This is a genomic window from Pseudomonas sp. F01002 (assembly GCF_004402115.1).
Classification (GTDB): Bacteria; Pseudomonadota; Gammaproteobacteria; order Pseudomonadales; family Pseudomonadaceae; genus Aquipseudomonas; species Aquipseudomonas frigoris.
This window is the reverse complement of sequence record NZ_SOPU01000023.1, coordinates 128,855-180,151: the sequence shown is the minus strand read 5'-3', so window position 1 is coordinate 180,151 and position 51,297 is coordinate 128,855. Positions and strand designations below refer to the sequence as shown.

Annotated in this window: 31 protein-coding genes and 6 pseudogenes; 16 read left to right on the top strand and 21 right to left on the bottom strand. The window is 60.3% G+C overall.

The window, feature by feature from the left end:
* Nucleotides 1-100: 100 nt before the first annotated feature.
* Nucleotides 101-2,452 (bottom strand): tetratricopeptide repeat protein, encoded by a 2,352-nt coding sequence (locus tag E3W21_RS19940; protein WP_134421574.1) that lies wholly within the window; start codon nt 2,450-2,452, stop codon nt 101-103.
* A gap of 109 nt (nt 2,453-2,561) precedes the next feature.
* Here E3W21_RS19940 and E3W21_RS19935 point away from each other — a divergent pair.
* Nucleotides 2,562-2,947, top strand: a pseudogene (locus E3W21_RS19935) (DUF3313 domain-containing protein); the annotation flags it as partial.
* Between the two features lie 84 nt (nt 2,948-3,031).
* Here the strand turns inward: E3W21_RS19935 and E3W21_RS19930 are convergent.
* The 3 genes and pseudogenes from E3W21_RS19930 to E3W21_RS19925 form a co-directional block, all read right to left on the bottom strand.
* A pseudogene (locus tag E3W21_RS19930) lies at nt 3,032-3,247 on the bottom strand (DUF1254 domain-containing protein); the annotation flags it as partial.
* Nucleotides 3,248-3,306: 59 nt separating this feature from the next.
* Nucleotides 3,307-3,497 (bottom strand): annotated as a pseudogene (locus E3W21_RS32400) (hypothetical protein); the annotation flags it as partial.
* A 191-nt stretch (nt 3,498-3,688) separates the two neighbouring features.
* A complete protein-coding gene (locus tag E3W21_RS19925) occupies nt 3,689-4,114 on the bottom strand; it encodes a YciI family protein (RefSeq protein ID WP_129443873.1) in 426 nt (141 codons plus the stop codon).
* 317 nt (nt 4,115-4,431) lie between these two features.
* Here E3W21_RS19925 and tpx point away from each other — a divergent pair, with 317 nt between their 5' ends.
* The 7 genes from tpx (at nt 4,432) to E3W21_RS19890 (ending at nt 17,362) form a co-directional block, all read left to right on the top strand.
* Nucleotides 4,432-4,932 (top strand): thiol peroxidase, encoded by a 501-nt coding sequence (tpx, locus tag E3W21_RS19920; protein ID WP_008150862.1) that lies wholly within the window; start codon nt 4,432-4,434, stop codon nt 4,930-4,932.
* Nucleotides 4,933-5,110: 178 nt separating this feature from the next.
* Nucleotides 5,111-6,427, top strand: coding sequence for an MdtA/MuxA family multidrug efflux RND transporter periplasmic adaptor subunit (locus E3W21_RS19915; RefSeq protein WP_129443875.1), 1,317 nt, complete (start codon nt 5,111-5,113; stop codon nt 6,425-6,427).
* Nucleotides 6,424-9,528 (top strand): MdtB/MuxB family multidrug efflux RND transporter permease subunit, encoded by a 3,105-nt coding sequence (locus E3W21_RS19910; protein WP_134421573.1) that lies wholly within the window; start codon nt 6,424-6,426, stop codon nt 9,526-9,528. The genes E3W21_RS19915 and E3W21_RS19910 overlap by 4 nt, the downstream gene beginning before the upstream one ends.
* Nucleotides 9,525-12,632 carry an efflux RND transporter permease subunit gene (locus E3W21_RS19905; RefSeq protein ID WP_134421572.1) on the top strand — a complete coding sequence of 1,036 codons (3,108 nt, stop codon included), beginning with the start codon at nt 9,525-9,527 and terminating at the stop codon, nt 12,630-12,632. Before E3W21_RS19910 ends, E3W21_RS19905 begins: the two co-directional genes overlap by 4 nt.
* Nucleotides 12,629-14,110 (top strand): efflux transporter outer membrane subunit, encoded by a 1,482-nt coding sequence (locus E3W21_RS19900; RefSeq protein ID WP_134421571.1) that lies wholly within the window; start codon nt 12,629-12,631, stop codon nt 14,108-14,110. Before E3W21_RS19905 ends, E3W21_RS19900 begins: the two co-directional genes overlap by 4 nt.
* 330 nt (nt 14,111-14,440) lie before the next feature.
* Nucleotides 14,441-16,522: a bifunctional diguanylate cyclase/phosphodiesterase gene (locus E3W21_RS19895; protein WP_134421570.1), complete on the top strand. Its 2,082-nt coding sequence runs from the start codon at nt 14,441-14,443 to the stop codon at nt 16,520-16,522.
* Between the two features lie 93 nt (nt 16,523-16,615).
* Nucleotides 16,616-17,362 carry an SDR family oxidoreductase gene (locus E3W21_RS19890; protein ID WP_134421569.1) on the top strand — a complete coding sequence of 249 codons (747 nt, stop codon included), beginning with the start codon at nt 16,616-16,618 and terminating at the stop codon, nt 17,360-17,362.
* 138 nt (nt 17,363-17,500) lie between these two features.
* Here E3W21_RS19890 and mapR read toward each other — a convergent pair whose 3' ends face one another.
* The 3 genes from mapR to E3W21_RS19875 all read right to left on the bottom strand — a co-directional run bounded on the left by mapR (nt 17,501) and on the right by E3W21_RS19875 (nt 20,926).
* Nucleotides 17,501-18,910: a GntR family transcriptional regulator MpaR gene (gene mapR, locus E3W21_RS19885; protein ID WP_134421568.1), complete on the bottom strand. Its 1,410-nt coding sequence runs from the start codon at nt 18,908-18,910 to the stop codon at nt 17,501-17,503.
* 141 nt (nt 18,911-19,051) lie between these two features.
* Complete coding sequence (gene ccoG / locus E3W21_RS19880; RefSeq protein WP_134421567.1) at nt 19,052-20,497, bottom strand: cytochrome c oxidase accessory protein CcoG; 1,446 nt, start codon at nt 20,495-20,497, stop codon at nt 19,052-19,054.
* 195 nt (nt 20,498-20,692) lie between these two features.
* Nucleotides 20,693-20,926 (bottom strand): DUF3203 family protein, encoded by a 234-nt coding sequence (locus E3W21_RS19875; protein ID WP_134421566.1) that lies wholly within the window; start codon nt 20,924-20,926, stop codon nt 20,693-20,695.
* A 122-nt stretch (nt 20,927-21,048) separates the two neighbouring features.
* Between E3W21_RS19875 and E3W21_RS19870 the strand changes: the two are divergent.
* Nucleotides 21,049-21,547: pseudogene (locus E3W21_RS19870) on the top strand (MgtC/SapB family protein).
* Between the two features lie 68 nt (nt 21,548-21,615).
* Here E3W21_RS19870 and E3W21_RS31215 read toward each other — a convergent pair.
* Nucleotides 21,616-21,780: a hypothetical protein gene (locus E3W21_RS31215; protein ID WP_165353285.1), complete on the bottom strand. Its 165-nt coding sequence runs from the start codon at nt 21,778-21,780 to the stop codon at nt 21,616-21,618.
* Nucleotides 21,781-22,009: 229 nt separating this feature from the next.
* Here E3W21_RS31215 and E3W21_RS19865 point away from each other — a divergent pair, with 229 nt between their 5' ends.
* The 3 genes from E3W21_RS19865 to glgB all read left to right on the top strand — a co-directional run bounded on the left by E3W21_RS19865 (nt 22,010) and on the right by glgB (nt 29,745).
* On the top strand, nt 22,010-24,007 hold the full coding sequence (locus tag E3W21_RS19865; RefSeq protein WP_134421565.1) for an alpha-1,4-glucan--maltose-1-phosphate maltosyltransferase: 1,998 nt from the start codon (nt 22,010-22,012) through the stop codon (nt 24,005-24,007).
* A 162-nt stretch (nt 24,008-24,169) separates the two neighbouring features.
* On the top strand, nt 24,170-27,511 hold the full coding sequence (gene treS / locus E3W21_RS19860; protein ID WP_134421564.1) for a maltose alpha-D-glucosyltransferase: 3,342 nt from the start codon (nt 24,170-24,172) through the stop codon (nt 27,509-27,511).
* 2 nt (nt 27,512-27,513) lie between these two features.
* Nucleotides 27,514-29,745: a 1,4-alpha-glucan branching protein GlgB gene (gene glgB / locus E3W21_RS19855; protein ID WP_134421563.1), complete on the top strand. Its 2,232-nt coding sequence runs from the start codon at nt 27,514-27,516 to the stop codon at nt 29,743-29,745.
* Between the two features lie 134 nt (nt 29,746-29,879).
* Here glgB and E3W21_RS19850 read toward each other — a convergent pair whose 3' ends face one another.
* The gene (locus E3W21_RS19850; RefSeq protein WP_134421562.1) at nt 29,880-30,953 is read right to left on the bottom strand and encodes an autotransporter outer membrane beta-barrel domain-containing protein; all 1,074 of its coding nucleotides are present in this window, start codon (nt 30,951-30,953) and stop codon (nt 29,880-29,882) included.
* A 231-nt stretch (nt 30,954-31,184) separates the two neighbouring features.
* On the opposite strand from E3W21_RS19850, the gene E3W21_RS31210 reads away from it, so the two are divergent.
* Nucleotides 31,185-31,352 (top strand): hypothetical protein, encoded by a 168-nt coding sequence (locus E3W21_RS31210; RefSeq protein WP_166793847.1) that lies wholly within the window; start codon nt 31,185-31,187, stop codon nt 31,350-31,352.
* Here the strand turns inward: E3W21_RS31210 and E3W21_RS19845 are convergent.
* The 10 genes and pseudogenes from E3W21_RS19845 to glgA form a co-directional block, all read right to left on the bottom strand.
* Nucleotides 31,280-31,594 (bottom strand): annotated as a pseudogene (locus E3W21_RS19845) (autotransporter outer membrane beta-barrel domain-containing protein); the annotation flags it as partial. The gene E3W21_RS31210 and the pseudogene E3W21_RS19845 sit on opposite strands and share 73 nt — an antisense overlap.
* Nucleotides 31,595-31,654: 60 nt before the next feature.
* Nucleotides 31,655-32,023, bottom strand: coding sequence for a DUF6124 family protein (locus E3W21_RS19840; protein ID WP_134421561.1), 369 nt, complete (start codon nt 32,021-32,023; stop codon nt 31,655-31,657).
* Between the two features lie 540 nt (nt 32,024-32,563).
* On the bottom strand, nt 32,564-33,364 hold the full coding sequence (locus E3W21_RS19835) for an endonuclease/exonuclease/phosphatase family protein (RefSeq protein WP_046053575.1): 801 nt from the start codon (nt 33,362-33,364) through the stop codon (nt 32,564-32,566).
* A gap of 181 nt (nt 33,365-33,545) precedes the next feature.
* Nucleotides 33,546-34,304, bottom strand: a complete 759-nt coding sequence (locus E3W21_RS19830; protein ID WP_134421560.1) for a PIG-L deacetylase family protein — start codon at nt 34,302-34,304, stop codon at nt 33,546-33,548.
* Nucleotides 34,305-34,578: 274 nt separating this feature from the next.
* On the bottom strand, nt 34,579-36,738 hold the full coding sequence (glgX, locus tag E3W21_RS19825) for a glycogen debranching protein GlgX (RefSeq protein WP_134421559.1): 2,160 nt from the start codon (nt 36,736-36,738) through the stop codon (nt 34,579-34,581).
* A 114-nt stretch (nt 36,739-36,852) separates the two neighbouring features.
* Nucleotides 36,853-37,155, bottom strand: a complete 303-nt coding sequence (locus E3W21_RS19820; RefSeq protein WP_134421558.1) for a DUF2934 domain-containing protein — start codon at nt 37,153-37,155, stop codon at nt 36,853-36,855.
* 21 nt (nt 37,156-37,176) lie between these two features.
* Nucleotides 37,177-39,963 carry a malto-oligosyltrehalose synthase gene (locus tag E3W21_RS19815; RefSeq protein ID WP_134421557.1) on the bottom strand — a complete coding sequence of 929 codons (2,787 nt, stop codon included), beginning with the start codon at nt 39,961-39,963 and terminating at the stop codon, nt 37,177-37,179.
* Nucleotides 39,960-42,038, bottom strand: a complete 2,079-nt coding sequence (malQ, locus tag E3W21_RS19810; protein ID WP_134421556.1) for a 4-alpha-glucanotransferase — start codon at nt 42,036-42,038, stop codon at nt 39,960-39,962. The genes E3W21_RS19815 and malQ overlap by 4 nt, the downstream gene beginning before the upstream one ends.
* Nucleotides 42,035-43,831 (bottom strand): malto-oligosyltrehalose trehalohydrolase, encoded by a 1,797-nt coding sequence (gene treZ, locus E3W21_RS19805; RefSeq protein WP_134421555.1) that lies wholly within the window; start codon nt 43,829-43,831, stop codon nt 42,035-42,037. Before treZ ends, malQ begins: the two co-directional genes overlap by 4 nt.
* Before the next feature lie 13 nt (nt 43,832-43,844).
* Nucleotides 43,845-45,431 carry a glycogen synthase GlgA gene (gene glgA, locus E3W21_RS19800; protein ID WP_129443914.1) on the bottom strand — a complete coding sequence of 529 codons (1,587 nt, stop codon included), beginning with the start codon at nt 45,429-45,431 and terminating at the stop codon, nt 43,845-43,847.
* 562 nt (nt 45,432-45,993) lie between these two features.
* Here glgA and E3W21_RS19795 point away from each other — a divergent pair.
* Both E3W21_RS19795 and nudC read left to right on the top strand, forming a co-directional pair.
* A complete protein-coding gene (locus E3W21_RS19795) occupies nt 45,994-46,806 on the top strand; it encodes a crotonase/enoyl-CoA hydratase family protein (protein ID WP_129443916.1) in 813 nt (270 codons plus the stop codon).
* 6 nt (nt 46,807-46,812) lie between these two features.
* Nucleotides 46,813-47,643 carry an NAD(+) diphosphatase gene (nudC, locus tag E3W21_RS19790; protein ID WP_129443917.1) on the top strand — a complete coding sequence of 277 codons (831 nt, stop codon included), beginning with the start codon at nt 46,813-46,815 and terminating at the stop codon, nt 47,641-47,643.
* Here nudC and E3W21_RS19785 read toward each other — a convergent pair.
* A complete protein-coding gene (locus E3W21_RS19785) occupies nt 47,611-48,390 on the bottom strand; it encodes a TSUP family transporter (protein WP_046046975.1) in 780 nt (259 codons plus the stop codon). The two genes, nudC and E3W21_RS19785, sit on opposite strands and share 33 nt — an antisense overlap.
* A gap of 197 nt (nt 48,391-48,587) precedes the next feature.
* Nucleotides 48,588-49,826, bottom strand: coding sequence for an acyl-CoA dehydrogenase family protein (locus E3W21_RS19780; RefSeq protein ID WP_134421554.1), 1,239 nt, complete (start codon nt 49,824-49,826; stop codon nt 48,588-48,590).
* 260 nt (nt 49,827-50,086) lie between these two features.
* Here E3W21_RS19780 and sfnG point away from each other — a divergent pair.
* Nucleotides 50,087-51,182 (top strand): annotated as a pseudogene (gene sfnG / locus E3W21_RS19775) (dimethylsulfone monooxygenase SfnG).
* The last annotated feature ends 115 nt before the right edge of the window (nt 51,183-51,297 follow it).

Below are 51,297 nucleotides of genomic sequence, written 5' to 3'. Positions count from 1 at the left end.
CGCTCCCACAGTGGGTCTGTTGTGGCCACACAATCTGTGTACACCAGAGATCCATGTGGGAGCGAGCTTGCTCGCGAGGGGCCTTTGGATCAGCCCCCCATCACTTCAACGCCGGATCCCCCATGTTCATTTTCTTCCAGCCTTGCAGTAACACCTGCGCCTTCGGTTCCTGCCCGTTATCCAGGTAGTACTGGATCAACGACAACCGGGCATTGCGATTTGCCGGTTGCACTTTCAGCAGCCGCTCCAGCTCTTGGCAGGCCTCATCGACCTTGCCGCTGTCGTGCAACGCCACCGCCAACACGTAACCGTATTGGGCGTTCTGAGGCTCCAGTTGTGCGGCTTTGCGCAGGGCCGGCATGGCCTGGGCTGATTTGCCCGCGCGCACCAGCGACAGGCCTTGAGTGTGTTGCAGCAGGGCGGCATCCGGATGTGCTTTCAGGCTCTGCTCCAGCAGCGTCTGAGCTTCCTGACTGCGTCCGTTCGCCTCCAGCCATTGCACCAGCGTCACCAGCGCCGGGTAGAAATCCGGATCGCGTTTGAGTGCGGTGCGCAGCAGCGCTTCGACTTCGTCGCTACGACCGCTGGCCTGATAGAGCATGGCCAGGTTGAGGTTGGCTTCGGCGCGTTCGGCCAGGCTCTTCTGGACTTCCTCGTATTCAGCGATGGCTGCATTCCAGTGGTCCTGGGCGCTGCCCAAGCCATTACGGGCCACGCTAAGCAGATCCCGGGCTGCGACGATCCGCACAGCCTTCACCGGATCACTCAGCAACGGCGTTAGCAGCGACGCACGCTCCGGTGGCGGCAGGAACGCGCTGATCGCCCGAACGGCGCTTTCACGCACTTGTGGGGCCGGGTTGTTCAAGTCCTTGGTGGCCAGTTTCAACGCCTGTTCGCTTGGGTACAGCGGCAACTCGGCGAGTAGGGTCGCGCGCTGAATCGCTGGCAAATTGCTGCGTTGAAGCTGCTCGTACAAGGCTTGTGCCGCGCCGGGCTGACCGTTGCGAATCAGCCACAGGCTTTCGTCGTAACGCGGTGCCTGCGCGGTGGTGGTGTTCCAGAGCTTGAATTGCTCGGTGACCTTGTCGCCAGCCTTGCCCTGGTGACAGGTCAGGCAAGCATCCGGGGTGCCGAGTTTTTTCGCCCGCTCAGGGTTGGGGATGCTGAAACTGTGGTCATGCCTGAAGTCATTACCCATGTAGAACTTGCCGGGCATGTGGCAATCCATGCACTGCGAACCCGGCTGGCCCATGGTGTGGCGGGTGTGTTCGATGGAATCGTAGTTCTTCGCTTGCAGCCCTTTGCCGTCGACGCCGTCCACCGAAGTCTTGCCGGCGGTGTTGTGGCATTGCAGGCAGACACCGTTGTCCGGTGCCTTCAGCTCGGTGCTGTGCGGGTTGTGGCAGTTGCTGCAGCGCACGCCCTTGTCGAACATTTTGCTCTGGGCGAAGGAGCCGTGTTCGAACACTTCGTCCTTGATCTTGCCGTCCAGCGCATACAACTCGCGGGTCAGGGTACTCGGCAGGTAGTCATCCATCAGACGCTTGCCGACGGTGAAGCCATCGCCCAAAGGCGCGCGGCGCGAGTGGCAGCGGGCACAGGTTTCGATTTCGACAGTGGCGTTCTTGTCCTTCAGGTCGAGGGCAAAACCGGCATGGACCATGTCACCTTTTTTTGCCGTCCATTCCAGGTGATTGGAAGCCGGACCGTGGCAAGCCTGACAGCCGACACCGAGGCTGTTCCAGTGACTGTCGAAGGTGTTTTTCGCGGCATCGAAATTGCGTTTGTAACCGGTGGTGTGGCACTCGACGCACATGAAGTTGGCGTTCTGGCTCGGCTTGCTCCAGTGCAACGGGTCTTTGAAGTTCACACCCTGGCCCGGATAGAGGTGAAACCAGCGGTGCTTCTCGGTATCCCAGGCCACGCCGAGGGCCTGCAACCGACCTTCGCCGACCTCGATCAGGTATTGCTGCAACGGCGCGATGCCGAAGGTGTAGGCGACCTTGAAGTCGGCATTCTTGCCGTCAATGCCGGGGGTGTTGACCCAGAATTCGTCGCCCTTGCGCGAGAAACGGGTGGTTTCATTTTCCGCTTTGAAGGAGACGTTATTGAAGTCGCCCAGCATCGTCTCGGCATTGGCTTCCTGCATTGCCAATTGGTGATGGGAGCCTTGCCAGTCCTTGACCTGCTCGCTGTGGCAGCCTTGGCATTGTTGCTCATCGACCATCGTTGCCTGCGCCACGGCGACCGGCTGCGGTTTGGCCGGCTGAGCGACCGGAGCGCTGACAGGCGCATAAGTCACGGGGGCCGGTTTGCTGCTGAACAGAAACCAGCCGATGCCCGCGACGGCCAATAGCAAGACGCCGAGGGTGACGGGAAACAGGTAACGGTTAATCAAGGTCGGTGGCGAATCAGGGTTTGTCTGTACCGCTTTATTTTTATGTTTCGGCATTGCGACTTCCATAGTCCGGGTGCGTTTGCCGTCAGGCGCGCGTTCAAGCTCGACGCGACTTTGCCGGATGGCCGGCGTCTGTCAAATGACGGTTGTGATTTACTGTGTAGCGTTGCCACCCTCGGGTGCCACGGTCATGGTGATGCGCTGGGTGGACCCCAAACTCGACATCAACAAATTCACCAGTGTTTACATCGAACCGACCCAGCTCTATCCCAAACCTCAACCGACCGTGAAAATCCCTCAGGCGACCCTGAACGGAATCACCCGTTACTACGATCAGGCACTCAAGCGCGAAATCGGTAAATCCCTGCCGTTGGCCGCAGGTCCTGGTCCGGGTGTGATCGTGGTGCGCGCCGCCATCACCGCCGTGAGCAGCAAGACTGAAAGCCTGAAGCCCTATGAAGTGATCTCGATCGCCCTGGTGGCAGAGCGGCTGTGAACACGGCCAGTGGCATTCGCGCTCAGGAAACCGACCTAGCCACTGAGGCACTCGTGGGAATGATCGTGGAGGCGCAGCATCACTCACCGACAGGTCGCCGCCTGAACGCCGAGTTTGTCACGGAGTTCTTCCTGTCACAGCGCGTAGGAAACCAGCGGCAAGGCCCACAGATAACTTTGGGTCGCCTTTTGGAAATCCAGCTCGGCGTAAAGCCTGGCGATCGATTCTTGGGTCGGCGATTCGCCTGCCATCGCGATCTTGCCGATCCGCATATCGAGGTCCCGAGCACCGACGCCGCAACTGACGAACATCGTCATCAGGCTGAAACCGGCTGCGCGAATTGCAACGTGCATATCAAAGTCCTCATACCGAAGGTGACGTTGGTCCCGGCGAGCTGTGCGAATTGCAGTAGGCCATCGCCGTTGCTGTAGCCGCCGTTTGGGTGGGGGCGAGTGTTGATTGGCACGGTGGCGCGCAGCAACTGCGCCACACCAATAATATCGCCGGGAGCGAGGGTTAAGTGCCACGCATTAGAACGTCATTGGTGTGGATATTGGTGTCGTGAGGCGCGGGCGTGTAGTCATCCTGGAGGGTGGGTACCGGGCCTGTAGGACACTCTGTTGAAGCTAGCAGCTGACGCCGGGTTCGCCAGCCGAAGGGGGAATCCTTGGTTTTTTGTACACGTTTGCGTGAGTTCCGTGTACTAAAAAGTTGTTGGGAAACAGGGGGTAGAGATCCATGGACTGCCGATGTGGCGAGGGGGACAAGCCCCCTTGCCACATTGATTGGATTATTCAGCGTTTTTTCGCCTGCTCGCGAAGTCGCTCCTCCTGCTCTCGCAACTCCGGTGTGAACTCAGCCCCGAAATCTTCGGCCTCGAACACCTGGCGAATCTCGATCTCGGCGTCGGTGCCTGGCATCGGGTTGGGGCAGCGCTTGACCCACTCGATTGCCTCTTGTTTCGACTTCACCTGCCAAATCCAGTAGCCGGCGATCAGTTCCTTGGTTTCGGCGAACGGGCCGTCGATCACCGTGCGCTTTTCACCCGAGAATCGCACCCGGGCGCCCTTGCTGCTGGGTTGCAGGCCATCGCACTCGATGAGGATGCCGGCTTTGACCAGCTCCTCGTTGTAGTTGCCCATCGCGGTCAACAGTTCCTCGCTGGGCATCACACCGGCCTCGGAATCCTGGCTGGCTTTCACAATGATCATGAATCGCATGGTCTTATCTCCGCTGGATGTTAGTGATTCACAGGTTAGTCGAATGGCCGTCGCTTGAATCGACAGCGCTGGCTGCCTTGCATGCATCCGATCCTGTGGGAGCGAGCTTGCTCGCGATAGCGGTGTACCAGTCGACTGTTAGTCCGCTATCGCGAGCAAGCTCGCTCCCACAGGTTTTGTGTTGATTGTTAGAGTTGTATCCAATTTAGGGGGCGACACTTCACAATTTGTATCTGGGCATAGGTCGTCGGGCCATTTCGTGGTTAACTTCGGCCTCTTCAAAATTCTCTACAACAACGTTCAGAAGGACTCCGTTCATGGCTCAAGTCACTCTTAAAGGCTCCCCGGTTCAAGTCAACGGCCAACTGCCACAAGCCGGTTCCAAGGCGCCAGCCTTTTCCCTGGTTGCCGGCAATCTGTCCGACGTGACCCTGGCGAGCTTCGCCGGCAAGCGCAAAGTGCTGAACATCTTCCCAAGCGTCGATACCCCGACCTGCGCGACTTCGGTTCGCAAGTTCAACGCCCAGGCCAGTGATGTCGCCAACACTGTCGTGCTGTGCATTTCCGCTGACCTGCCGTTCGCTCAAGCGCGCTTCTGCGGCGCCGAAGGCCTGGAAAACGTACAAAACCTGTCGACCCTGCGCGGTGCCGAGTTCATCGAGAACTACGGCGTTGCCATCGCTGACGGCCCGCTCAAAGGCCTGACGGCCCGTGCCGTCGTGGTTCTGGACGAAAACGACAACGTTCTGCACAGCGAACTGGTCAAGGAAATCGCTGAAGAACCGAACTACGAAGCGGCACTTGCCGTTCTTAAATAAGTAAAGCATTACAATTGTTAACGGCCTGGCACTGTCCAGGCCGTTTTCATTTGTGATTCAGTGTCTTGGCAAAACATCCTGTTACGTAAGCCAAAGGTAAATTGCCGGTAAAGCCGCTTTGCTTAATGCCCGCCAGTGCTTATCGTTCAGCCTCCTGTAGAAGAAGCCCACGCGCCCAATGGTTGATCATTCCATGCAATCCTCCGTTTCCCGTAGTCCCCGTCGCTGGCTGTTCGGCCTGCTTGTCCTGTTGGTCATCGCTGGCCTGTGCTGGAAATTCTGGCCCGCCGGCACTGCCCAAAAAGAGGGCGCAGGGCAAAAAGCCGTTGCCGGCCATACCGGCAGGTCGGGGGGGATGCGTCCAGGTTTCGGCGGGGCGACCGGACCTGTTCCAGTGCGTGTCGCGCCAGCAGTCAAGGGCGACTTCCCGCTGTACTACAAGGCGCTGGGCACCGTGACGGCGCTGAACACCATTAATGTGCGCAGCCGCGTCGGCGGTGAACTGATGAAGATCTCCTTCGAGGAAGGGCAGATGGTCAAGGCTGGCGATCTGCTGGCTGAAATCGACCCGCGTCCTTACCAGAACGCCTTGCTTCAGGCTGAAGGCACGTTGCTGCAGAACCAGGCACAACTGAAAAACGCCCAGGTCGATGTGGAACGCTATCGCGGCCTGTATCGCGAAGACAGTATTGCCAAGCAGACCCTGGACACCGCCGAAGCGCTGGTGGGCCAGTATCAGGGCACGGTCAAAACCAATCAGGCGGCGGTCAACGACGCCAAGCTCAATCTGGAATTCACCAAGATCCGCGCCCCGATTGCCGGGCGTGTGGGCTTGCGTCAGCTGGATGTCGGCAACCTGGTGGCGGCCAACGACACCACCGCGCTGGTGATCATCACCCAGACCCAACCGATCAGCGTTGCCTTCACCTTGCCGGAAAACAGCCTGGAGACCGTGCTGGCCCGTTATCGCACCGGCGCCAAACTGCCCGCCGAAGCCTGGGACCGTGGCGACACCAAGTTGCAGGCCACCGGCGTCTTGCAGAGCCTGGACAACCAGATCGACGTCACCACCGGCACCCTGAAATTCAAGGCTCGTTATGAGAACCGCGATCAGGCGCTGTTCCCGAACCAGTTCGTCAACGTCCACCTGCTGGCCGACACCCTCAAAGACGTGGTGCTCGCACCTTCGGCAGCGATTCAGTTCGGCACCAACGGCACGTTTGTCTACGCCTTGGACGGCGACAAGAAAGTCGCGATTCGTCAGTTGAAAGTTGGCGCCAGTGACGGTGAAAACACCGTGATTACCGAAGGCCTGGCCCCCGGGGATCGCGTGGTCCTTGAAGGCACTGACCGCTTGAAGGAAGGCAGCGAAGTGGAAGTGGTCAACGACACCAAGGATGTACCGACCACCCCGACCGAGCACCTGCAAGGCAAATCGGCCGCCACGGTGCCTGACGCGACGACCACCGACAAGGCGAAGAAGGGCGGCGCATGAACATCTCGCGGCTGTTCATCCTTCGCCCGGTCGCCACGACCCTGAGCATGCTGGCCATCATCCTGGCCGGCGTGATCGCCTATCGGCTGTTGCCGGTGTCGGCATTGCCTCAGGTCGATTACCCGACCATCCGCGTCATGACGCTGTATCCCGGTGCCAGCCCGGATGTCATGACCAGCGCCGTGACAGCGCCCCTTGAGCGTCAATTCGGGCAGATGCCCGGCCTGACCCAGATGGCTTCGACCAGTTCCGGCGGTGCTTCAGTGCTGACCCTGCGTTTCAGCCTCGACATCAACATGGATGTCGCCGAGCAGCAGGTGCAGGCGGCGATCAACGCCGCGACCAATTTGCTGCCCAAGGACCTGCCGGCGCCGCCGGTGTACAACAAGGTCAACCCGGCGGACACCCCGGTGCTGACGCTGGCCATCACCTCCAAGACCATGCTGCTGCCCAAGCTCAATGATTTGGTCGACACGCGCATGGCACAGAAAATTGCCCAGATCAGCGGCGTCGGCATGGTCAGCATTGCCGGCGGCCAGCGTCAGGCCGTGCGGATCAAGGTCAACCCCGAGGCGCTGGCGGCCAATGGCTTGAACCTGTCGGACGTACGCACCTTGATCGGCGCGTCCAACGTCAACCAGCCCAAGGGCAACTTCGACGGCCCGACCCGGGTGTCGATGCTCGATGCAAACGATCAACTGACCTCGCCCAAGGACTACGCCAACCTGATCCTCGCCTACGCCAACGGCGCGCCGTTGCGGCTCAAGGACGTGGCGGAGATCGTCGATGGTGCGGAAAACGAACGTCTGGCGGCGTGGGCCAATGAAAACCAGGCGGTGTTGTTGAACATCCAGCGTCAGCCTGGCGCCAACGTCATCGAAGTGGTCGACCGGATCAAAGCCCTGCTGCCGAGCATCACCGACAACCTGCCGGCCGGTCTCGAAGTCACCGTGCTGACCGACCGCACCCAGACCATCCGCGCCTCGGTCACCGACGTGCAGCACGAATTGTTGATCGCCATTGCGCTGGTTGTGATGGTGACCTTCCTGTTCCTGCGTCGGGCCAGCGCCACGATCATTCCGTCAGTGGCCGTGCCACTGTCGCTGATCGGCACCTTCGGCGTGATGTACCTCGCGGGTTTCTCGGTCAATAACCTGACCCTGATGGCACTGACCATCGCCACCGGTTTCGTGGTGGACGATGCGATCGTCATGCTGGAGAACATTTCCCGATTTATCGAAGAGGGCGACAGCCCCCTGAATGCGGCGCTCAAGGGCGCCAAACAGATCGGCTTCACCCTGATCTCCCTGACCCTGTCGCTGATTGCAGTACTGATTCCGTTACTGTTCATGGCCGACGTGGTAGGGCGGTTGTTCCGCGAATTTGCCATCACCCTGGCGGTGGCGATCCTGATCTCCCTGGTGGTGTCCCTGACCCTGACGCCAATGATGTGTGCGCGGCTGCTCAAGCGTGAACCGAAGGAAGAGGAACAGGGCCGTTTCTACCGGGCCAGTGGCGCCACAATTGATTGGATGATCGCGGCTTACGGGCGCAAGTTAAAGTGGGTTCTCAAGCATCAACCGCTGACCCTGATGGTGGCCATCGGTACGCTGGCGTTGACTGTGTTTCTTTACATGATAGTGCCCAAGGGCTTCTTCCCGGTGCAGGACACCGGGGTGATCCAGGGGATTTCCGAGGCGCCGCAGTCGATTTCCTTTGCTGCGATGAGCGAGCGTCAGCAGGAATTGGCCAAAGTGATCCTGGCGGACCCGGCGGTGGAGAGCTTGTCGTCCTACATCGGCGTCGACGGTGACAACTCGACGCTCAACAGCGGTCGTCTGCTGATCAACCTCAAATCCCACAGTAACCGCGATCTGAGCGCCACCGAGGTGATCGCACGTCTGCAACCGGAACTGGACAAGCTCCCCGGCATACGCCTGTTCATGCAGCCGGTGCAGGACCTGACCATCGAAGACCGCGTCAGCCGGACTCAATACCAGTTCAGCATGTCGTCGCCGGATTCCGAGCTGCTCAGTCTGTGGAGTGGTCGTCTGGTGGAAGCCCTGGCCCAACGGCCAGAGCTGACCGACGTCGCCAGCGATTTGCAGGACAAGGGCTTGCAGGTCTATCTGGTGATTGACCGCGATGCGGCGTCGCGGGTCGGTGTGTCGGTGTCGAACATCACCGATGCGCTGTACGACGCCTTTGGTCAGCGGCAGATTTCCACCATCTACACCCAGGCCAGCCAATACCGCGTGGTGCTGCAATCGCAGGCCGGCGAGAAGATCGGCCCGGATGCGCTGAATCAGATTCACGTGAAAACCACCGACGGCGGACAAGTACGCCTGTCCAGTCTGGCGCACATCGAGGAGCGTCAGGCGCAGCTGGCGATCACTCATATCGGTCAGTTCCCGGCAGTGATGATGTCCTTCAACCTCGCGCCCGGCGTGGCGCTGGGGCATGCGGTGGAGATCATCGACCAGGTGCAGAAAGACATCGGCATGCCGATTGGCGTGCAGACCCAGTTCCAGGGCGCGGCCGAGGCATTCCAGGCGTCGCTGTCGAGCACCTTGCTCCTGATTCTGGCGGCAGTGGTGACCATGTACATCGTGCTCGGCGTGCTCTACGAGAGCTACATCCACCCGATCACCATTCTCTCGACCTTGCCCTCGGCGGCGGTTGGAGCCCTGCTGGCGTTGCTGTTGAGCGGGAATGATCTGGGAATGATCGCGATCATCGGCATCATTTTGTTGATCGGTATCGTGAAAAAGAACGCGATCATGATGATCGACTTCGCCCTCGACGCTGAACGCAATCAGGGCATGGACCCGGAAACGGCGATCTATCAGGCGGCGCTGCTGCGTTTCCGGCCGATTCTGATGACCACACTGGCCGCGTTGTTCGGCGCGGTACCACTGATGCTGGCGACCGGCTCCGGCGCGGAACTGCGTCAACCGTTGGGTCTGGTAATGGTGGGCGGCTTGTTGGTGAGTCAGGTGCTGACGTTGTTTACCACTCCAGTCATCTATCTGTATTTCGACCGCCTCGGTCGGCGCTGGGGTCGCAAGCCTGAAGCCGTGGAAGCGGCAGAACAGCCATGAACCTGTCCGGACCTTTCATCAAGCGCCCGGTCGCGACGATGTTGCTGAGCCTGGCGATCCTGCTGCTGGGCGGCGTGAGCTTCGGCCTGTTGCCGGTGGCGCCGTTGCCGCAGATGGACTTCCCGGTGATCGTGGTTCAGGCGAGTCTGGCCGGTGCGAGCCCGGAGGTCATGGCCTCGACGGTGGCCACGCCGTTGGAACGCTCCTTCGGCGCCATCGCCGGGGTCAACACCATGAGCAGCCGCTCCAGCCAGGGCTCGACCCGGGTGATTTTGCAGTTCGACCTGGACCGCGACATCAACGGCGCGGCGCGGGAAGTGCAGGCGGCGATCAACGCTTCGCGCAACCTGCTGCCGAGCGGGATGCGCAGCATGCCGACCTACAAGAAGGTCAACCCGTCCCAGGCGCCGGTCATGGTGCTGTCGCTGACCTCCGACGTACTGGAAAAGGGCCAGCTCTACGATTTGGCCTCGACGATTCTGTCCCAGAGCGTGTCTCAGGTGCAGGGCGTCGGCGAAGTGCAGATCGGCGGCAGTTCCTTGCCGGCGGTGCGCATCGAACTCGAGCCGCAGGCGCTCAACCAGTACGGCGTGGCGCTGGACGATGTGCGCAACACCATCGCCAACGCCAACGTGCGCAGGCCAAAAGGGTCGGTCGAAGATGGCCAGCGGTTGTGGCAGGTTCAGGCCAACGATCAACTCGAGAAAGCCAAGGATTACGAGTCGCTGATCATTCACTACGCGGACGGCGCGGCCTTGCGCTTGAAGGACGTGGCGAAGGTCAGCGACGGCGTCGAAGACCGCTACAACAGCGGCTTCTTCAACAACGACGCGGCGGTACTGCTGGTGATCAACCGTCAGGCCGGCGCCAACATCATCGAGACGGTCAACGAAATCAAGGCTCAACTGCCGGCGTTGCAGGCCGTGTTGCCGGCCAGCGTGAAGCTGAACGTGGCGATGGACCGGTCGCCGGTGATCAAGGCGACCTTGCACGAAGCGGAAATGACCCTGTTAATTGCCGTGGCGCTGGTGATTCTGGTGGTGTTCCTGTTCCTCGGTAACTTCCGCGCCTCGCTGATTCCGACCCTTGCGGTGCCTGTCTCGCTGGTCGGCACCTTTGCGGTCATGTACCTCTACGGATTCTCCCTGAACAACCTGTCGCTAATGGCGCTGATTCTGGCCACCGGGCTGGTGGTGGACGATGCCATTGTGGTGCTGGAGAACATTTCGCGGCACATCGACAAAGGCGTACCGCCGATGAAGGCCGCGTACCTGGGGGCGCAGGAAGTCGGCTTCACCTTGCTGTCGATGAACGTCTCGCTGGTGGCGGTGTTCCTGTCGATCCTGTTCATGGGCGGGATTGTCGAAAGCCTGTTTCGCGAGTTTTCCATCACGTTGGCGGCGTCCATCGTGGTGTCGCTGGTGGTCTCCTTGACGCTGACCCCGATGCTCTGCGCCCGCTGGCTCAAGCCCCATACACCCGGTGAGGAAAACCGTTTGCAGCGCTGGAGTCAGCGCGCCAACGAGTGGATGGTCGGCAAATACGCCACAAGCCTCGACTGGGTGCTGCGTCACCGCCGGTTGACCTTGCTTAGCCTGATAGTGACAGTCGGCGTTAACATTGCGCTGTATATCGTTGTTCCTAAAACATTTTTACCTCAGCAGGACACCGGCCAGCTGATCGGTTTCGTGCGCGGCGACGACGGGCTGTCATTCAGTGTGATGCAGCCGAAAATGGAAACCTTCCGCCGTGCCGTGCTCAAGGATGACGCGGTGCAAAGTGTCGCCGGCTTCATCGGCGGCACCAACGGCACCAACAATGCATTCATGCTGGTGCGGCTGAAACCGATCAAGGAGCGAAACATTTCTGCGCAAAAGGTCATCGAACGCCTGCGCAAGGAAATGCCCAAGGTCGCCGGTGCGCAGCTGATGCTGATGGCCGATCAAGACCTGCAGTTTGGTGGCGGTCGTGAACAGACCACGTCCCAGTATTCCTACATCCTGCAAAGCGCCGACCTTGGCGAGTTGCGCGAGTGGTATCCGAAAGTCGTTACCGCACTCAAGGCGTTGCCGGAGCTGACGGCGATTGATGCCCGTGAAGGCCGTGGCGCCCAGCAGGTGACCCTGATCGTCGATCGTGATCAGGCCAAACGCCTGGGTGTCGACATGGACATGGTCACCGCAGTGCTGAACAACGCCTACAGCCAGCGGCAGATTTCGACGATTTACGACAGCCTTAACCAGTATCAGGTGGTCATGGAGGTCAATCCCAAATATGCCCAGGACCCGATCACCCTCAAACAGGTTCAGGTGATCACCGCTGACGGCGCGCGGATTCCGCTCTCGACCATCGCTCATTACGAAAACAGCCTGGAAGACGACCGCGTCAGCCACGAAGGCCAGTTCGCCTCCGAGAGCATTTCCTTCGACATGGCCGAAGGCGTGACGGTGGAGCAGGGCACTGCGGCCATCGAGCGGGCTATCGCCAAACTGGGTATGCCGGAAGACGTGATCGTGAAAATGGCCGGCACCGCCGACGCCTTCGCCGCGACCCAGAAGAGCCAGCCTTGGATGATTCTCGGCGCGCTGGTGGCGGTGTATCTGGTGCTCGGTGTGCTGTATGAAAGCTATATCCATCCGCTGACCATTCTCTCGACCTTGCCGTCGGCCGGGGTCGGTGCGTTGCTGTCGATCTATGCGCTGGGCGGTGAGTTCAGCCTGATCTCGTTGCTCGGGCTGTTCCTGCTGATCGGCGTGGTGAAGAAGAACGCCATTCTGATGATCGACCTGGCGTTACAGCTGGAACGGCATCAGGGCATGGCGCCGCTGGAATCGATTCGCAGCGCTTGCTTGCAACGTCTGCGGCCTATTCTGATGACCACACTGGCGGCGATCCTCGGCGCGTTGCCGTTGCTGCTGAGCCGCGCCGAAGGTGCGGAAATGCGTCAGCCGCTGGGCCTGACCATCATCGGCGGGCTGATCTTCAGCCAGGTGCTGACCCTTTACACCACCCCGGTGGTTTACCTCTATCTCGACAAACTGCGCCATCGCTTCAACCACTGGCGTGGGGTGCGTACCGATGCTGCTCTGGAAACTCCGCTATGACTGACCGTTCGCTTATCACTCTGGCTGCACCGCTGGTAACGGCCCGAGGCTCGCGTTTGTTGAGCCTGGCGCTGTGCGTGGCGATGCTCAGCGCCTGCGCCATCGGCCCGGATTACCAGCGCCCGCAAGCGGCTGCGCCGGCGCAATACAAGGAAGCGGCAGGCTGGCGTCAGGCCAATCCCGGCGATTCTCTGGCCCGTGGCGCCTGGTGGGAGTTGTATGGCGATCAGCAGCTCAATGGCCTGATCGAAAAACTCAACAGTTCCAACCAGACCGTCGCGCAATCCGAGGCCCAGTACCGTCAGGCCCAGGCCTTGGTGCGCAGTGCCCGTGGCGCGTTTTTCCCGACCGTGGACCTGACCGTCGGGAAAAACCGCTCCAGCCAGGGCACCGGCAGCAGCAGTTCGAGCCTGACCAGTTCTTCCAGCGGGATTCGTGACACTTACACCGCACAGGCCGGGGTCAGTTGGGAAGCGGATATCTGGGGCAAACTGCGCCGTGGACTTGAGGCCGACACCGCCAACGCCCAGGCCAGTTTTGCCGATCTGGCGGCGATGCGCTTGAGCCAGCAGTCGGAACTGGTGCAGAACTATCTGCAACTGCGCGTGATCGACGAGCAGAAACGCCTGCTGGAAGCGACGGTCGAGGCCTATCAGCGCTCGCTGACAATGACCGAAAACCAATACCGCGCCGGTGTCTCCGGCAAGGACGCGGTGGCTCAGGCTCAGACTCAGCTCAAAAGCACCGAGGCTGACATGGTTGATTTGATCTGGCAGCGCGCTCAATTCGAGAACGCCATTGCCGTACTGATCGGGCTACCGCCGGCCGAGTTCAGCCTGGCAGAAACCAAAGACATCCCTGCGTTGCCCGAGATACCGCTGAGCCTGCCTTCGCAATTGCTCGAGCGCCGCCCGGACATCGCCTCCGCTGAACGTTCGGTGATGGCTGCCAACGCCAACATCGGCGTGGCCAAGGCTGCGTATTACCCGGATTTGACCCTGAGCCTGAACGGCGGCTATAGCAGCAGTACCTATGCCAACTGGATCAGCGTGCCGAACCGCTTCTGGTCGGTCGGACCGCAATTGGCCATGACCGTGTTCGACGGCGGTCAGCGCTCCGCGGAAGTTGACCGCAGCGAAGCGGCCTACGACGAGACCGTGGCCAAGTACCGCCAGACCGTGCTCGATGGTTTCCGTGAGGTGGAAAACTATCTGGTGCAGCTCAAGGTCCTGGAAGACGAAGCGGGCGTGCGCCAGGAAGCACTGGACGCGGCGCGAGAGTCCTTGCGCCTGACCCAGAACCAGTACAAAGCCGGTGTGATCGCTTATCTGGGCGTGGTGGTCGTTCAGGCCACAGCGTTGAACAATGAACGCAGCGTACTGAGCCTGTTGCAGAGCCGGTTGATTGCCAGTGTGCAGTTGATCGCGGCGCTGGGCGGTGGCTGGGATGGTCAGCTACAGGTGAGCGACAAAGAATAGCGACACATTCTCTGACGGCAAGTCGAGACTCCGTAGCAGCTGTCGAGCCTGCGAGGCTGCGTTCGGCTGCGTAGCAGTCGTGAAATCAGACGACACGGTGTTTCAGGAAGACCGCGTGTGCCGGGTTTACGACTGCTTCGCAGCCGAACGCAGCCTCGCAGGCCCGGCAGCTGCAGGTGAACGCGGCCGCCGCGAGGTATCAAACGAGTGTTTCATCGCTTGATGGCCATTTGCTTATTTTGTCAGTGCGTTCTTTTGCGTAATCAGTACAATCGCCCGATTTGCCCCCCGAGAATGGAAGCAGTACGGAGGGTGTTTGCGAGAAGTCTCATGCTTATCGGTAGTTATTCCCCCACGCTGGTCATCATCTCGCTTTTTGTGGCGATTCTCGCCTCCTATACCGCGCTCAACCTGACCGAACGCATCGCCACGGCCAAGGGCCGGGCTGTGCATCTATGGACGGCTGGCGGCGCCTTTGCCATGGGGGTTGGCGTGTGGTCGATGCATTTCATCGGCATGCTCGCGTTCAAATTGCCCATCGACCTCGGTTACGAGGTCGGCATCACATTGCTGTCACTGTTGATTGGCATCCTGTCCTGCGGCTTTGCCCTGTGGCTGGTCAGCCAGCCACAATTGCCAGCGTGGCAATTGGCGTTCGGCGCGCTGGTCATGGGTTCCGGGATCAGCGCCATGCACTACACCGGCATGGCCGCCATGCGCATGCAGCCGGGTATCGATTACGATCCGACGCTGTTCGGCGCCTCGCTGCTGATCGCCGTAGTCGCCTCGGGCGCCGCGTTGTGGATCGCTTTCCGCCTGCGCCAGCACACACCTTATGTCGGCCTGATCCGTGGCGGTGCGGCGGTGATCATGGGATTCGCGATCGTCGGCATGCACTACACCGGCATGGCGGCAGCGCGTTTCCCGGATGGCAGCTTCTGTGGCGCGGCCGTCAGCGGCCTGAACGGCAAGGGCCTGGACAATCTGGTACTGATTACCACCCTGGCGGTGTTGAGCCTCGCGTTACTGACCTCGATCCTCGATGCGCGCCTTGAGGCCCGCACCGCAGGCCTTGCCCACTCATTGACCGAGGCCAACCGCGAGCTGACTCAATTGGCCCTGCATGACACCCTGACCGGCCTGCCGAATCGCGTGTTGCTGGCTGACCGCATCGATCAGGCGATGTCCATGGTGCGCGAGCAGGGCGGTTGTTTCGCGTTGATGTTCATCGATCTGGACGGTTTCAAACCGGTCAACGATGCCTTTGGGCACCATATGGGCGATCTGTTGTTGCGTGAGGTCGGCTTGCGCCTGCGTGAGGATTTACGCAGCCAGGACACCCTGGCGCGGATCGGCGGTGATGAATTTGTATTGCTGGTGCAACTCGGCGAGCAGAATGACGCATTGAGCCTGGCGGCCCGTCAGGTCGGGCTGATCGGGCGTTCGTTCCGGGTCGGCGAACATGACTTGCAGATTTCCGCCAGCGTCGGCATCGCGATTTATCCGGGCAACGGTGAAACCGCCGAGGAATTGCTGATGAACGCCGACGCGGCGATGTATCACGCCAAGGGTGCCGGGAAAAACGGCTATAGCTTCTTCGATGCCTCGATGAACAGCAACGCGCGCAAACAGCTGCAGTTATTGCAAGACTTGCGTATCGCCATTGATCAGCAGCAATTCAGTCTCTATTACCAACCCAAGTTCGATGCCAACAATGGCCGGCCGGTCGGTGCCGAGGCGCTGCTGCGCTGGGTGCATCCGACCCAGGGCATGTTGCTCCCGGACAAGTTCATCGAACTGGCGGAAAAGACCGGGCTGATCATTCCGATTGGCGAATGGGTGCTCAACGAAGCCTGCCGTCAGATGCGCGAGTGGTACGTGCTCGGGTACACCGACTGGCGCATCGCAGTGAACCTTTCAGCCTTGCAGTTCTGCCACGCGGGCCTGGTCCAGAGCGTCGCCAAAGTCTTGGCCACTCACCATTTGCCGGCCAACAGCCTGACCCTCGAGATCACGGAAACCACCGCCATGAGCGATGCCGATGCGAGCATGACGGTGCTTCAGGAACTTTCGACAATGGGTGTCGACCTGTCGATCGACGACTTTGGCACCGGCTATTCGAGCTTGATGTACCTCAAGCGCCTGCCGGCTAACGAACTGAAGATCGACCGGGGTTTTGTCCGCGACCTGGAGCGTGACAGCGATGACGCCGCCATCGTTTCCGCCATCGTCGCCCTCGGCCAGGCACTGGGGTTGCGGATCGTCGCCGAAGGGGTGGAGACCGACTCGCAGCAAGACTTCCTGACGCAACTCGGTTGTGATTCGCTGCAGGGTTATCTGCTCGGGCACCCGTTGCCGGCCGAACGCTTCATGGTCGATATTCTGCGTGCAGAGCAATTGGCGGTGAGTTGAGAACAATGTGATTGATGTGAGCCCATGCAAAAGCCAGCGATGACGGTTATTCTTGCCCTCGACCGCTAACGCTTGGAATGGGGGAAAATTCGCATGGACAAAGTCATCGTCATCACCGGCGGCAGCCGCGGTATCGGCGCTGCCACCGCCCTGTTGGCCGCCGAACAAGGCTATCGGATCTGCATCAACTACCTGGCCGACGAATCCGCTGCGCAAACTGTGCTGGAGCAAGTCCGCGCTCTCGGCGCCCAAGCCATCGCAGTGCGCGCTGACGTCAGCATTGAAGATGAAGTGATCGCGCTGTTCCACCGCGTGGACACTGAGTTGGGCCGGGTCACGGCACTGGTGAACAACGCCGGCACCGTCGGGCATAAGTCCCGAGTCGATGAAATGTCCGAATTCCGTATTCTCAAAATCCTCAGAACCAACGTCCTGGCGCCGATCCTCTGCGCCAAACACGCGATCCTGCGCATGTCGCCCAAGCATGGCGGGCAGGGTGGCAGCATCGTTAACGTGTCCTCGGTGGCCTCACGCTTGGGCGCGCCAAGTGAATACGTCGATTACGCCGCCTCCAAAGGTGCGCTGGATACGTTCACCATCGGCCTGTCCAAAGAAGTGGCCGGCGAAGGCATCCGCGTCAACGCGGTGCGTCCTGGTTACATCTACACCGATTTCCATGCGTTGAGCGGTGACCCGGATCGGGTCATCAAGCTGGAGTCGGCGATTCCGATGGCTCGGGGCGGGCGTCCGGAGGAAGTGGCTGAAGCAATTGTGTGGTTGCTGTCGGACAAGGCTTCCTATGCGACCGGGACATTCGTTGACCTCGGTGGCGGGCGTTAACCTATAGATTCGTTGTTGTCTGATCTGGCCTCTTCGCGAGCAAGCCCGCTCCCACATTGGAATGTGTTCAATTGTGGGAGCGGCGGTGCGGCGATCCGACTTGCTCGCGAAGGCGCTAGTCGTGACGCCATCAAACCTTCAGAACGACCGCACAATCCGGCCCAATGTCTCCATCGCCTTCTCGGCTGTCTCATCCCAGGGGCTGCCGTAATTCAGCCGGATACAATTCCTGAAGCGCTGGGTCGGTGAAAAAATCGGCCCGGGCGCAATGCTGATCCCTTGCGCCAACGCCATCTGAAACAACTTCAGCGAATCCATCTGCGGTAGCAATTCCAGCCACAAAAAGTAACCGCCCGCCGGTTGGCTGACGCGAGTCTGCGCCGGGAAGTAGCGAGCGATAGCGGCGAGCATGGCGCTTTGCTGTTCTTCCAGGGCATACCGCAGTTTTCGCAGGTGCCGGTCGTAGCCACCGTGTTGCAGGTAATCGGCAATGGCTGCCTGGGCGGGCATCGACGCGCACAGCGACGTCATGAGTTTCAGTCGTTCGATCTTCTGCGCATAGCGCCCGGCGGCGACCCAACCGATGCGGTAGCCGGGGGCCAGGCTTTTGGCGAACGAACCGCAGTGCATCACCAGCCCTTCGGTATCAAAAGCCTTGGCCGGTTTCGGCGCCTGTTGGCCGTAATACAGTTCTGCGTAGACGTCGTCCTCGATCAACGGCACCTGATGGCTGCGCAATAGCTCAACCAGTTCCTGTTTCTTCACCTCGGGCATCGTCGCGCCCATCGGGTTCTGGAAACTGGTCATGCACCAGACCGCCTTGATCGGGTGCCGTGCCAGGGTTTGCGCGAGTACGCCAAGGTCGATGCCATCGCGCGGATGCACAGGGATTTCCACGGCTTTGAGCTTCAGCCGTTCCAGTATTTGCAGGCAGGCGTAGAACGCCGGGGCTTCGATGGCCACCAGATCGCCGGGCTCGGTGACCGCTTGCAGGCACAGGTTCAGCGCTTCCAGCGCGCCGTTGGTGATCAGCAGTTCTTCCATGGGCAGCATCAGCCCGCCGACCATGTAGCGCAGGGCGATTTGTCGACGCAGTTGCGGGTTGCCCGGCGACATGTCGGTGACGACCATGCGCGGGTCCATCTCGCGGGCGGCACTGGCCAGAGAGCGGGACAACCGTTGCAGCGGGAACAGGGTCGGGCTGGGGAAGGCCGAGCCGAAGGGCACGGTGTTCGGGTCCTTGATCGAGTCAAGGACCGAGAACACCAGTTCGCTGACGTCGACTTCGGTGGACTCGTTGACCTGGCTGCTGATCACCGGCTCCGAGAACGGGCTCGGCGCGTGCGCGTTGACGAAGTAGCCGGAACGCGGGCGAGCGCGGATCAGACCGCGGCGTTCGAGCAGGTAGTAGGCCTGGAACACCGTGGACGGGCTGACCCCGTAGGTCTGGCTGGCGTAGCGCACGGAAGGGACGCGCTGGCCGGGGCCAAGGACACCGGAGCGGATCAGTTCAGCGATGTCGTCGGCGAATTTTTCGTAGCGTTTCATCGAGTGCCCGATTGGTGTCATTCAGTAAAATCGAGGTGAATTCATCGCGAGCAAGCTCGCTCCCACATTGGTCTTGTGAACACCGGAGATCCAGTGTGGGAGCGAGCTTGCTCGCGATTGGCGCCACCGTAGTCTAAAGGCTCAACGATTCATCGGCGCAACAAACCGGCTTTTTGCCACGCTATAGATCTCTGGCTCATCACTGTCGACAATCTTGAAGCTGATCGTCTGCGAACTGCTGCTCGGCCGTTCCGTAGTCATTGCCACCGACACCGGCACGTCCACAATCTCGCCCGGGGCCAGGCTCAGTTCGGTCTTGCCTTGCAGCAGGAAGCCGTCGCCGTCGACCAGGGTCAGACGGTAGTCCTGACGTTGCTGGGTCTTGTTGATGACTTTCAGGCTGTAGATGTTTTCGATCTGCCCCTGACTGTTCTCGCGAAACAGGCCACGGTCCTTGCTCACGTCCAGCGACACCATCGGCCGCTCCACCAGCGCCAGGGCAAGCGCACCGATCATCACCAGCAGGACCGCGGTGTAGCCGATCAAACGTGGCCGCAACAAATGTATCTTGCCACCCTGCAATTGATGCTCCGAGGTGTAGCTGATCAGCCCGCGGGCGTAGCCCATTTTGTCCATGATCGAATCACAGGCGTCGATACACGCGGCGCAGCCGATGCATTCCATCTGCAAGCCGTCGCGGATGTCGATGCCGGTCGGGCAGACCTGCACGCACAACTGGCAGTCGATGCAATCACCGAGGCCGACTTCAGCCGGTGCCACGTCACGTTTGCGCGGGCCACGGTTTTCGCCACGGGCGACGTCGTAGGAGATGGTCAGGGTGTCTTTGTCGAACATCACACTCTGGAACCGTGCATACGGACACATGTGCATGCACACCGCTTCACGCAGCCAACCGGCGTTGATGTAAGTCGCGCCGGTAAAGAACAGCACCCAGAACAGGCTGACGCCGCCCATCTGCAAGGTCAGCAGTTCTTCGGCCAGCGGCCGGATCGGGGTGAAGTAACCGACAAAGGTCAGGCCGGTCAACAGGCTGATGGCCAGCCACAAGGTGTGCTTGGCCGAGCGGCGGATCAGTTTGTTCAGGCCCCAGGGTGCGGCTTGCAGCTTGATCCGCTGGTTGCGTTCGCCTTCGGTGAGCTTCTCGCACCACATGAAGATCCAGGTCCAGGAACTCTGTGGGCAGGTGTAACCGCACCAGACTCGCCCGGCGAACACGGTGATCGCAAACAGGCCGAACGCGGCAATGATCAGCAGCGCCGACAGCAGGATGAAATCCTGCGGCCAGAAGGTTGCGCCGAAGATGTGGAATTTGCTTTCGGAAAGGTCCCAGAGCACAGCCTGACGGCCGCCCCAGTTCAACCACACCGTGCCGAAGAACAGCAGAAACAGAAACCCCGCGCCGCTCATGCGCAGGGTACGGAATAAACCGGTGAAGCTGCGGGTGTGGATCAGGTTGTCGCTGGACTTGGCCTTCATCTTTGGACGCGAAGGCTCATAGCTCTGCACTGAAGGGTTCTGTATTAAAGGGGCGGTTTCTACGGTTCGGACGGGGATTCTATCGCTCATGGTCTTTCGCTCATCAGCCTCCATCAGGCCTGAGCACTATGAGCGGCGATCTGTTTGCATAACAGACTCACCTATTGCAATAAAAAGCGGATCAGATGGACATTGATCCGCCGCCTGCGACAAGTTGATGCACCCGCTGCAGCGGGATGCAGGCGCTTATATCAAGCGTCTGCGGGTGTTGTTGATCCGGGTCAGTCAAATCACCGAATCACTGTCGGTGGCCTTCAAATGCTTACGCCCGTCGACTGCGCCTGCTACGGTCAATGCGTCGGCTTCTGCTTCGGTAATGTAGAAGCGCTGGCCATTGAGCTCCACCGCCGACATGGCTTTTTCCGAGTCGGTAATGATGGTGACGTCGGGACACAAACGAATTTCTTCGCCGTTCTCGGTAATGAAGAAGCTGGTCTGGTTTTCGATGCGCACAGTCATGGAGGCGTCCTTTTTTCTGCGGGTTATAAGGTGTTAGGGCACAGCCGAGGATCATCGTTCTGTGCAACCGATTAATGGTCGACGCGGTCCATCCTGAAACGACCTTTAACAAGGACAACGCCATGAACGCATGGTGGCATGAGGTTTGGGTGACCCTGCAAGCGGAGTTCGCCGACATTGGCGACGCTTCACAACTGACGCATTACCGTGCGCTTGCTGATGGCGGCGGTGTTGGGCGGGATTCTCGGCTTCGAACGCGAGCACAAGGGCAAGGCCGCCGGGGTCCGCACCCACATGCTGGTTGCCCTCGGCGCCGCGCTGTTCGTGCTGGTGCCGCAAATGTCCGGCTCGCAGGCCGATGCCATGAGCCGGGTGGTGCAGGGTGTGATCGCGGGGATCGGCTTTCTTGGCGCAGGGACTATTCTGAAAAACAACGAGGGCGACGAGGGGCACGTCAAAGGCCTGACCACCGCCGCGGGGTTGTGGATGACCGCCGCCATCGGCGTCTCGGCCGGGTTGGGGCGAGAGGCGACGGCGGTGTTCAGTACGTTGCTGGCGTTGGCGATATTCAGTGTGATGCCGAGGATCGTGCGATTACTGGAGAGGGATCACACCCCGTAGGAGCTGCCGAAGGCTGCGATCTTTTGATCTTGAAAAGCAAATCAAGAGATCGCAGCCTTCGGCAGCTCCTACGGTGTAACGATCACCGGCGGCATCGTCTCTGGCGGTTCTTCCCGCGGTGGCGGGGTGGTGCCGGGCGGATCTTGCTCAGGCACAGGCGTAGGTTCGGTCGGCGGAATGGTCGGGCTGTCGATGTTTGGATCAGGCGTTTCGGCAGGGATCGGAATGCTCATAAATTCAGTCTCCAGTGGCACATGGCGTAAGTCGTGCTTAAGTGTGTTGACCACCATGCAAAGGAATTGATTCCCCCGAAGACCCAGGCAAATCCTCGTGAACTTTACCGGTGCCTGTCGCTCGGAACCTAAGTGAGTTCATTCCGGGGCGGACGATCCTGCGGGATGGCTATCCAGTTACAAGCCACAGACACAAGAGCGTCCATGGGGCGTAAAGGAGAGATGCTCGATGACTGCTGAAAAACCGACAGAGCTGAACTACAACCCTCATATGCCGCTGTCGCAGGCTTTACTGCTACCGCGCATCGCAATCGAAAACACCATGCCGACCCTCGATGGCGGGCAGTTCGCCGTCAAAGCCGTGGTGGGTCAGGACGTGGTGGTGACCAGCAAAGTGTTCGCCGACGGTCACGACAAGTTGGCCGTGCGAGTGCGCTGGCACGCCGAGGGCGAGGAAACCTGGCAAAGCGAAGTCATGGCCGACCTGGGCAATAACGGTTGGCAGGGCCAGTTCCGGGTCGCGCGCCAGGGCCGTTATGTGTTTTGCATCGAAGCCTGGATCGATCAGTTCGCCAGCTTCTGTTATGAGCTGGAGAAAAAACACGCAGCCAGGGTGCCGATCAGCCTGGAGTTGCAGGAGGGGCGAACGCTGGTCCAGCAAGCCGCCGAACGCACCGAAGGGCAGCTGAGTGAACAGCTGGCGGCGCTGCACCATGAATTGTCGGGTCTGCTCGAAATCGAGCAGGTCGAGTTGTTTTTGCACCAGCGTAGCGCCGAGCTGATGACGCAGGCCGATCATCGTACCTATTTGAGCATCAGCCCCGAGTACCCGCTCGACGTCGAACGGGACCTGGCGCAGTTCGCCAGTTGGTATGAATTGTTTCCGCGTTCGATCACTGACGATCCGGCCCGGCATGGCACCTTCAACGATGTGCATGCGCGGCTGCCGATGATCCAGGACATGGGCTTCGATGTGCTGTACTTCCCGCCGATCCACCCGATCGGCCGCAGTTACCGCAAAGGTCCGAACAATTCCCTGACCGCCGGGCCGGACGATCCGGGCAGTCCGTATGCCATCGGCAGCGAAGAGGGCGGGCATGAAGCCATTCATTCAGAGCTGGGCAGCCGCGAAGACTTCCGGCGTCTTGTCGCGGCAGCCGCTGACCATGGGCTGGAAATCGCCCTCGACTTCGCGATTCAGTGTTCCCAGGATCACCCATGGCTGCAGCAGCATCCGGGCTGGTTCAACTGGCGGCCGGACGGCACGATCAAATACGCCGAAAACCCGCCGAAAAAATACCAGGACATCGTCAACGTCGATTTCTATGCCAGCGATGCGATACCGAGTCTGTGGGTCGAGTTGCGCGACATCGTGGTGGGTTGGGTCGAGGAGGGCGTGAAACTGTTTCGAGTCGACAACCCTCACACCAAACCGCTGCCGTTCTGGCAATGGCTGATCGCTGATGTGCGGGCGCTGTACCCCGAGGTGATCTTCTTGGCCGAAGCCTTCACCACCCCGGCGATGATGGCGCGGTTGGGCAAGGTCGGTTACTCCCAGAGCTACACCTATTTCACCTGGCGCAACAACAAGTCCGAGCTGGCCACCTATTTCACCGGACTCAATGAGTCACCGTGGCGCGAATGCTTCCGGCCGAATTTCTTCGTCAACACACCGGACATCAACCCGGCGTTTTTGCATGAGTCAGGACGCGCCGGTTTTCTGATCCGAGCCGCGCTGGCCACCATGGGCTCCGGTCTGTGGGGCATGTATTCAGGCTTTGAACTGTGCGAAGCGGCACCGGTGCCGGGCAAGGAGGAATACCTCAATTCCGAGAAGTACGAAATCCGCCCACGGGACTTCAACGCGCCGGGCAACATCATTGCCGAGATCGCCCAGCTCAACCGCATCCGCCGGCAGAACCCGGCGCTGCAGACGCATCTGGGCCTGAAGGTCTACAACGCCTGGAACGACAACATTCTGTATTTCGGCAAACGCAGCGCGGATGGCAGCAATTTCATTCTGGTGGCTGTCAGCCTTGATCCGCTTAACGTCCAGGAAGCGAATTTCGAATTACCGCTGTGGGAAATGGGCTTGCCCGACGACGCCAGCACCCAGGGCGAAGACTTGATGAGCGGTCATCGCTGGACCTGGCACGGCAAGTACCAATTCATGCGGATCGACCCGGCGAATCAACCGTTCGGGATTTGGCGAATTACCAATTCCTGAGCCTGACGAAGATCAAATGTGGGAGCTGGCTTGTCTGCGATAGCGGCGGGTCAGCGCCGAACATACTCGCTGACACATCGCTATCGCAGGCCAGCCAGCTCCCACACTGATCGCATTTCTTCAGGCAGTTGATGTTTTTCCAGAGTTTTTCAGGAGTTTCAAATGGCGAAGAAACCCAAGGCAGCCACCTTTATCAAGGACCCGCTCTGGTACAAGGATGCGGTGATCTATCAGGTTCACGTTAAGTCTTTTTTCGACTCCAACAATGACGGGATCGGCGACTTTCCCGGTCTTATCGCCAAACTCGATTACATTGCCGATCTGGGCGTCAACACCATTTGGTTGTTGCCGTTCTATCCCTCGCCACGACGCGACGATGGCTACGACATCGCCGAATACCGTGGCGTGCATTCCGACTACGGCACCATGGCCGACGCCAAGCGTTTCATCTCGGAAGCCCACAAACGTGGCCTGCGGGTCATTACCGAACTGGTCATCAACCACACCTCGGACCAGCACGCCTGGTTTCAGCGAGCGCGCAAAGCCAAGAAAGGTTCGGCGGCGCGGGACTTCTACGTCTGGTCTGATGACGATCAAAAGTACGACGGCACTCGTATCATCTTTCTCGACACCGAAAAATCCAACTGGACCTGGGACCCGGTGGCCGGTCAGTACTTCTGGCACCGGTTCTATTCCCACCAGCCAGACCTGAATTTCGATAACCCGCAAGTCATGAAAGCCGTGCTGTCGGTGATGCGCTACTGGCTGGACATGGGCATCGACGGTCTGCGTCTGGACGCGATTCCGTACCTGATCGAACGCGACGGCACCAACAACGAAAACCTGCCCGAGACCCACGACGTCCTCAAGCAGATCCGCGCCGAAATCGACGCCAATTACCCGGACCGCATGCTGCTGGCCGAGGCCAACCAATGGCCGGAAGACACGCAACTGTATTTCGGCGACACCGACGCCAAGGGCCTGAACGGCGACGAATGCCACATGGCGTTCCACTTCCCGCTGATGCCGCGCATGTACATGGCGCTGGCCCAGGAAGACCGTTTCCCGATCACCGACATCCTGCGCCAGACCCCGGAGATCCCCGCCAACTGTCAGTGGGCGATTTTCCTGCGCAACCACGATGAGCTGACCTTGGAAATGGTCACCGACAAGGAACGCGATTACCTGTGGAATTACTACGCGGCCGACCGTCGGGCGCGGATCAACCTGGGCATTCGCCGCCGCTTGGCGCCATTGATGGAGCGCGATCGTCGTCGCGTGGAACTGCTCAACAGTTTGCTGCTGTCGATGCCCGGCACGCCGACCCTGTATTACGGCGATGAAATCGGCATGGGTGACAACATCTACCTCGGCGACCGTGACGGCGTGAGGACGCCGATGCAGTGGTCGATTGACCGTAACGGCGGTTTCTCCCGCGCCGACCCGGCGAGCCTGGTGCTGCCGCCGATCATGGACCCGCAATACGGTTACCTGTCGGTCAACGTTGAAACCCAGGCCGGCGACCCGCATTCGCTGCTGAACTGGACCCGGCGCATGCTCGCCGTGCGCAAGCAGTCCAAGGCCTTCGGTCGCGGCACGCTGAAAATGCTCTCGCCGAGCAACCGGCGGATCCTGGCCTACACCCGGGAATTCACCGGGCCGGATGGCAAGCACGAAATCATCTTGTGCGTGGCCAACGTGTCACGTAGCGCGCAAGCGGCGGAACTGGACCTGTCGGCCTATGTCGGCATGGTGCCGGTGGAGATGCTCGGCGGTAACGCCTTCCCGCCTATTGGTCAGTTGAATTTTCTGCTGACCCTGGCGCCTTACGGCTTCTATTGGTTCGTATTGGCGGCGGAAAACCAGATGCCAAGCTGGCACGTGGAACCGGCGCAAAGCCTGCCGGACTTCACCACGCTGGTGCTGAAAAAACGCATGGAAGAACTGCTCGAAGCGCCGTCCCGCGGCACGCTGGAGCAGGGTATCTTGCCGAGCTGGCTACAGAATCGCCGCTGGTTTGCCGGCAAGGACGCGGCCATCGAACAGGTCAACATCGCTTACGGCGTGCGCTTCGGCGATCCGCTGCACCCCGTGTTGTTGAGTGAAATCGACGTCACCAGTGGCGGCCAGACCAGCCGCTATCAGTTGCCGTTCGGTTTTATCTCCGAAGATCAGGTGGGTGCCGCGTTGCCTCAGCAACTGGCCTTGTCTCGAGTCCGGCGCGTGCGTCAGGTCGGTTTGATCACCGACGCCTTCAGCCTCGACACCTTTGTGCATGCGGTTTTGCATGGCATACAAAGCAATATCGTATTGCCATCCAGCGCGGGCGAGATCCATTTCGAGCCGACGGCGGAACTGGCGAGTCTCGGTCTGACGGGGGAATCGGAAGTACGTTACCTGTCCGCCGAACAGTCCAACAGTTCGGTGGTGATCGGCAACAGCCTGGTGCTGAAACTGATCCGCAAGGTCGCGTCTGGCGTGCATCCGGAGCTGGAAATGAGCGCGTACCTGACCAACGCCGGTTTCCGCAATATCTCGCCGCTGCTGGGTTCGGTGGTTCGCCGTGATCCGGCGGGCGAGGACAATCTGTTGATGATTGCCCAAGGCTACTTGAGCAATCAGGGCGACGCCTGGGAATGGACCCAGAACAACCTCGAACGGGCGCTGCGCGACGAACTGGCCGACGCCATGTCTGAGCAGGAGCAACACTACAACGCCTTGGGTGAACTGAGAGACTTCGCCGGCATGCTCGGTCAGCGTCTCGGTGAAATGCATCAGCTGCTGGCGGTGCCCAGCGACAACCCGGACTTCGCCCCGCAGGTCACCTCCCAGAAAGATGCCTTGGCCTCGGCCAAGGACGTGACGGCGCAACTGGAGTACGCGCTGAAGTTGCTCAAGCAGCATCAAGGCGAATTGAACCCGGCAGACAAAGCCTTGGTCAGTCGTTTGCTGGACAACAAAAAAGCCATCCTCAGCCATGTTCAAGAACTGGGCAAAAAAGCCGCCGGTGGTCTGCGCATTCGTGTCCACGGCGACTTGCACCTGGGCCAGGTGCTGGTGATCAAGGGCGACGCCTACTTGATCGACTTCGAAGGCGAACCGGCGCGGCCGCTGCACGAACGACGGGGAAAACACAGCCCGTACAAAGACGTCAGTGGCGTATTGCGTTCTTTTGACTACGCTGCGGCGATGGCGATCAATGTGCACAACGTCGATAACACGGCCGATGCCCAAGCCGCTCGTCAACGTGTCGCCGATCGCTATTTAAATGAAGCAAGACAAGCATTTGTCGACGCTTATCGGCTGGCGGCAGCTAGTCTTGCTCATGCATGGCAAGATCCGGAAGGCGAGGACGCCGCATTGGCGTTGTTCGGCCTGGAGAAGGCAGCGTATGAAGTGGCCTATGAGGCAGAAAATCGCCCCACATGGTTGCCCGTGCCGTTGCACGGTTTGTATGGACTATTGAGTGGGCTTAAACCCTTTTCCGATCTTGGTGGAGAGTAGTTATGAGTTTCTCGAACAAGGAGCAGGGTCACGCTAAAGAAGCGCTGCTGCCCAGAGCACGGGATATCGATGCGCTAGTACGCGCCGAACATCACGACCCCTTTGCGATTCTCGGCCCCCACGGCGATGGTGCCGGCGGGCAATTCATTCGGGCCTATTTGCCGGACGCCTTGAGCGTGCAGGTACTGGCCAAGGACTCCGGGGAGGAACTCGGCACCCTTGAGGCGACCCAGACGCCGGGGCTGTTCGTCGGGCACTTCGATCGGGCGCAGGCGTATCTGCTGCGAACCCGGTGGGCCGGCGGCGAACAGGTTTCCGAGGACCCTTACAGCTTTGGCCCGTTGCTCGGCGAGATGGACTTGTACCTGTTCGCCGAAGGCAATCACCGCGATCTCAGCGCTTGCCTGGGCGCGCAGCTGCAAACGGTCGACGGTGTCGATGGCGTGCGGTTCGCCGTGTGGGCACCGAACGCCAAAAGGGTGTCGGTGGTGGGTGACTTCAACAACTGGGACGGTCGTCGGCACCCGATGCGCCTGCGTCATCCTACCGGCGTATGGGAAATTTTCGTCCCGCGCATGCAAGCGGGGGAAACCTACAAATACGAAATCCTCGGTACCCACGGCATTCTGCCGCTCAAGGCCGACCCGATGGCGCTGGCCACCTCGCTGCCGCCGGACACCGCGTCAAAAGTCGCTTCGCCGCTGAACATCGAGTGGCAGGATCAGGAGTGGATGCAATCCCGGGGCGACCGTCATCGGGTGAGTGCGCCGCTGTCGATCTACGAATTGCACGCTGGCTCGTGGCAATGTGAGCTGGATGATCTGGGCGAGGTCGCCCGCCAGTACACCTGGCATGAGTTGGCCGAGCGGCTGATTCCTTACGTGAAGGATCTGGGTTTTACCCACATCGAGCTGATGCCGATCATGGAACACCCGTTCGGCGGGTCCTGGGGCTATCAGTTGCTGTCGCAATTCGCCCCGAGCGCCCGCTACGGTACGCCGGATGACTTCGCCGCGTTCGTCAATGCCTGCCACCAGGCCGACATTGGCGTGATCCTCGACTGGGTGCCGGCACATTTTCCGACCGATACCCACGGCCTGGCGCAATTCGACGGCACCGCGCTGTACGAATACGGCAACCCGCAAGAAGGCTTCCATCAGGACTGGGACACGCTGATCTACAACCTGGGTCGCACCGAAGTGCACGGCTACATGCTGGCCTCGGCGCTGCACTGGCTCAAACATTTCCACGTCGACGGTCTGCGGGTCGATGCCGTGGCTTCGATGCTGTATCGCGATTACTCGCGCAAGGCCGGCGAATGGGTGCCAAACCGTCACGGCGGTCGGGAAAACCTCGAAGCCATCGACTTCCTGCGCCATCTCAATGACGTGGTCGACCTCGAAGCCCCTGGCGCGCTGGTGATTGCCGAAGAATCCACCGCATGGCCGGGTGTCAGCCAGGGCACGCAACAGGGCGGACTGGGCTTCGACTACAAGTGGAACATGGGCTGGATGCACGATTCGCTGCACTACATCCAGCAGGACCCGGTGTACCGCGCCCATCACCACAATGAACTGAGCTTCGGCCTGGTGTATGCCTGGTCCGAGCGTTTTATCCTGCCGATTTCCCATGACGAGGTGGTACACGGCAAGCACTCGCTGATCGACAAGATGCCCGGCGACCGCTGGCAGAAATTCGCCAACCTGCGCGCCTACCTCAGTTTCATGTGGGCGCATCCGGGCAAGAAGCTGTTGTTCATGGGCTGCGAGTTTGGTCAGTGGCGTGAGTGGAACCACGATCAGCAACTGGACTGGTACTTGCTGCAGTACTCGGAACACAAAGGTGTGCAGAAACTCGTCGGCGATCTTAATCGGCTGTATCGCGAAGAGCCGGCGCTGCATGATCAGGACGACGCGCCGCAAGGCTTCCAGTGGCTGATCGGTGATGATGCAATCAACAGCGTTTACGCCTTCATGCGCTGGAGCAGGGAGGGGCGGCCGGTGTTGGTGGTGGCTAACTTCACGCCGGTGCCGCGTGAGGGTTATCGCGTCGGCGTACCGTTTGCCGGGCGTTGGACCGAGGTGATCAACAGCGATGCGGCCACTTACGCCGGTTCGAACTATGGCAACAGCGGCGGGGCGTTTACCGAGGAGGAGCCGAGCCATGGCCAGGCACTCTCGTTGGTATTGAACCTGCCGCCGCTGGCGGTGTTGATGCTGCGTCCGGAGGGTTGATCTAGCACCGAGTCGCTCCCATCGCGAGCAAGCTCGCTCCCACTTTGGATTTATGTCGTACACAAAACCAATGTGGGAGCGGGCTTGCTCGCGAAGGCGTCAGCCGAAACAAAACACCTCTTGAGGTCAGACGCTCACCACCGCATCCGCACACCCAAACTCCCAATCAACCCGTTCAAATCATTCTCATCCACACTACTGCTGTAGTCGGCGCTGACGTAGAGACTCACGGCGGGTGTCACTCTGGCCACCAAGCCCAAACCCACTTCGACGGTCGATGAATAGCGGCTGCTGCTGATCTTCTCGACCTGATCGAGGTTCACGGTATCGCTGGTGTAGACCGTGTGCCACACGTTGGTTCGCACATAGGGTTCAACCCCCAGGCCGTTGATGTCGTAATTACCTTTCAATCGTGCACCGACCCGGCCGCTCCAGGACGTCAGATCGCTGGACGAGGCATTGCCTGACCCGGCATACGGGGTGTCCAGGGTAATGCGTTGATTGATTAATTGCGCCTGGGGTTCGACTACCCAGTGATCGCTAAGGCCAATGGGGAAACCACCTTCTACCGACAGCGTCACCGCGCTGCCCTCGGTTGCTTGTCGGGCGCCCTGGTCATTGCGGCTATAGCCGTTGACCCGGCCACCGCTGGCCGTCAAGTCCACATGCCAGCCTTGTGGCCCGGTCAGACTCCAGTAAGCGCCGAGGCTCTGGCCTTCGAGGTTGAGGGTGTCGTTGCCGGGGTCAGCAAGGGCGCGACCGGTCAGCAGTCCGTCACTGTTGCCTTGTAACTGTGTCATGCCGCCGACCAGTCCGACCCGCTGGGTATGACCGCTACCGCTTTGCAGAGTCAGGATCGCCGGACCTTTGAATTCGCTACTGCCAGGGATAGCAAATCCCTGAGCCAGAACATCGGTTTGCGCCTGCCGCGAGGCCTGTCCATACACCTGATCCCAGGCCGAAGGCGCAGCGTCCTCGATGGTCAGGCGTGAAATTCGTGTATCGGAGGCGGCGCTGAAGCGGCCGGGGTAGGGGGTGGTGAAAGTGACGGCTGGCAAGGTCATGACCGGAACATCCTGACGGTACCAGGGCGTGGTTTCATCTTCTGCAGGCCCTGCCTGTACATCCATGGACGAGCACAGAAGGAGTGAACTCGAGACAGCGCAAAAAGTGACTTTGATCTCTTGTTGGGTGAATGAAGTTTTCATGGAGGTCTACCTTGCAATCGCATGCCGTATACCGCTCTGGCGTCTCTCTCCTACCCCGAATGAGGGGCGACCGAATGTAGTGGGGCAAGCCTCTGGCCGCCCGATTTTGCGGGAGTCTGGGGGGTTGCCCCGGGTGATATTTCCGGGGGTAGTAATGTGTAGCTAAGAAGACCCTTGACATCGCGTCAAGAAAATGGCCGATAAATGGTATGTGTATTTTAGGACTCGCAAGTGACTGATTTACGCCGCACATCTAAGTTCTTGTTTGTACGAAAAATCGTCAAAAAATCCGCGTTCCAGAGCGGTTTTGATAGTGGACTACCGGTCTACCAACTCACCCTGACAGCGACATTTGCGGCCGTTGCGCGCAGCTTATTGCTGTCGATATTGCTGGTGTAGTCGACACCGCCATACACGCTCACGGTTTTCGCGAGGCTAAGCACAAAGCCGACACCGAGGTCGGCCGATGACGATTTTTGCTCGGTATCGATCCGGTCCGCGCCGTCGAAGGTTACCGAGTCGGTACCGGAAAGGGTGTGCCACAGATTGGCTCGTATATAAGGTTCCAGTGGTCGTCCACTGACTTGGTAGCGGCCTTTGAGTCGAGCGCCGAGGCGACCGGTCCAGGCACCGTCGGAGTCGAGACCTTTGAATGCTGCTAAACAGCGAGGACGCAGGCGCCCTCGCTACCCGCCTGGCGACTACCCAGGCTTGTGGTTATCCAGTACTCGATTGACCGCTAACTCACCCAACATGATCATCCTTTGCAGCACCAGCATCGTTTGGCGTCGTGGGCCATCCGTCAAGGCGGTGAGATCGTTGACCATGGCGCTGGCTGATGCCAACGATTCGCAGGCCTCGACGAGCAACGTTTCGTCATCCACCGCTGCGTCGATGGTGAAAATGGTGCTGGGCTTGTAGGGCGGTATCTGCGTTTTCGACGCCCCGGGGTTGAGGTAGAAGCTGAGTGCGCGGTCGGCCGCCTCTTTCATTTTCTTGGGGTCAAGATCAATAAAGGTGTCGTAGGGTACCGGACCGGTGTTAGGGGGGTTGGGCGTTACCTTGAACATAGTTAGAACTCCTTATGCCGTGAATAAGAGCCAACCAACCTCGCTACCAAACGAAGGGTGGTGGCCATACGCAGGTTGGTAGACCGGGACATAAGGAAACCGGCGCACCCGAAGGTGCCCTGCGCATGACCACCATAGTGCCGAGACGAAAAAAACGCCGCGAATGGTGATGCTGTGCATTCCTTATATCCGGGCTACCAAACCCGATCACTGTTTTGCAGTGACCAGCAAACGATATAGCCCGGCATCAAGCCGCACAAGCCGGCGGATTCTGGCGCACGTGTAGGTAACGACGCAAGGCGTTGTAGCCGTTAGGACGTAACACCGAGTGTCTTTAAACGCGTCCGCTAAACGCATGAAAGCGTCTAAAAATTCGAGGAAGCGTCCGACATTAAGTGCGATGCCGGTTGATTCGTCGACGACGTGTTTGGTGCGGCGCACGTTTCCGAATTTGCGCATGTGGGTGACGCTGGGCCAGGCCGCGGTGCGGTTGCCCCATAGGCGCAGGCCGGCACAGCAGTCTACGAAGCTAATGGCGTTTCAAAGATGCACTTCCACCGCCAATGGCAAGTGATCCGACAAATGCGTCCAGGGCTTGTGCCCCAGTATTCGCGGCTCATGACTGCTGGCGTTGCGCAAATAAATCCGATCCAGGCGCAGAAGCGGAAAACGCGCAGGATAGGTTTTTGCCGGGCGACCGTGGTGGCGCTCGAAGGCTTCATGCAGATAGTCGCGTCGGGCGAGGGCAGTGTTGCCTTGCAGCTGCCAGTCGTTGAAGTCGCCGGCGATGATCACCGGCGCATCGTCGGGTAACGATTCGAGCAGTTGGCAGAGTAGCTGGAGCTGTAGTTGGCGATGGCTTTCCAGCAGACTCAAGTGAACGCAGATCGCATGGACTTCAGTGTGCCCCGGTACATCCAGAACGCAATGCAGCAGGCCGCGGCGTTCGGGGCCGGTGATCGAGACGTCGAGGTTGCGGTGTTCGCGGATCGGGTATTTCGATAACAGGGCATTGCCGTGGTGACCGTTGGGGTAGACCGCGTTGCGACCGTAGGCGAAGTCGCTCCACATGCTGTCGGCCAGGAACTCGTATTGTGAGGTCTGCGGCCAATCGTTGTAGCGAGTGGAATGGCGGTCGTGTTCACCGACGACTTCCTGCAGGAACACCAGGTCCGCCGATGTACTGCGTACCGCTTCACGCAGTTCCGGGAGAATGAAACGTCGGTTGAGTGCGGTAAAACCCTTGTGGGTGTTGACCGTCAGCACTCTCAGTCGATGAATCGCCGGGGGCGTGTTCAATGGAGATGATTCGACGGCCTGCCACTTGGAATCACTGGTCACGTTCACTCCTCTGAATCAGGACTGCTTATGTATGCGACTGATACAGCGGCGGGCAGTTCAGTGGGTTTTGCGGTAGGTCTTTGTGAAGCAAAAAGATCGCAGCCTCCGGCAGCTCCTTGTTCCGCGTACACCTGTAGGAGCAGCCGAAGGTTCGGGCCGCGTTCGGACGATCTTTTGATCTTCAGACGAAGACAATTTCATAAGGCAACCGTATCCGTTCCAGAAGCACCGGGGGCAGCAGCGGGGCGAGGCCGATGGCCGGCTCGCCGTCGAGCTGGCTGGCATAGGCGTGGGTAGCGTGGCTTTTGCGCGCGACGGTCCAGGTGTCCAGGCGAACCTTGCGCGCGCGATGCCACGGGATGAGCCCTCGATCTCGCGTTGGCCAGTGCCAGGCCCAGACCGGTACTTCGTTGAGCGCCGCCCCGACCATGGCCGCGGCCTTGACGCTGGCCCGGCCGACGGCGTCATGGTCGACAATGCCATCCTCGCGCCAGGTGCTGAACACCACATCCCCGGGGCGTAAATAACGGGCAATGAATTGAGTCATCTGAAATTCGCGTTCGGCCAGGGCGTTGTCGGTGAAGCCGCCACGAATCCATTTGAGGCTGTGCATCGGCAGCCCGAGCCGGCGCAAGGCTTCGAGGCTTTCCTGGGGGCGGAACACGCTCAAGCGTTTCTCCGACCACTGTTGCGAGCCCGGATGGCTGGCGCTGCCGTCGGTAATCGAGATTAACTGGAGCGGATGTCCCAGGGCGCTGAGCAACTGCAGCAGGCCGCCGCAGGTCACGACTTCATCGCCAGGGTGTGGGGCAATCACTACAGCGCGTGCGCCGGCGGGGACCAAGGTCTGAGTGCTGATGACAGGAATGTTGTCCAGTTGCGGGGCGCTGTTCCAGATTTGTACTGGCGGGATGCTTTCACTGATGGTGACCGTTTTCATGGCTACGTCCTTGTTCTCGTTGATAGCAATGTGCAGCGCTCCAAACCCTGGATTGCCGCGAGCAGAGTATTGCTCATGACACGCTATTCGTCGTCTCGATGCTCCATCCGGTACGTTTTTTTATCCGACCTGCACGATATCCCGCAGAAAATCGCCAAAACGCGAAACCAACTCATGTTGCGCCGGGGTCTAGGCGGCTTGCAGGCACCGGCCTAGCGCCTGAGTATCGGCGTAGTCCGGTGACTGTCGATCGAGAAACCCCTGAAGATCCATTTCACTCTTCTTCCTCATGCTGCAATTCGAACAGCAGCAGAGAACGACCGGTGACGGAATATTCGTGTCCGAACTCGAAGCGTTCCTGCCCGCGAATCGACGGTTGATTGGTGTCGATCATGCACGTCCAGTGATAGCCGTCAGGTACTTCCGGCAAGGTGAAATTGACGATGTCGTGGTGCGCGTTGACCACCAGCAACAGGGTCGCGTCACCGCCCTTGCGGCGGATACCGGTTTCCTGGGCGCGGCCATCCATCAGCATGCCGAGGCAGCGGCCATGGCCTTCCTCCCATTGTTCGATGGACATTTCGCTGCCATCCGGCGCGAGCCAGGTGACGTCCTTGACGCCGATGTCCTCGTTGTAATTGCCCACCAGGAACCGGCCGCGACGCAGGATCGGGTAGGTCAGGCGCAACTTGATCAGGCGTTTAACGAACTTGAGCAGGGCCTTGCCGTCTTCGCTCAGGTCCCAATTGACCCAACCGATCTCGCTGTCCTGGCAATAGGCGTTGTTGTTGCCTTCCTGGGTTCGGGCGAATTCGTCGCCGGCCACCAGCATCGGCGTACCTTGGGACAGCAGTAGCGTGGCAAAGAAATTGCGCATTTGGCGCTGACGCAGCTCATTGATCTCGGGATCGTCGGTCGGGCCTTCGACGCCATGGTTCCAGGACAGGTTGTTGTTGCTGCCGTCCTGATTGTTCTCGTCGTTGGCTTCGTTGTGTTTGTCGTTGTACGACACCAGGTCGTTGAGGGTGAAACCGTCGTGGGCGGTGACGAAGTTCACCGAGGCGTACGGCCGCCGGCCACGCTGATTGAACATCTCGCCGGAGGCGGTCATGCGACTGGCGAAGTCCGCCAGTTGGCCGTCGTCGCCTTTCCAGAACGCACGCACGGTGTCGCGGAATTTGTCATTCCATTCGACCCAGCCTGGCGGAAAGTTACCGACCTGATAGCCACCGGGGCCGCAATCCCAGGCTTCTGCAATCATCTTCACCTGGCGCAGCACCGGGTCCTGACGGCAGGCCACAAGAAAGCTGTGACGTTCGTCGAAGCCGTCGTGGTAGCGCCCGAGAATGGTTGCCAGGTCGAAGCGGAAACCGTCGACGTGCATTTCTGAAGCCCAGTAGCGCAAGGAGTCGGTGACCATTTGCAGCACGCACGGGTGACTCAGGTCCAGGGTGTTGCCGGTGCCGGAATCGTTGATGTAGAAGCGCTTGTCGTCGGGCATCAAGCGGTAGTAGGAGGCGTTGTCGATGCCGCGCATGGACAGAGTCGGGCCTTGTTCGTTGCCCTCGGCGGTGTGGTTGTAGACCACGTCGAGGATCACTTCAAGATTGGCTTCGTGCAGGTGCGCAACCATCTCCTTGAACTCGGCGATTTTGCCGCTGGCCAGGTAACGCGGGTCGGGGGCGAAGAACGCGATGCTGTTGTAACCCCAATAATTGGTCATGCCTTTGTGCAACAGATGCTGGTCGTTGACGAAGGCATGAATCGGCAGCAATTCCACCGTCGACACGCCGAGCTTGCGGATGTGTTCCAACACATCATCGACCATCAACCCGGCGAAGGTGCCGCGCACATTCTCGGGGACGGAGGGGTGACGCATGCTGATACCGCGCACGTGAGTCTCATAAATGATGGTCTTGTCCCACGGCACGCTGACCCGATGGTCGTGACCCCAGGTGTGGGCGGGGTCGATCACCTTGCACTTGGGCACGAAGGGCGCGCTGTCCCGTTCATCGAAACTGAGGTCGGCGTCGGGGTGGCCGATGGTGTAGCCGAACAGCGCTTCGGACCATTTCAACTGGCCGACCAGTTGTTTGGCGTAGGGGTCGATCAGCAGTTTGTTGTGGTTGAAGCGATGACCGTTCGCCGGGTCGTACGGGCCGTAGACACGGTAGCCGTAGATCATCCCCGGATGCGCGTCGGGCAGGTAGCCGTGGTAGATCTCGTCGGTGTATTCCGGCAGTTCGATGCGTTCCAGTTCGACCTCGCCGGCATCATCGAAGATGCACAGCTCGACCTTGGTGGCATTGGCGGAAAACAAGGCAAAGTTGACCCCCAGGCCATCCCAGGTCGCGCCCAGCGGGAAGGGCAAGCCTTCACGGATTCGCGAGGCCTCGATCTGAGGTTCTGGCGCGGCTTTCTTCGGACTGGTCATAGGTGCTCCTGCAAAGGGGGTTCAGTTCTTGGCTCTGGTTTTTTTTGAGGGCGAGCGAGCCCTCGGTGGCGAGAAGGCTCGCCACGAGGTCAATCAGGACAAAGGTGAGAGGCGTCAGACCGCGGGCGGTTTACGCGCTGCTCGAGGTTTTTTCTCGTTGGCTTTTTCGCCCGGCGGGATCACCTTCGAAGCCGCGGCGGGCTTGGCTTTGGCTTTTGGCTCGGCAGCCTTGCCATTGGCTTTGCTGGCAGGGGCTTTGGTGCCAGCCGCTTTTGGCGATTTGCTCGGTGCCAGGGCTTCGGCTTCAGCCAGTTTGCGGGCCATCTCCCAGTGGCGGGCTTCCTGACCCTCGGGTTTTCCTTCCGATTCCCAGATCTGATAGGCGAATTCGCGGATGCGTTTATCGTTAGTGCTCATCGCAATGCTCCTGAACTGAACTCAAGTGTGGGTAGTTTGGATAAAAAGATTGATCGGGAAATCCCCCAGCGCGGTGCTGATGTTCAGTTCCCTTTGGGGTGTGACTGGTGTGCTTGAAAAAAGTCCCTCTAAATTTTCATCAGGGGCGGTGAACGGTAATTTGACCCGTGTATCGCCCCACAGCGGCGCGCCAATCCGGGGTTCGGCACTGTTTTTCAGCAGTTCGGCGCAGCGTATCGGCACGATGACGATGGCGCGTTTTCCTTCCAGCGAGCGAGCAAATGCGAGCACCCGGTGAGCCTGGCTGCCGACGACTTCAAGGGCTTGATACGTCCCTCGCCGAAACAGTTCGGTGTGCTCCAGCCGCAGGTTCAACACATGAGCGATCAGCGCTTGTTTAATGCGCCCGTCACGCCAGTTAGCCAACAATTCTGGCAGTTCCAATGGCGTCTGCATCGACTGCTGACGGCTGGCGTAATCCACCGGCCGGCGGTTGTCAGGATCGACCAGCGAGAAGTCCCAGTACTCGTTGCCCTGATACAGGTCCGGTACCCCCGGCACGGTCATGCGCAGCAAGGTTTGCGCCAATCCATTGAGCGCGCCGGGGACGGCGATGCTCTTGGCCGCTTTGCCGAGGGCAGCGCGTAGCAGCTCACCTTCAGGGCTCAGAAGCAGACGTTGCAGGAATTGGTGAACCGCTTGTTCGTAAGCCTCGTTTGGCGCGCTCCAGCTGCTTTGCAACTTGGCTTCGCGCAAGGCTTTCTGTTGCCACTGCCACACTCGTTGAGTGTAGTTCTCCAAGGCTGTTTGATCATCACTGCGCAAATCGAGCGGCCAACTACCGAGGATCGCTTGATAGAGGATCAACTCATCGCCCGCAGTCGGCATCTGGTCGTCGTCGCGCAGGGGGCGGGCGAGGGTCCGCCAGAGCGGGACTTGCTCGGCGTACCAGGCACTGCGCTCGCTCAGCACCGCCAGGCGCGCGCGGGTGTCTTCGCCGCGTTTGTGGTCGTGGGTCGCAGTGGCCAGCAAATTATCGGGGAACGCTTCGAGACGGTTGATGCAAGCCGCATGGAAATCAGCCACCGGCGCGCTGAACTGCTCGGTGCTGAAGCCCACGTCATTGCGCGACAACAATGTCGCCGAGCGATAGAACGCGGTGTCCTCCACAGCCTTCGCCGCCGCCGGCGACGTCAGTTGCTGAAAACGCACACAGGCATGCTTGAGCATCTTGCGCGGCCGGCCCAACGGGTGTTTGCGCCAGGGTTCACCGCCCAGCCAGTTGGCCAGGCAATCGAGCACCGGCCAGTCGGCCTCGCCGAGGGTAAGCCTCGCACCGTCCATGGCTTGCTGGAAAAACACATCGTCTTCAGCCGAACGCCCACGGGGGCTGATGTAGGTGCGGTACACCGGGAAATGCACGATCAGTTCCTGCAACGCCCGACGGATCGCACCGAGGGTCAGATCGCGGGTCATCAGGTCATCCCGGGCCACTTGCAACAGGGCCTGGGCGACGCTTTCAAAGTCTCCGGCGAGGGAACCGTTGAGGATCTGCTGGCGGGCCAGTTGCGCTTCCTGACGGAAATCGGCGGGCCGTTCGCTGTAACGATTCCACAGTTCGCCCAAGGTGTCGGCGCCTTCGGGCGCGTGTTGCAGCAGCGACAGCTGATTCATGAACTCGTAACCCGTGGTGCCATCCACCGACCAGTCGCGGTGCAGGGTTTCACCTTCGCCGAGGATCTTCTCGACGTAGATCGGCAGGTGCCGATCCGGCGACAGGCTGTCGACCCGCCGCCGCAATTTTCGGCAGTAACCCCGAGGGTCGGCGAGACCGTCGATGTGGTCGATGCGCAAACCGTCAACCAGGCCTTCGGCTACCAGCTCGAAGATTTTCGCGTGGGTGGCTTCGAACACGGCGGGGCGTTCAACCCGCAAGCCACCCAGTTCGTTGATATCGAAAAAACGCCGCCAGTTGATGTCATCGGCCGCCGTGCGCCAACTGGCCAGGCGATAGCTTTGGTGTTCAAGCAACTGGTGCAGGCGCTGGAAACCTTCGGCGGTGAGCGAGTCGTAAGCGCTGAGGTTTTGCTGGATGGCCTGGAGAATCGCCGGATCGCTAGCCAGTTCACGCAACTCTGTTTTCAGCGGCATCGCCAGACTGTGGGCGTCGGTCTGGTAGCTCAAGGTGCTGAAACGGTCTGCCAGCGACTTGAGCGATTCGGCGGTCAGCGGGTCATCGGTTCTGAGCAGTTCGCCGTAATGGGTCGGGCAGATCGGGAAGTGATGCTCATAGTGCTCAACATAAAACGCGCCCTTTTGCGCATCGAAGCGCAGGGGCAGGGTGCCGTCCTGCAAGGCTATGCCGTAGTCGCTGCCGAGGAAGGGCAGCAGCAACTGGCCTTCCATCAACGGGTCGGGTGAATGCCACTGGATATCGAAGAACTCGCCGTAAGGACTCAGGCGTCCCCATTCCAGCAAATCCTGCCACCAGGGATTATCGCCACCGCCGACGGCCATGTGGTTGGAGACGATGTCGAGGATCAGCCCCATGCTCAGCTCGCGCAATGCGCTGACCAAACGCCGCAGCGCCGCTTCGCCGCCCAACTCCGGATTGACCGTGGTCGGGTCCACGACGTCGTAGCCATGCATGGAACCGGCACGAGCACTCAGTAGCGGTGACGCATAGACATGGCTGATGCCGAGGCTGGCGAAGTACGGCACCAGCGGCACCGCATCGTCCAGCGTGAAGTCTTTATGGAACTGCAGCCGCAGGGTTGCCCGCAACGGTTGGATAAGCGTTTGCTTCATTGGTCACGCTCGGCCGCCTGAAGCCGCGCGCAGGCGAGCAGTTCCAGGCGCCGGGCGGCGTCCGGGTCATCGAGCAAGGCTTCACTGTCGCCGGGTAAGCGTCGGGACCAGTTGGGGTGCGTGTCGGTGGTGCCGGGCAAGTTGGCCTGCTGTTCGATGCCCAGGGCATCTTCCAGCGGCAGCAACACCAGCGGCGCACGGGTATGACCGAGGAAACGTATTGCGGCGTCGAGCACCTGATCGGTTTCGTGGGACTCTTCGCGAAAGTTCTGCGGGTCCTCGCTCAACACCCGACGCAGGCCTTCGCGCTCGCGTTCACGGTGGTGGCGCCATTCGATTTCACCGGGGGCGTCGACCAGGCCCAGTCGGGCGTTCCAGTCGATATCGTGGCCATGCCACCAGCCATTGAGCGTCGGCAGGTCATGGGTGCTGGTGGTCGCGAGGGCGTTGTCCGGCCAGTCGAGAATCGTTTTGAAGTGCGCGTTGTCCTGTTCGAACAGCAGCACGCGCATGCCGAGGATCGAACGGGCGATGAGCTTTTCTCGCAACCCATCGGCCACGGTGCCAAGGTCTTCACCGAGGACGATGGCCTGATGGCGATGGGACTCGAGGGTCAGCAAACGCAGCAGGTCGTCCACCGGGTAATAGAGGTAGGCGCCGTCGGCGGGTGACGCACCATTGGGGATCACCCACAGTCGTTGCAGGCCCATGACGTGATCGATGCGCAGGCCACCGGCGTGGGCAAAATTGGCGCGGAGCATTTCGATGAAGGCCCGAAAGCCATTGCGCACCAGACCTTCGGGCGAGAACGCGGAAATCCCCCAGCCCTGACCGGTGCGGTTGAGAATGTCCGGTGGTGCACCCACGGTCAGCGAGGCGAGCAATTCGTCCTGGCGACTCCAGGCCTGACTGCCACCGCCATCGGCACCCACCGCCAGATCGGCGATTAAGCCAATGCTCATGCCGGCGCTACGGGCGGCGGTTTGTGCGCGTTCCAGGCACCGCGTAATCAGCCATTGGCAGAAGGCAAAGAAGCCGATACGTCCGGCGTTTTCTTCGGCGAATTCGGCCAGGGCCGCGCTGCGCGGGTTTTGCCATTGCTCGGGCCAATGCCGCCAGTCGAGACTTTCACCCTTGGCGGCGCGGGCTTCTTGAATGGCTTCGAAGCGGCAGTGGTTTTCCAGGGCTTCGCCAGCGGCGTGGCGGAAGCTGCTGAAGTCGGCATGCAACGGGTGCTCACCCTGGACAAAGCCTTCGTACAACGCCTGCAACAGACGGTGTTTGGCTTCGGCCGCTACCGGCCAATCAACCAAGGGCAAGGCTTCAAGGTGCTTGAGTTCTGCCGCCAGGCCGGTGGCATCAATCGCGGTCCGCAACGCTCGATCGCCCAGGATGGCGCCCGGTGCGGCGTACAGGCTGTTGAGAAACAAGCGGCTGGAAGGCGAATACGGGCTGTAGCGCTGGGTATCGCTGCCGAACATGGCATGCAGCGGACTGATCGCCAACGCTTCGGCACCGCGTTCACCGGCTACACGGGCCAGGTCTTCCAGCGCCTGGGTATCGCCGAAACCGCCATCGCCCGGACGACGCAGCGAGTACAGCTGCACGCTCAGGCCCCAGGCGCGCGGGATCGGACTGTCGACGGCATCGCCGACGCTGTAGCAGCGCGTCGGTGCAACGGCCAAGGTAAATTCCTGCCCGTCGATGCTGACGTGTTGATAACCGACCGGGACCAGGCCGGGCAGCATTGCCTCGGCATCCAGTTTCAGGTTGAGTCGCGAGCCATCTTCAAGGTGGATCTCGCACGGTGTTTCAGGCTCAAAGTAATGCGCCAGGCTGAGGCCAACACCGAAGTCGGCGGTCAGCAGCGGCGGCAGGTGTCGGGTCTGTTGCACCTGCTGCAGTTCCAGCAGGCTGGCGTCGATTTCCTGAGCGCTGCCGGCCGGGTGACCGAGTCCGATGAGGACGTTGCGTAACACTGATGGAGCGACTTTCTGTGGGCGGCCGTTGGCGTCGATCCAGTCGACAGCCAGGCCAGCTCGGCTGGCCAGTATTTCCAGTTGCGCATCGCTCATGGGCGCTCTCCATCCGGGGGTAGCAAAGGGGCTGCGGCCGTGAGGCTGACTAGCGCGCAATACGGGGCAAGCGTGCCCTGATCCAACAGACCGGCTGACTGTGGCGGGTATTCGAACAACAATGAAGCGTCGGCCTGTGGGGAGTGGACCACAGGTGTGTCGCTGAGGTTCAGGTCAATGCACAGCAGGCTGCCATCGCCCAGTCGCCAGCGCGCCGTTACTGCGCCTGCGCCCAGCACGTCCGCGCCCAATGCTTGAGCACCGGGGAGGCGGGGAATGATCTGCTGATGGCGGACCTGCAACAGTTGGCGATACAGGTCGTGCATGGCGGATTGTCGGGTTGATGTCAGCTCGGGGCGTGAAGCCTCAAAGGTCTGGCGCGCGTTGGGGTCGGGAATCTGCTCGCGTTTGTGCGGATCAGCAAACGCGCTGAAGGCGGCAAACTCGTTACGTCGTCCCTCGCGGACCAGCTCCGCGAGTTCACCGTGATGGCTGGTGAAGAACAGGAACGGTTGCTTGGCGGCGAACTCGTCACCCATGAACATCAGCGGGATCATCGGTGACAACAGCAGTAATGCCGTGGCTGCCTTCAGCGCGTCGGGGTTGGCCAGTTGATGCAATCGTTCGCCCAAGGCGCGGTTACCGATCTGGTCGTGGTTTTGCAGAAACAGCACGAAAGCACTGGGCGGTAAATGACCGCTGGGCTCGCCGCGGGTTGTACCGTGACGGGTCACGTGGCCTTGAAACACAAAACCCTGGCTCAGACAGCGAGCCAGTTGTTCGGTGGGGTTTTGCGCATAGTCGGCGTAATAGGCGTCGGTTTCGCCGGTCAGCAGCACGTGCAAGGCGTTGTGGCCGTCGTCGTTCCATTGCGCGTCGAAACCTTCTTCGAGCAGGCTGGCCTGGTTGTGTTCGTTCTCTACTGTCAGCCAGACATGCCGCGCCGGATCGGTTTGCTGGCGAACCTTTTGCGCCAGTTCCTGAAGAAAGTCTGGATCTTCGATGGCATGCACCGCGTCCAGGCGCAAGCCATCGAAGCGGTACTCCAGCAACCACATCAACGCATTATCGATGAAGAAGTCCCGCACCTCGCGCCGCCGGAAGTCGATGGCCGCACCCCAGGGGGTGTGCTTGTCTTCGCGGAAGAAGCCCTTGGCGTAGCGATGCAGGTAATTGCCGTCCGGGCCGAAGTGGTTGTAGACCACGTCGAGAATCACCGCCAGGCCATGGCCGTGGGCGGTGTCGATCAGGTGTTTGAGTTGTTCGGGAGTGCCGTAGGAGGCTTGGGGCGCGTAGGGCAGAACCCCGTCGTAACCCCAATTGCGATCACCGGGGAACTGCGCCAGCGGCATCAATTCGATCGCGGTGATGCCCAGCTCCACGAGGTGCGCCAGGTGCTCCTCGACTTCGCTGAAGCCGCCGAGCGCACCGACGTGCAATTCGTAGATCACCGCCTCATTCCACGGCCGCCCGAGCCAGGCGCTGTGTTGCCATTGATACGCAAGTGGATCGACCACCACGCTGTGGCGGTCGATATCACCGGCCTGCGCGCGGGAGGCCGGGTCGGGCACCTCCAGCTCGCCGTCGATGTTGTAGCGGTAACGCGTGCCGGCGGGGCAGCGGGTGTTGATCACGAACCAGCCATCCGCCTGAGGCAGGAGTGGCAAGGATTGTCCATCTTCCAGTTCGACACTGACGTAAAACGCATCTGGCGCCCACAAGGCAAAACGCGTGTGCTCTGCGTCCAGCATGATTGCGCCGTGGGGCCAGGTCTCAAGGGTCCGTAACGGCATCTTTGAAAACCTCTTAATGTTTGCCCGATTTACCCAGCGCCTTGGTCACCAGTTTTTCGTAGAGTTCGGCGTACGGTTCGACCGCCTTGCACCAGTTGAAAGGCGCGGCCATGGCCCGGCAGCGCATGGCATTGAGCAGGTCGGGGAAGGCAAAAACCTTGAAGGCCCGGCTCAGGGCTTCCTGATAACTCTCGGCCGTGGATTCGTCGAACAGGAAACCGGTCACGCCGTTTTCAATGGTGTCGGCCAAACCCCCGGTGTTGCGAGCCACCGGCAACGAACCGAAGCGCTGGGCGTACATCTGGCTCAGCCCGCAAGGCTCGTAACGCGAAGGCATCAGCAGGAAATCACTGCCGGCGAACATGCGACGGGCGTCGGTTTCGTTGAAACCGATGCGCACGCCGATCTGGCCTGGAAAGCGCAGGGCCAGTTCACGCATGGCTTGTTCTTCTTCCGGCTCGCCACGACCGATGATCGCGATCTGCCCGCCGGATTTGACGATGTACTCGGAGACAGCTTCGGTCAGGTCCAGGCCTTTCTGATAGACCAGTCGCGAAACCACAGCGAACAGTGGACCTTCGGACTCTTCCAGGCCGAACAGCTTACGCACGTGGGCGGCGTTGACCGCTTTGCCTTCCCAGTCGCCGATGCTGAAGGGGCAGAACAGGTGCGGGTCGGTGGCGGCGTCCCAGCTTTCATCGATGCCATTGGGAATACCACTGAGCAGACCTTGCTGGGTCTTGGCGGCGAGAAAACCGTCGAGACCACAGCCGAAGGCCGGGGTGGTGATTTCCTGGGCATAGGTGGCGCTGACGGTGGTGATGTGGCTCGAATAAGCCATGCCAGCCTTGAGGAACGACATCTTGCCGTAGAACTCCATGCCTTCCTGTTGCAAGGCATGCATGGGAATACCCAGTTCCGGGCACGAGCCAAGACTGGTCACGCCCTGGTAGGCGAGGTTATGAATGGTGAACAGCGTCGGGGTGCGCTGTCCACGCCAGTGCATGTAAGCGGGTGCCAGACCGGCAGGCCAGTCATGGGCGTGCACCAGGTCCGGGCACCAGTGAATTTGTGCAAGGTTGGCGGCGATATCGGCGGCCGCCAGACCCAGGCGGGCAAAACGAATGTGGTTGTCCGGCCAGTCGCGGCCGTTGTTGGCACCGTAAGGCGAACCTTCGCGCTCGTAGAGTTCGGGGCAGATCAACACGTAAATAACCAGACCGTCGGGCATGTCCATGCGCCCGATCTTGCAGGGGGGCAATGCGGCGTGACCACCGAGCTCACCAATGATATGAATCGGGTTTTCGCTGTTCAGCACTTGCGGGTAACCGGGGATCAACACGCGCACATCGTGCAAGTGAGCCATGGCTCGCGGCAGTGCTGCGGAAACGTCGCCCAGACCACCGGTTTTCACCAGATCGGCGATCTCCGAGGTGACGAACAGCACTTTCTTCTTGTTGGGGTTCTGACTGGCCACCGGTGTCAGCGTCTTGGTGCCTGGGACGCTGACCGATTGGTGACTTGGCGCGCTCACAGTGCTCGTTTCGCCGACCTGCTGATGAGCACGTTCTCCCTGAATATCTAAAGCCGCACTGATCATATGAATCTCCCGTGTTGTTGATCTAATTCTTAGGTCTGGCACAAACGGTGTTTCGTGGCCAATTCCTGTGGCCGGGCGCAAACGCGCTACGCATCGGTGAGCAAGCGCTGCCAATACGATGAAGCAGAATGGCTATAGAGATCGTTGCAAGGATTGCACCAGTCGCACCGCACCTCCCTTTAACCTGACACGTCACGACCGGCAAAAGTTTCGACTTTCTTTCCGCTTTGTGACCGAGCGGTTTCGCCCCGCGGAACTGAGTCTAGGCCAGAACTTAGAGCGGGGGAGACCAGATGGCAAAATTGTTCGACAATCGGTTTAAAGAGGTACGGACGTACCGCTTCGAGGGAGCAACGCACCGACGAAGGGCATGTTTTTTTACCGTTTTGCCTCAAAAAAAAGTCGAGATGTCACATGAATGTGCGAAGCGCGGCAAGGCTCGCGCACCGTTGTGGTGCGCAGCGGCCAGTCCCGTCTTTGGCCGAACCGCTGCCTTACGGTGCGCCTTGATGCCTTGTTATAGTCCGGGCCTCATTTTCTGCCCGGTAAAAGGATCACTGCCATGTCTCAGTACACTGCGTTCACCGTCGAACTGGCCGATAAAATCGCCCATGTGCAGATCAACCGGCCGGAAAAGATCAATTCGATGAATGCCGCGTTCTGGAGCGAGATCATCGAGATTTTCCAGTGGGTCGACGACACCGACGAAGTCCGGGTGGTGGTGCTCAGTGGTGCGGGCAAGCATTTTTCTTCTGGCATCGACCTGATGATGCTGGCCGGCGTGGCCAATGAACTGGGCAAGGACGTGGGGCGCAACGCGCGCCTGCTGCGCCGCAAGATCCTCGCCCTGCAAGCGTCTTTCAATGCCGTCGACAATTGCCGCAAGCCGGTACTGGCGGCGGTTCAGGGTTATTGCCTGGGCGGCGCCATTGATTTGATTTCGGCCTGCGACATGCGTTACGCCGCCGAAGACGCGCAATTCTCGATCAAGGAAATCGATATCGGCATGGCGGCCGACGTTGGCACTTTGCAACGCTTGCCGCGGATCATCGGTGACGGCATGCTGCGTGAACTGGCTTACACTGGTCGCACGTTCGGTGCCGAAGAAGCGCGTGGCATGGGCCTGGTCAATCGCGTTTACAGCGACACCGCCAGCCTGCTCGACGGTGTCATGGGTATTGCTCGCGAGATCGCCAGCAAGTCGCCGATTGCGATCGCCGGCACCAAAGAGATGATCAGCTACATGCGCGACCATCGCATCGACGACGGCCTCGAATACGTCGCCACCTGGAACGCTGCCATGCTGCAATCCACCGATCTGCGCGTGGCCATGGCCGCCCATATGAGCAAACAGAAACCCGAATTTCTGGATTGATTAAAAATGACTTCACGCTGGACCACCGCAGTACTGGACACCGATCAAGCCGGCGGCTGGGCCGTGGCGCGCAGCCCCGAAGGCTTTCTGTTCGATGACAATGGCGCGCTGTTTTCGCGCGAATGGCTCAAGCGCCAGGACCTGTCGATCCTCGCCGAACATGGCATCGGTCACCTGGACGGCGAACCGGTCTATTTACTGGAACTGCGCAGTCACAGCGACGTGCCGGGCTGCAACTGGAAAGGCCTGCGGGCGTTCATGCTCGAAGGCGACCACACGGTCTACAAGGTGCTCGGTTATGCCGCGCAGATTGGCACCTGGTACCGCGAGCATCGCTTTTGTGGCAACTGTGGTCAGGCGGCGACGCAAGTTCCGCGTGAGCGGGCGATGTACTGCGAGCCGTGTGATTTGCGCTATTACCCAAGAATTTCGCCGAGCATGATCGTGCTGGTGACCCGTGGCGATGAAGTCCTGCTGGCCCGTTCGCCACGTTTTGTCACCGGGGTTTACAGCACGTTGGCGGGGTTTGCCGAACCTGGCGAATCGGCTGAAGACTGCCTGATTCGCGAAGTCCGCGAAGAAGTGCAGATCGAGGTCAAGAACATCCAGTACATGGGCAGCCAGTGCTGGCCGTTCCCGCATTCGATGATGCTGGGTTTCCATGCCGAATACGCCGGTGGCGAAATCGTGTGTCAGGAAGACGAGATCGAAGACGCCCAGTGGTTCAACGTCCATGAGCTGCCGCCGTTGCCGGCGTCACGCTCGATTGCCCGTTACCTGATCGACGTCTATGTGGCGCGGCGCTTAGGCCACGCTGAACCAGTGTTGCCAGGCTAACCGCACGGTCAAGCCCAGCACCACGGTGATGAACACCGGGCGAATGAACTTCGCACCGCCGCTGATGGCGGTGCGAGCTCCGAAGAACGCCCCGACCATCACCGACAGGCCCATGCTCAGGCCGATGATCCAGTCCACCTGCCCGGAAAATACGAACACCGACAGTGCGGCAATGTTGCTGACGAAGTTCATGCTGCGCGCCACGCCGCTGGCCTTCACCAGATCGATGGGGTACATCAGCATCGTGCTGACGGTCCAGAACGCGCCCGTGCCGGGACCGGCCACGCCGTCGTAAAAACCCAGGCCGAAGCCTTGGGTCGATTGCCACTTTTTCTTGATCGGTGCGTCGCTGTCCAGCGGCGCTTTCGGCGTGCCGCCAAACAACAGATAGACGCCGCAGCCAAAAACGATCACAGGGAGCATCTTGTTCAGCCATTCCGCGGGCAGGTAGTGAGCGACCACTGCACCGGTCAGCGCGCCCACCAACGTGCCGACAATCGCGTGCATCCATTGCCTTGGATGGAACAGCTTGCGTCGGTAGAAGGTGAAACTTGCGGTGGCCGAGCCAAACGTCGAACTGAGTTTGTTGGTGCCCAGCACCAGGTGTGGCGGTAGGCCTGCGGTCAGCAGCGCCGGGGTGGTCAACAGACCGCCGCCGCCGGCAATGGCGTCGATGAAACCGGCAATGAAAGCGACGAGGGCCAGAATGGCCAGGGTGGTGAGGTCAACACTGAGTTCGAAAGGCATGGAATCGGCTTATTCGGCGGGGTGCAGGACAGGGCTGCGGGGAAGGGCCGATATCTTACGCATATCCACCCTTTGCGGCGACCCGTCCGGCCCCTTCGCGAGCAAGCCCGCTCCCACATTTGGCCGCATTCTTCTGTGGGAACACGGTTAAATGTGGGAGCGGGCTTGCTCGCGAAGGCGTCCTCCCTTGCGCTACATCACTTGCGGTCAGGCCCATTCCCGATCTGCCACACAAACGGCGGCTCGGTCCCGTTGATCGCCCAATCCCCGACAATCCGTGCCTTGTAGATCACCGGATTGTGCGACGACACCGTCCGCGCATTGCGCCAGTGCCGGTCCAGCGATTTACCCACCCGAGTATCCGAAGCCCCCAGTGCATTGAACAGCTCTGTGGTCGCTCGCTGGATCAGCTCCGACACCACCACCTGCGCCTTGGCCGATTCGATTTCCGCCGCGACATTCGCCGCCTGTTCCAAGGCTTCATCACCCGAGAATCGCGCCAGATAAGCCCGCTGCGCCGGTTGTGCAGCCCTCAAGGCGCTGGCCTCGGCCGCATACACCAGTGCCGCAATCTCACCGACCACCTGCTGCACCTGCGAATCCTGACTGACGTGCTGCGCATTGCCATGGCTGTAGATGCGTTTGCGTTCACGTACTTGGTGAGCCACATCGTGCAACGCCGCACGACCGATCCCGGCCAGTGTCGCCAGCAGCACCAACTGATAAAACGCAGTCTGGTATTTGAAGCGGGTGGCGAAGTCGATGATGTTCTCGGCCTCCACGTCGGCATCGATAAACCGTGAAGTACCACTGCCGGTAGTGCGTTGGCCGAAACCGTCCCAGTCGTCGCTCTGCACGATGCCCGGCTGACGGGTCCGGACCGCGGCAATCACGTCGCCGCCGGTGTCGCTGCGTTGCGCGTACACATCGATCCAGTCGGAAAACAGGCTGCCGGTGCTGTAGAACTTCTCGCCGTTGAGCCGCCACTGATCGCCGTGCGGTGAGACTTTGGTGATGACATCGCCAATGGCGACGCTGCCGATTTCGGTCCAGGCATTGCCGGCGATGTCACCGTCGACGAAGCGCTTGAACCACAGATCCCGGCCCGGCCCAGGTGGCGAGTTCAAGCGATCCTCGGCAAAGGCGAAGTGCCCGCGCAAGGCCTGAGGCACGTTGGAATCGGCTTCGGCCAATTCGATCAGCAGCTCAAACAGTTGTGGCAGGGAGGCGCCGCCGCCGCCGTATTCAACCGGCACCCGTACGGCGCCGAAACCGGCGTCCTTGAGCCACTGAATCGGCTCGTAAGGAAGGGTGCGGGACTGTTCGCGCTCAACGGCACCGGCGGCGATGCGTTGGAAGATCGGCCGGAACCTTGCGGCCAGCGCTTTATAGTCGGTGCCAATGGAGAGCGGATTGATTACCTGGTGTTCGGTCATGGGACGGCTCCTGGGCTCGGCTAAAAAAAAGTTACACGCCAAGGGGATTGCACGGTCCATGCCGGGAGCGCGCGGCCAGGATTTACGCCGTGAAGTCGCTGCTCAAGCGCGCCCAACTGTTGCTCCGGCAACAGTCCATCAGCAAATCGCCCTGATCACTCACAGCAAACCATCGTGAATGTCCCGTTAATCTGCGGTTTCGCGCTGGCACGGTTGCTGCTCTCACCCCAGGACTTCCCTAAAGTCCCGAGGACATGCCAATGAGTCAGCAAGCCGTCAAATTTGCCTACTGGGTGCCGAACGTCAGCGGCGGGCTGGTGGTCAGCAAGATCGAGCAACGCACCCACTGGGGCATCGACTACAACCGCAAACTGGCGCAACTGGCCGAAGAGGCGGGGTTTGAATACGCCTTGACGCAGATCCGCTTCACCGCCGGTTACGGCGCCGAGTACCAGCACGAATCCGTCGCCTTCAGCCATGCGCTGCTGGCCGCCACCACCAAACTGAAAGTGATCGCCGCCATCCTGCCCGGCCCTTGGCAACCGGCGCTGGCGGCCAAGCAATTGGCAACCATCGACCAGCTGACTAACGGCCGGGTGGCGGTGAACATCGTCAGCGGCTGGTTCAAGGGTGAGTTCCAGGCGATTGGCGAACACTGGCTGGAACACGACGAGCGTTATCGCCGCTCCGAAGAATTCATCCGCTCGCTGAAGGGTATCTGGAGCCAGGACAACTTTACCTTTCGCGGTGACTTCTACCGCTTCGACAACTACAGCCTCAAACCCAAACCGTTGGGTCAGCCGGAAATCTTCCAGGGTGGCAGTTCCCGCGCAGCTCGGGACATGGCGGCACGGGTTTCGGACTGGTACTTCACCAACGGCAACACCCCGGAAGGCATCAAGGCCCAGGTCGATGACATCCGCGCCAAGGCTGCGGTGAACAACCATACGGTGAAAGTCGGCGTGAACGCGTTTGTCATTGCCCGCGACACCGAAGAAGAAGCGCGAGCCGTGCTGGCGCAAATCATCGATCAGGCAGACCCCGAGGCGGTGAATGCGTTTGGCGATGCGGCGAAGCAGGCGGGCAGGGCTTCACCTGAGGGCGAGGGCAACTGGGCCAAGTCGACGTTCGAGGATCTGGTGCAGTACAACGACGGCTTCAAGACCAACCTGATCGGTACGCCGCAGCAGATTGCCGAGCGGATCGTTGCGCTGAAAGCGGTGGGCGTGGACTTGGTGTTGGCAGGGTTTCTGCACTNTTCAGGAAGAGGTGGAGTATTTCGGCAATCGGGTGTTGCCGTTGGTACGTGAGCTGGAAGCAAAAGCAGCGGCCAAGCAGCAGGCCGCGGTAGCCTGAACACCACAAAACCCTGTGGGAGCGGGCTTGCTTGCGAAAGCGGTGTATCAGGCAAAATGATGTCGACTGACACTCCGCCTTCGCGAGCAAGCCCGCTCCCACATTTGAACTGTGT

Coding starts and splice junctions, on each gene's coding strand:
- treZ (WP_134421555.1), bottom strand. CDS start 43,831: ATGCCGTTACGGACCCTTGAGACCTGGCCCCACGGCGCAATCATGCTG.
- E3W21_RS19925 (WP_129443873.1), bottom strand. CDS start 4,114: ATGCGATTCATGATCATTGTGAAAGCCAGCCAGGATTCCGAGGCCGGT.
- malQ (WP_134421556.1), bottom strand. CDS start 42,038: ATGAGCGATGCGCAACTGGAAATACTGGCCAGCCGAGCTGGCCTGGCT.
- ccoG (WP_134421567.1), bottom strand. CDS start 20,497: ATGAGCGATAGAATCCCCGTCCGAACCGTAGAAACCGCCCCTTTAATA.
- glgX (WP_134421559.1), bottom strand. CDS start 36,738: ATGACCAGTCCGAAGAAAGCCGCGCCAGAACCTCAGATCGAGGCCTCG.
- E3W21_RS19890 (WP_134421569.1), top strand. CDS start 16,616: ATGGACAAAGTCATCGTCATCACCGGCGGCAGCCGCGGTATCGGCGCT.
- E3W21_RS19830 (WP_134421560.1), bottom strand. CDS start 34,304: ATGAAAACGGTCACCATCAGTGAAAGCATCCCGCCAGTACAAATCTGG.
- E3W21_RS19815 (WP_134421557.1), bottom strand. CDS start 39,963: ATGAAGCAAACGCTTATCCAACCGTTGCGGGCAACCCTGCGGCTGCAG.
- E3W21_RS19795 (WP_129443916.1), top strand. CDS start 45,994: ATGTCTCAGTACACTGCGTTCACCGTCGAACTGGCCGATAAAATCGCC.
- glgA (WP_129443914.1), bottom strand. CDS start 45,431: ATGATCAGTGCGGCTTTAGATATTCAGGGAGAACGTGCTCATCAGCAG.
- E3W21_RS19905 (WP_134421572.1), top strand. CDS start 9,525: ATGAACCTGTCCGGACCTTTCATCAAGCGCCCGGTCGCGACGATGTTG.
- E3W21_RS19820 (WP_134421558.1), bottom strand. CDS start 37,155: ATGAGCACTAACGATAAACGCATCCGCGAATTCGCCTATCAGATCTGG.
- E3W21_RS19850 (WP_134421562.1), bottom strand. CDS start 30,953: ATGAAAACTTCATTCACCCAACAAGAGATCAAAGTCACTTTTTGCGCT.
- E3W21_RS19840 (WP_134421561.1), bottom strand. CDS start 32,023: ATGTTCAAGGTAACGCCCAACCCCCCTAACACCGGTCCGGTACCCTAC.
- E3W21_RS19780 (WP_134421554.1), bottom strand. CDS start 49,826: ATGACCGAACACCAGGTAATCAATCCGCTCTCCATTGGCACCGACTAT.
- E3W21_RS19785 (WP_046046975.1), bottom strand. CDS start 48,390: ATGCCTTTCGAACTCAGTGTTGACCTCACCACCCTGGCCATTCTGGCC.
- E3W21_RS19865 (WP_134421565.1), top strand. CDS start 22,010: ATGACTGCTGAAAAACCGACAGAGCTGAACTACAACCCTCATATGCCG.
- glgB (WP_134421563.1), top strand. CDS start 27,514: ATGAGTTTCTCGAACAAGGAGCAGGGTCACGCTAAAGAAGCGCTGCTG.
- E3W21_RS19875 (WP_134421566.1), bottom strand. CDS start 20,926: ATGACTGTGCGCATCGAAAACCAGACCAGCTTCTTCATTACCGAGAAC.
- treS (WP_134421564.1), top strand. CDS start 24,170: ATGGCGAAGAAACCCAAGGCAGCCACCTTTATCAAGGACCCGCTCTGG.
- mapR (WP_134421568.1), bottom strand. CDS start 18,910: ATGAAACGCTACGAAAAATTCGCCGACGACATCGCTGAACTGATCCGC.
- tpx (WP_008150862.1), top strand. CDS start 4,432: ATGGCTCAAGTCACTCTTAAAGGCTCCCCGGTTCAAGTCAACGGCCAA.
- E3W21_RS19915 (WP_129443875.1), top strand. CDS start 5,111: ATGGTTGATCATTCCATGCAATCCTCCGTTTCCCGTAGTCCCCGTCGC.
- E3W21_RS19900 (WP_134421571.1), top strand. CDS start 12,629: ATGACTGACCGTTCGCTTATCACTCTGGCTGCACCGCTGGTAACGGCC.
- E3W21_RS19910 (WP_134421573.1), top strand. CDS start 6,424: ATGAACATCTCGCGGCTGTTCATCCTTCGCCCGGTCGCCACGACCCTG.
- nudC (WP_129443917.1), top strand. CDS start 46,813: ATGACTTCACGCTGGACCACCGCAGTACTGGACACCGATCAAGCCGGC.
- E3W21_RS19895 (WP_134421570.1), top strand. CDS start 14,441: ATGCTTATCGGTAGTTATTCCCCCACGCTGGTCATCATCTCGCTTTTT.
- E3W21_RS19940 (WP_134421574.1), bottom strand. CDS start 2,452: ATGCCGAAACATAAAAATAAAGCGGTACAGACAAACCCTGATTCGCCA.
- E3W21_RS31215 (WP_165353285.1), bottom strand. CDS start 21,780: ATGAGCATTCCGATCCCTGCCGAAACGCCTGATCCAAACATCGACAGC.